49 protein-coding genes, 1 tRNA gene and 2 rRNA genes (1 of these 52 running past the window's edge) are annotated in these 57,554 nt (G+C 70.2%); 23 read left to right on the top strand and 29 right to left on the bottom strand.

Translation table 11 applies throughout. From position 1 onward, the window contains the following. From ACWIHY_RS00260 to miaA, 4 genes are all read right to left on the bottom strand, one after another. Positions 1–1,019: the beginning of a RelA/SpoT family protein gene (locus ACWIHY_RS00260; RefSeq protein ID WP_454373296.1), read on the bottom strand. Its footprint begins 1,102 nt before the window's first position; the window shows 1,019 of its 2,121 coding nt (coding positions 1–1,019); it begins with the start codon at positions 1,017–1,019; its stop codon lies beyond the left edge, outside the window. Positions 1,020–1,205: 186 nt separating this feature from the next. Beyond that, on the bottom strand, positions 1,206–2,093 hold the full coding sequence (dapF, locus tag ACWIHY_RS00255; protein WP_454373295.1) for a diaminopimelate epimerase: 888 nt from the start codon (positions 2,091–2,093) through the stop codon (positions 1,206–1,208). Between the two features lie 34 nt (positions 2,094–2,127). Next, the gene (locus ACWIHY_RS00250; protein WP_454373837.1) at positions 2,128–2,565 is read right to left on the bottom strand and encodes a hypothetical protein; all 438 of its coding nucleotides are present in this window, start codon (positions 2,563–2,565) and stop codon (positions 2,128–2,130) included. 106 nt (positions 2,566–2,671) lie between these two features. Then, positions 2,672–3,610 carry a tRNA (adenosine(37)-N6)-dimethylallyltransferase MiaA gene (miaA, locus tag ACWIHY_RS00245; RefSeq protein ID WP_454373294.1) on the bottom strand — a complete coding sequence of 313 codons (939 nt, stop codon included), beginning with the start codon at positions 3,608–3,610 and terminating at the stop codon, positions 2,672–2,674. Between the two features lie 184 nt (positions 3,611–3,794). On the opposite strand from miaA, the gene ACWIHY_RS00240 reads away from it, so the two are divergent. Further along, positions 3,795–4,040 carry a hypothetical protein gene (locus ACWIHY_RS00240; RefSeq protein WP_454373293.1) on the top strand — a complete coding sequence of 82 codons (246 nt, stop codon included), beginning with the start codon at positions 3,795–3,797 and terminating at the stop codon, positions 4,038–4,040. A 24-nt stretch (positions 4,041–4,064) separates the two neighbouring features. Next, complete coding sequence (locus ACWIHY_RS00235) at positions 4,065–4,337, top strand: antitoxin (RefSeq protein WP_454373292.1); 273 nt, start codon at positions 4,065–4,067, stop codon at positions 4,335–4,337. A 103-nt stretch (positions 4,338–4,440) separates the two neighbouring features. Here the strand turns inward: ACWIHY_RS00235 and ACWIHY_RS00230 are convergent, their stop codons facing one another. Together ACWIHY_RS00230 and miaB are read right to left on the bottom strand one after the other, a co-directional pair. Next, positions 4,441–5,175, bottom strand: coding sequence for a hypothetical protein (locus tag ACWIHY_RS00230; protein ID WP_454373291.1), 735 nt, complete (start codon positions 5,173–5,175; stop codon positions 4,441–4,443). A 32-nt stretch (positions 5,176–5,207) separates the two neighbouring features. After that, entirely contained in the window at positions 5,208–6,692 is a 1,485-nt protein-coding gene (gene miaB / locus ACWIHY_RS00225; RefSeq protein WP_454373290.1) for a tRNA (N6-isopentenyl adenosine(37)-C2)-methylthiotransferase MiaB, read from the bottom strand. A gap of 70 nt (positions 6,693–6,762) precedes the next feature. Here miaB and ACWIHY_RS00220 point away from each other — a divergent pair, with 70 nt between their 5' ends. Next, complete coding sequence (locus ACWIHY_RS00220; protein WP_454373289.1) at positions 6,763–7,758, top strand: TAXI family TRAP transporter solute-binding subunit; 996 nt, start codon at positions 6,763–6,765, stop codon at positions 7,756–7,758. Positions 7,759–7,805: 47 nt separating this feature from the next. On the opposite strand, the gene ACWIHY_RS00215 is transcribed toward ACWIHY_RS00220, so the two are convergent. Together ACWIHY_RS00215 and ACWIHY_RS00210 are read right to left on the bottom strand one after the other, a co-directional pair. After that, on the bottom strand, positions 7,806–9,203 hold the full coding sequence (locus tag ACWIHY_RS00215; RefSeq protein ID WP_454373288.1) for a sensor histidine kinase: 1,398 nt from the start codon (positions 9,201–9,203) through the stop codon (positions 7,806–7,808). 6 nt (positions 9,204–9,209) lie between these two features. Next, positions 9,210–9,917 (bottom strand): response regulator transcription factor, encoded by a 708-nt coding sequence (locus ACWIHY_RS00210; RefSeq protein WP_454373287.1) that lies wholly within the window; start codon positions 9,915–9,917, stop codon positions 9,210–9,212. Between the two features lie 271 nt (positions 9,918–10,188). Here ACWIHY_RS00210 and ACWIHY_RS00205 point away from each other — a divergent pair, with 271 nt between their 5' ends. The 8 genes from ACWIHY_RS00205 (at position 10,189) to ACWIHY_RS00170 (ending at position 16,619) form a co-directional block, all read left to right on the top strand. Beyond that, positions 10,189–10,974 (top strand): amino acid ABC transporter ATP-binding protein, encoded by a 786-nt coding sequence (locus tag ACWIHY_RS00205; RefSeq protein ID WP_285439232.1) that lies wholly within the window; start codon positions 10,189–10,191, stop codon positions 10,972–10,974. 37 nt (positions 10,975–11,011) lie between these two features. After that, positions 11,012–11,926: a glutamate ABC transporter substrate-binding protein gene (locus ACWIHY_RS00200; protein ID WP_454373286.1), complete on the top strand. Its 915-nt coding sequence runs from the start codon at positions 11,012–11,014 to the stop codon at positions 11,924–11,926. A 111-nt stretch (positions 11,927–12,037) separates the two neighbouring features. Continuing rightward, positions 12,038–12,685 (top strand): amino acid ABC transporter permease, encoded by a 648-nt coding sequence (locus ACWIHY_RS00195; protein WP_454373285.1) that lies wholly within the window; start codon positions 12,038–12,040, stop codon positions 12,683–12,685. Next, entirely contained in the window at positions 12,682–13,647 is a 966-nt protein-coding gene (locus ACWIHY_RS00190; RefSeq protein WP_454373284.1) for an amino acid ABC transporter permease, read from the top strand. Before ACWIHY_RS00195 ends, ACWIHY_RS00190 begins: the two co-directional genes overlap by 4 nt. A gap of 143 nt (positions 13,648–13,790) precedes the next feature. After that, complete coding sequence (locus ACWIHY_RS00185) at positions 13,791–15,488, top strand: FAD-dependent monooxygenase (RefSeq protein ID WP_454373283.1); 1,698 nt, start codon at positions 13,791–13,793, stop codon at positions 15,486–15,488. Between the two features lie 11 nt (positions 15,489–15,499). Then, complete coding sequence (locus ACWIHY_RS00180) at positions 15,500–15,607, top strand: putative leader peptide (protein ID WP_369522850.1); 108 nt, start codon at positions 15,500–15,502, stop codon at positions 15,605–15,607. Between the two features lie 80 nt (positions 15,608–15,687). Continuing rightward, a complete protein-coding gene (locus tag ACWIHY_RS00175) occupies positions 15,688–16,233 on the top strand; it encodes a cysteine dioxygenase (RefSeq protein ID WP_454373282.1) in 546 nt (181 codons plus the stop codon). Beyond that, positions 16,230–16,619, top strand: a complete 390-nt coding sequence (locus ACWIHY_RS00170; protein ID WP_454373281.1) for a rhodanese-like domain-containing protein — start codon at positions 16,230–16,232, stop codon at positions 16,617–16,619. The genes ACWIHY_RS00175 and ACWIHY_RS00170 overlap by 4 nt, the downstream gene beginning before the upstream one ends. Positions 16,620–17,466: 847 nt before the next feature. On the opposite strand, the gene recX is transcribed toward ACWIHY_RS00170, so the two are convergent. After that, complete coding sequence (gene recX, locus ACWIHY_RS00165) at positions 17,467–18,036, bottom strand: recombination regulator RecX (protein ID WP_454373280.1); 570 nt, start codon at positions 18,034–18,036, stop codon at positions 17,467–17,469. Between the two features lie 45 nt (positions 18,037–18,081). Next, positions 18,082–19,212, bottom strand: coding sequence for a recombinase RecA (gene recA, locus ACWIHY_RS00160; protein ID WP_454373279.1), 1,131 nt, complete (start codon positions 19,210–19,212; stop codon positions 18,082–18,084). Positions 19,213–19,419: 207 nt separating this feature from the next. On the opposite strand from recA, the gene ACWIHY_RS00155 reads away from it, so the two are divergent. From ACWIHY_RS00155 to ACWIHY_RS00135, 5 genes are all read left to right on the top strand, one after another. Next, positions 19,420–20,583: a sensor histidine kinase gene (locus tag ACWIHY_RS00155; protein ID WP_454373278.1), complete on the top strand. Its 1,164-nt coding sequence runs from the start codon at positions 19,420–19,422 to the stop codon at positions 20,581–20,583. Continuing rightward, on the top strand, positions 20,580–21,245 hold the full coding sequence (locus tag ACWIHY_RS00150; RefSeq protein WP_454373277.1) for a response regulator transcription factor: 666 nt from the start codon (positions 20,580–20,582) through the stop codon (positions 21,243–21,245). Before ACWIHY_RS00155 ends, ACWIHY_RS00150 begins: the two co-directional genes overlap by 4 nt. Before the next feature lie 124 nt (positions 21,246–21,369). Next, the gene (locus ACWIHY_RS00145) at positions 21,370–22,653 is read left to right on the top strand and encodes a cytochrome ubiquinol oxidase subunit I (RefSeq protein WP_454373276.1); all 1,284 of its coding nucleotides are present in this window, start codon (positions 21,370–21,372) and stop codon (positions 22,651–22,653) included. A 27-nt stretch (positions 22,654–22,680) separates the two neighbouring features. Continuing rightward, positions 22,681–23,457, top strand: a complete 777-nt coding sequence (locus tag ACWIHY_RS00140) for a cytochrome d ubiquinol oxidase subunit II (RefSeq protein ID WP_454373275.1) — start codon at positions 22,681–22,683, stop codon at positions 23,455–23,457. A gap of 99 nt (positions 23,458–23,556) precedes the next feature. Beyond that, the gene (locus tag ACWIHY_RS00135) at positions 23,557–25,719 is read left to right on the top strand and encodes an MMPL family transporter (protein WP_454373274.1); all 2,163 of its coding nucleotides are present in this window, start codon (positions 23,557–23,559) and stop codon (positions 25,717–25,719) included. A gap of 19 nt (positions 25,720–25,738) precedes the next feature. On the opposite strand, the gene ACWIHY_RS00130 is transcribed toward ACWIHY_RS00135, so the two are convergent. Both ACWIHY_RS00130 and ACWIHY_RS00125 read right to left on the bottom strand, forming a co-directional pair. Next, positions 25,739–26,905 (bottom strand): AI-2E family transporter, encoded by a 1,167-nt coding sequence (locus ACWIHY_RS00130; RefSeq protein WP_454373836.1) that lies wholly within the window; start codon positions 26,903–26,905, stop codon positions 25,739–25,741. 148 nt (positions 26,906–27,053) lie between these two features. Further along, positions 27,054–27,248 (bottom strand): DUF3046 domain-containing protein, encoded by a 195-nt coding sequence (locus ACWIHY_RS00125; RefSeq protein WP_454373273.1) that lies wholly within the window; start codon positions 27,246–27,248, stop codon positions 27,054–27,056. 79 nt (positions 27,249–27,327) lie between these two features. On the opposite strand from ACWIHY_RS00125, the gene ACWIHY_RS00120 reads away from it, so the two are divergent. After that, a complete protein-coding gene (locus ACWIHY_RS00120) occupies positions 27,328–28,242 on the top strand; it encodes a hypothetical protein (protein ID WP_454373272.1) in 915 nt (304 codons plus the stop codon). Here the strand turns inward: ACWIHY_RS00120 and ACWIHY_RS00115 are convergent. Further along, positions 28,213–28,863 (bottom strand): PucR family transcriptional regulator, encoded by a 651-nt coding sequence (locus ACWIHY_RS00115; protein WP_454373271.1) that lies wholly within the window; start codon positions 28,861–28,863, stop codon positions 28,213–28,215. The two genes, ACWIHY_RS00120 and ACWIHY_RS00115, sit on opposite strands and share 30 nt — an antisense overlap. Positions 28,864–28,902: 39 nt before the next feature. Here ACWIHY_RS00115 and ACWIHY_RS00110 point away from each other — a divergent pair, with 39 nt between their 5' ends. Together ACWIHY_RS00110 and ACWIHY_RS00105 are read left to right on the top strand one after the other, a co-directional pair. Further along, complete coding sequence (locus ACWIHY_RS00110; protein WP_454373270.1) at positions 28,903–29,061, top strand: hypothetical protein; 159 nt, start codon at positions 28,903–28,905, stop codon at positions 29,059–29,061. Further along, entirely contained in the window at positions 29,006–29,410 is a 405-nt protein-coding gene (locus ACWIHY_RS00105) for a hypothetical protein (protein ID WP_454373269.1), read from the top strand. Before ACWIHY_RS00110 ends, ACWIHY_RS00105 begins: the two co-directional genes overlap by 56 nt. An 83-nt stretch (positions 29,411–29,493) precedes the next feature. Here ACWIHY_RS00105 and ACWIHY_RS00100 read toward each other — a convergent pair whose 3' ends face one another. Genes ACWIHY_RS00100 through ACWIHY_RS00090 form a run of 3 tightly spaced genes read right to left on the bottom strand, consistent with a single transcriptional unit; the run spans position 29,494 to position 31,410 of the window. Beyond that, positions 29,494–29,799: an AzlD domain-containing protein gene (locus tag ACWIHY_RS00100; protein WP_454373268.1), complete on the bottom strand. Its 306-nt coding sequence runs from the start codon at positions 29,797–29,799 to the stop codon at positions 29,494–29,496. Beyond that, positions 29,796–30,533, bottom strand: a complete 738-nt coding sequence (locus ACWIHY_RS00095) for an AzlC family ABC transporter permease (RefSeq protein WP_454373267.1) — start codon at positions 30,531–30,533, stop codon at positions 29,796–29,798. The genes ACWIHY_RS00100 and ACWIHY_RS00095 overlap by 4 nt, the downstream gene beginning before the upstream one ends. Positions 30,534–30,543: 10 nt before the next feature. After that, on the bottom strand, positions 30,544–31,410 hold the full coding sequence (locus ACWIHY_RS00090) for an AraC family ligand binding domain-containing protein (RefSeq protein ID WP_454373265.1): 867 nt from the start codon (positions 31,408–31,410) through the stop codon (positions 30,544–30,546). A 91-nt stretch (positions 31,411–31,501) separates the two neighbouring features. Between ACWIHY_RS00090 and ACWIHY_RS00085 the strand changes: the two genes are divergently transcribed. The 3 genes from ACWIHY_RS00085 to ACWIHY_RS00075 all read left to right on the top strand — a co-directional run bounded on the left by ACWIHY_RS00085 (position 31,502) and on the right by ACWIHY_RS00075 (position 38,194). Further along, positions 31,502–36,136 carry an ATP-dependent helicase gene (locus ACWIHY_RS00085; protein ID WP_454373264.1) on the top strand — a complete coding sequence of 1,545 codons (4,635 nt, stop codon included), beginning with the start codon at positions 31,502–31,504 and terminating at the stop codon, positions 36,134–36,136. A gap of 321 nt (positions 36,137–36,457) precedes the next feature. Then, the gene (locus ACWIHY_RS00080; protein WP_454373263.1) at positions 36,458–37,255 is read left to right on the top strand and encodes an Fpg/Nei family DNA glycosylase; all 798 of its coding nucleotides are present in this window, start codon (positions 36,458–36,460) and stop codon (positions 37,253–37,255) included. Between the two features lie 174 nt (positions 37,256–37,429). Next, positions 37,430–38,194: an SDR family NAD(P)-dependent oxidoreductase gene (locus ACWIHY_RS00075; RefSeq protein WP_454373262.1), complete on the top strand. Its 765-nt coding sequence runs from the start codon at positions 37,430–37,432 to the stop codon at positions 38,192–38,194. A 519-nt stretch (positions 38,195–38,713) separates the two neighbouring features. On the opposite strand, the gene ACWIHY_RS00070 is transcribed toward ACWIHY_RS00075, so the two are convergent. The 9 genes from ACWIHY_RS00070 to ACWIHY_RS00030 form a co-directional block, all read right to left on the bottom strand. Beyond that, a complete protein-coding gene (locus tag ACWIHY_RS00070) occupies positions 38,714–39,184 on the bottom strand; it encodes a Dps family protein (RefSeq protein WP_454373261.1) in 471 nt (156 codons plus the stop codon). 194 nt (positions 39,185–39,378) lie between these two features. After that, positions 39,379–39,759, bottom strand: coding sequence for a helix-turn-helix domain-containing protein (locus ACWIHY_RS00065; RefSeq protein WP_028814221.1), 381 nt, complete (start codon positions 39,757–39,759; stop codon positions 39,379–39,381). Between the two features lie 109 nt (positions 39,760–39,868). Beyond that, positions 39,869–40,396, bottom strand: a complete 528-nt coding sequence (locus ACWIHY_RS00060; protein WP_454373835.1) for a CinA family protein — start codon at positions 40,394–40,396, stop codon at positions 39,869–39,871. A gap of 98 nt (positions 40,397–40,494) precedes the next feature. Beyond that, a complete protein-coding gene (gene pgsA, locus ACWIHY_RS00055; protein WP_454373260.1) occupies positions 40,495–41,148 on the bottom strand; it encodes a CDP-diacylglycerol--glycerol-3-phosphate 3-phosphatidyltransferase in 654 nt (217 codons plus the stop codon). Further along, on the bottom strand, positions 41,145–42,638 hold the full coding sequence (gene rimO, locus ACWIHY_RS00050) for a 30S ribosomal protein S12 methylthiotransferase RimO (RefSeq protein ID WP_454373259.1): 1,494 nt from the start codon (positions 42,636–42,638) through the stop codon (positions 41,145–41,147). The genes pgsA and rimO overlap by 4 nt, the downstream gene beginning before the upstream one ends. A gap of 162 nt (positions 42,639–42,800) precedes the next feature. Then, positions 42,801–43,664 (bottom strand): helix-turn-helix domain-containing protein, encoded by an 864-nt coding sequence (locus tag ACWIHY_RS00045; RefSeq protein ID WP_454373258.1) that lies wholly within the window; start codon positions 43,662–43,664, stop codon positions 42,801–42,803. Positions 43,665–43,853: 189 nt separating this feature from the next. After that, a complete protein-coding gene (locus ACWIHY_RS00040) occupies positions 43,854–46,667 on the bottom strand; it encodes a DNA translocase FtsK (protein ID WP_454373257.1) in 2,814 nt (937 codons plus the stop codon). A 139-nt stretch (positions 46,668–46,806) separates the two neighbouring features. Next, complete coding sequence (locus ACWIHY_RS00035) at positions 46,807–47,496, bottom strand: response regulator (RefSeq protein ID WP_454373256.1); 690 nt, start codon at positions 47,494–47,496, stop codon at positions 46,807–46,809. 243 nt (positions 47,497–47,739) lie between these two features. Further along, positions 47,740–53,307 carry a HAMP domain-containing protein gene (locus tag ACWIHY_RS00030; protein ID WP_454373255.1) on the bottom strand — a complete coding sequence of 1,856 codons (5,568 nt, stop codon included), beginning with the start codon at positions 53,305–53,307 and terminating at the stop codon, positions 47,740–47,742. Positions 53,308–53,572: 265 nt separating this feature from the next. Between ACWIHY_RS00030 and ACWIHY_RS00025 the strand changes: the two genes are divergently transcribed. Beyond that, on the top strand, positions 53,573–56,236 hold the full coding sequence (locus tag ACWIHY_RS00025) for a SpoIIE family protein phosphatase (protein WP_454373254.1): 2,664 nt from the start codon (positions 53,573–53,575) through the stop codon (positions 56,234–56,236). 49 nt (positions 56,237–56,285) lie between these two features. On the opposite strand, the gene ACWIHY_RS00020 is transcribed toward ACWIHY_RS00025, so the two are convergent. From ACWIHY_RS00020 to ACWIHY_RS00005, 4 genes are all read right to left on the bottom strand, one after another. Next, positions 56,286–56,358 (bottom strand) — tRNA-Thr (locus ACWIHY_RS00020). Between the two features lie 154 nt (positions 56,359–56,512). Then, positions 56,513–57,178 (bottom strand): DegT/DnrJ/EryC1/StrS family aminotransferase, encoded by a 666-nt coding sequence (locus tag ACWIHY_RS00015; protein WP_454373834.1) that lies wholly within the window; start codon positions 57,176–57,178, stop codon positions 56,513–56,515. Positions 57,179–57,290: 112 nt separating this feature from the next. Continuing rightward, positions 57,291–57,407, bottom strand: a 5S ribosomal RNA gene (gene rrf, locus ACWIHY_RS00010). 74 nt (positions 57,408–57,481) lie between these two features. Beyond that, positions 57,482–57,554, bottom strand: a 23S ribosomal RNA gene (locus ACWIHY_RS00005); the annotation flags it as partial.

The following is a 57,554-nucleotide window of genomic DNA, read 5'->3' as shown; positions in this document are numbered from 1 at the left end:
AGCGACTGGTAGAGGTTGAATTTGGGCGCCGCGATGAAGTCTTTGAACTCCGAGATCACCGGCGTGAAGCAGGTGTGCAGTTCGCCCAGTACGCCGTAGCAGTCGGCGTCCTCCCCGACGAGCACCAGCAGGCGTCCGAAGTCCGTGCCGCGCAGTTCGCCGCGTTTGAGCCTGACCCGGTGCACGGAGACGAAGTGCCGCGGCCTGACCAGGACTTCGGCGGCCAGGCCCGCTTCCCGCAGCACCTTCCTGACGTCCTCCGCGATGGCGTTCAGGGGGTCGCCCGCGCTCGCGTCCGCCGCGATGAGGGCGCGCGTGCGCTCATACTCCTCGGGGTGCAGGATCGCGAAGACCAGGTCCTCCAGCTCGGTCTTGAGGGCCTGTACGCCGAGCCGTTCCGCCAGCGGGATCAGGACGTCGCGGGTGACTTTGGCGATCCGGGCCTGCTTCTCGGGGCGCATCACCGTGAGGGTGCGCATGTTGTGCAGCCGGTCGGCGAGTTTGATCGACATGACCCGGACGTCGTTGCCGGTGGCGACGAGCATCTTGCGGAAGGTCTCGGGTTCGGCAGCGGCGCCGTAGTCGACCTTCTCGAGTTTCGTCACTCCGTCGACGAGGAAACAGACCTCCTCGCCGAACTCCGAGCGCACCTGGTCGAGCGTCACTTCGGTGTCCTCGACGGTGTCGTGCAGGAGCGCCGCGGTCAACGTCGTGGTCTCGGCCCCGAGTTCGGCGAGGATCAGCGTCACGGCCAGCGGGTGCGTGATGTACGGCTCGCCGCTCTTGCGCATCTGTCCCCGGTGCGAGGACTCGGCCAGTACGTACGCCCTGTGCAGGATGGTGAGGTCCGCGTCGGGGTGGTGGGCGCGGTGGGCGTCCGCGACGTGGCCGATCGCGTCGGGCAGCCGGTCGCGCGACGTGGGGCCGAGCAGTGCGACCCGGCCGATCCTGCGGAGATCGAGCCTGGTGCGGCCACGCCTGCGACTGGCGGCACCTGGGTTGGCGGCCTCTGCACTCATGGGGCACCTCCGGCAGCTTCGACCGGCGGTGGACGGGTGGACCCACGTCCCGGCCGGTGCTTGATGCTACCGAGCCCACCACGCCGCGCAGTCCCGCTCTCGCTCAGCGTGAACCGGATCACCCATTCGAGCGAAGCTCCGTACGATGCCCGTTTCCTGCCGGCCGTATCGGCCGTGGGGGTGGAACTACTGGGCCGGACCGATCCAGTCCGCTTCGATGGTGCCCTCGGCGACGATCACGGCGGGCCCGGTCATCTCGACGGCCCCGTCGGGCCGCTCGGTGATCACCAGACGGCCGCCGGGGAGGTCCACGGTGTACGCCACGGGCTCGCCGGTGACGGCGGGATCGGCGCCGTCCCTGCGGGCCGCCGCGACGGCCACGGCGCAGGCGCCCGTGCCGCAGGAGCGGGTCTCGCCCGAGCCGCGCTCGTGCACCCGCATGGCGACGTGGCGCGGGCCTCGGTCGACGACGAACTCGACGTTGACGCCCTGGGGGTACGCGGAGGCGGGGCTGAAGGGCGGGGCGGTGAAGAGATCGCCGGCGTGTTCCAGGTCGTCGACGAATGCGACGGCGTGCGGGTTGCCCATGTTCACATTGCGGGCGGGCCATTCCCGGGCCCCCACGGAGACCGTGACGTCGCCCTCGGGGAGGGCGGCCCGGCCCATGGAGACGGTGATGTCGCCACTGTCGCCACCGGGCTGGGCCTTGGCGATGTGCACCTGCTTGACGCCGCCGCGGGTGGCGACGGCCAGGTCGCCCTCGCCGGCCAGGCCCGCGCGCTGGAGGTAGCGGGCGAAGACACGGACGCCGTTGCCGCACATCTCGGCGATCGAGCCGTCGGCGTTGCGGTAGTCCATGAACCACTCGGCCTCGCCGGCCATCGCACGGGCCTCGGGGTGCTCGGCGGACCGTACGACATGCAGCAGACCGTCGCCTCCGATGCCCGCCCTGCGGTCGCACAGTTTCGCGACGAGGGACGAGGGCAGGTCGACGGTGTTGTCCGGGTCGGGGACGATCACGAAGTCGTTCTCTGTCCCGTGGCCCTTGAGGAAGGCGATCTGCGAGGTGCTCACGGCGTCAATCGTACGGGGCGGGTACGACAGCAGGTCAGCGGAGGCGGGCCACGCGCCAGACGGCCAGCGCGACAAGCCCCGTGCCCAGAGCGACGTACAGCGCGATCAGCCGCCAGTCGGGGCGCTTGCCCGACTCCCTGGACGGCAGGCCCGGCCAGGTGTGTCCCACGCGGCGGGCGGCCATCATGCCCCAGCCGGCGGCGCAGCAGCTGATCAGCAGGCCCAGCATGGCGACGACCGCTCCACCGTCACCGAACTCGAACGCCAGGGGGAAGGCGAACATCAGCGAGCCCATGGCGGCGAGTCCCACGATCGGCGCGAGCTGCCAGATCCGCAGGCGCCGCTGCGGGCGCAGCTCGACCTCGACCTCGGGACCCGTCCCGGTCCCGGGTGTCCCGTCCTGGTCGTCCGGCCCGTCCGGGCTCAAACGGTCCGGTTCGTCCTGTGTGGTGTCACGAGGGCCGGCTTCCATCGCCACGCGCCCTCCCAACTTGGACTCACTGGTCGATCGAAGCTTGATGATGGCACGGGCCCGGGCACCCGAATGACGGGCGGAGCGTCCCGATGCCATCACGTGATCAGGCTGTAACCGCTCGTTCGACCAACGCCAGAGCGAGATGCGCGAGTTCCGCCCGGTCCTCGGCCGCGCCGCTCAGCCAGTGGACCCGCGGATCCCGGCGGAACCACGAGTCCTGGCGGCGCGCGAAGCGCTTGGTGGCGCGAACGGTCTCGGCGCGCGCCTCCTCCTCGGTGCACTCCCCCGCCCGCGCGGCCAGCACCTGCTGATAGCCCAGGGCGCGGGCCGCCGTGCGCCCCTCTCGGAGCCCCCGCGCCTCCAGCGTGCGCACCTCGTCCACGAGGCCCGCGTCCCACATACGGTCGACGCGCAGCGCGATGCGCTCGTCGAGCTCGGGGCGGGCGACGTCGACCCCGATCTGGACGGTGTCGTACACCGAGTCGGGGCCGGGCAGATTGGCGGTGAAAGGCTTGCCGGTGATTTCGATCACTTCGAGCGCGCGGACGATGCGCCGGCCGTTGCTCGGCAGGATCGCGCGCCCCGCGTCGGGGTCGGCGGCGGCGAGCCGAGCGTGCAGCGCCCCGGGGCCCCGGAGCTCCAGTTCCTCCTCCAGGCGGGCCCGTACGGCCGGGTCGGTGCCGGGGAACTCGAGGGCGTCGATGGCGCCCCGTACGTAGAGGCCGGAACCGCCGACGAGGACGGGTGTGCGGCCCTCGGCCAGCAGCCGGTCGATCTCCGCGCGGGCGAGCCGCTGGTACTCGGCGACGCTCGCCGCCTCGGTGACGTCCCAGATGTCCAGGAGGTGGTGCGGGACTCCGCCGCGCTCTTGCGGCGTCAGCTTGGCGGTGCCGATGTCCATCCCCCGGTAGAGCTGCATGGAGTCGGCGTTGACGACTTCCCCGCCGAAATGCTGGGCGAGGGCGACGCCCAGATCGGATTTTCCGGCTGCCGTGGGGCCGACAACGGCGATGACCCGCGGTGCGGGAGCTGCAGTTCTCACTCGCACAGTCTCGCAAACCCCACGGCTCCTCCCCGAACGAGTTACGTGACGGCACGCGGCCGGGTTCGTTGCCTGTTGCGAGGTTCCGACCGCCGGTTTCCGGACCGGTGCCCCCGGGCGACGCACAGAGACGCTCCGCTCGGGCGCGGGATTTCGCCCACACGAGTAAGGTTATGGAGCAGATATGGGCGTTTTTACATGGTTTAGCCGCAAGTCGAAGAGTGTCGCTGAGGCGTCAACCGACGAGGCGCAGGCCGCCACACCGACGGCCGACACTCCGGAGGAAGCCGCGGCGGAAGGGCCGGAAGGCGGGGACGAGAAGGCCTCCGAGGCTTCCGACGCCACCGCGGAGGAGAACGTGGACATCCCCAAGCAGCAGTCCGCGGACGAAGCGGCGGACAATGAGGCTGGAGAGAGCGCCCGCAAGTAGTCCCCCGAAGAGCGAAGGTGATCCATGGGTTTCCTGGATTCGTTGAAGGCCAAGCTTGCTCCCGCGAAGGACAAGGTCTCGCATCTCGCGCAGCAGCACGAGGGCAAGATCGAGCACGGTCTGAGCAAGGCCGCCAAGGCGGTCGACAGCAAGACCAAGGGCAAGTACAGCAGTCAGATCGAGTCGGGTTCGGGCAAGGCGAAGCACGCCCTGGACCGCATCGCGCACAAGGACGACGGGACCGGCGGAACCGGAGGCACCGGCGCCACGCCGCCGCCTCCCCCTCCGCCCGTCTGACGCGTGGTCTTCCGACACGTGGCCCTCTGATCGGCAGCAACGGTGGACGGCCGTGGAGCGCACATCGCTCCACGGCCGTCCCCGTGCGTCGTGGTGCGGTCCCTCAGGACCAGACGGCGACGAAGTACCCGACGCCGTAGGGGGCGTCCTCGTACAGCAGCTGTCCACCGAGACCGGCGCCCTGCGCGGCGCCCGCGAGGACCTGCCAGGGGGCCCGTCCCGCCGCCTTGAGTTCGTACGCAGCCTGCTCGTCCAGCGTCATCAGAGCGGCCGTGTCGGCCGCGCCCAGAGCACGCGCCGCCGCGGCGTCGAAGCCGTCGGCCCGTTCGTCCAGGTAGCCGGGCGCCTTGACCGTCCGGCAGGCACTGCCGTCGCCGAGTACGAGAAGGGCGACCCGCTCCGCCCGCGCGGCGAGTTCGCGGCCCTCCCCGGCGCACAGCGCGCCGGGCAGCCGTTCCCCGACATGGAGCCCTTCCACAGGGGCGTCCGCCCACTGCGTACGGGAGAGCAGCCAGGCACCCACGGCGAGCGGCTGGGGAAGCGCGCGTGCCGCGGCGCTTCCCGGGACGCCCGCCTCCGGCGGAACCGCCGCTCCGAGGAACACGCCGAAATCCACGCCGACGCCCTTGAAGCTGCCCGGGGCCCCCTGGGGGTACGTCCCGGTGCCGTCCTCGCCCGCGGAACCGACCACCACGAGCAGGTCGGGACGCGATGCGGCGAGCACCCCCAGAGCGTCCGCGCACGCGGCCCGTGCGGCGTCGAGTTCCGGTGCGGCACCGGAGGCGACCTCGGGGACCAGGAGCGGCGGACAGGGGCACACGGCGGCGGCGACAAGCATGCCCGGCAGCCTAGTACCCCTGCGGCATGCGCCTACTGGACGGAGCAGCCGCCCATGGCCGCCGGGAGCGGCTCCGGTACGCCGATCTTCGGCAGCCCCAGCAGAACGCCCGCGCCCTGCTTCGGCCCGGCGGTGCGCTTCTCCCAGGCGTCGCCCGAGCGGGTGCGGCGTACCGCCTTGGAGGGGCCCTCGGCCAGCAGGTGGTGCGGCGCGGCGTAGGTGATCTCCACCGTCACCACGTCGCCGGGACGTACGTCCTCGTCCGGTTTCGTGAAGTGGACGAGACGGTTGTCGGGGGCGCGTCCGGAGAGGCGGTGCGTGGCGCCGTCCTTGCGGCCCTCGCCCTCGGCGACCATGACGTCGACGGTCCGGCCGACCTGCTTCTTGTTCTCCTCCCAGGAGATCTCCTCCTGGAGGGCGACCAGACGCATGTAGCGCTCCTGGACGACCTCCTTGGGGATCTGGTTCTCCATGGTGGCGGCCGGCGTACCGGGGCGCTTGGAGTACTGGAAGGTGAAGGCCTGCGCGAAGCGCGCCTCGCGGACCGTGTGCATGGTCTGCTCGAAGTCGTCCTCGGTCTCGCCGGGGAAGCCCACGATGATGTCGGTGGAGATGGCCGCGTGCGGCATCGCCGCACGTACCTTCTCGATGATGCCGAGGAAGCGGTCCTGGCGGTACGAGCGACGCATCGCCTTGAGCACCGTGTCAGAGCCGGACTGGAGCGGCATGTGCAGCTGCGGCATGACGTTCGGCGTCTCGGCCATCGCGGCGATCACGTCGTCCGTGAAGTCGCGCGGGTGCGGCGAGGTGAAGCGCACACGCTCCAGGCCCTCGATCTTCCCGCAGGCGCGCAGCAGCTTGGAGAACGCCTCGCGGTCGCCGATGTCGGAGCCGTACGCGTTGACGTTCTGGCCGAGCAGGGTGATCTCGGAGACTCCCTCGGCCACCAGTGCCTCGATCTCGGCGAGGATGTCGCCGGTCCTGCGGTCCTTCTCCTTGCCGCGCAGCGCAGGGACGATGCAGAAGGTGCAGGTGTTGTTGCACCCGACGGAGATGGACACCCAGGCGGCGTACGCGCTCTCGCGGCGCGTCGGCAGCGTGGAGGGGAACGCCTCCAGCGACTCGGCGATCTCGACCTGCGCCTCTTCCTGGACGCGGGCACGCTCCAGCAGCACGGGCAGCTTGCCGATGTTGTGCGTACCGAAGACCACATCGACCCAGGGGGCCTTCTTGACGATGGTGTCGCGGTCCTTCTGCGCGAGGCAGCCGCCCACGGCGATCTGCATGCCCGGCCGCTTCGTCTTCATCGGGGCGAGCCTGCCGAGATTGCCGTACAGCTTGTTGTCGGCGTTCTCCCGCACCGCGCAGGTGTTGAAAACGACGACATCGGCGTCACCGTCGGCGCCCTCCGGCGCACGCACGTATCCCGCGCCCTCCAGGAGGCCCGAAAGCCGCTCGGAGTCGTGGACGTTCATCTGGCACCCGTAAGTGCGCACCTCGTATGTCTTCTCGCTCATCTCGTACACCAGGGTACGGGGCCGGGCACCCCCTGGTATCCGAGGGGAGTGAACTGGCAGGATCGCGCGCATGCACCATGCCCTCGCCCGCATCAGCCGCCGCCGCGCCCTCCAGGGGTTCGCCGCCGCCCTAGTGGTGTCCGGGCTGCTGCTGTGGTGGCTCCTGCCGATCGGGGAGCAGGCTCCGAGCGGGAAGATCACGTTCAGTACGGGAGTGAAGACCGGGGTCTACCAGCGCTACGGCGAGCTCCTCGACAAGGAGGTCGCCCGCGATCTCCCGGACGTCGGCATGGACCTTCGCTCGAGTGAGGGCTCGCGCCAGAACCTCGCGCGGCTGGTGAACGGCGATGCCGATTTCACCATCGCCACCGCGGACGCCGTCGCGCAGTACCAGCGGGACGGCCTGCCGGGGGCGTACCGGCTGCGCGGGTGCGCGCGACTGTACGACGACTACGTGCAGCTCGTCGTTCCGGAGCGTTCCAAGGTGCGGTCCGCGGCCGGTCTCCGGAACAAGCGGGTCGCCGTGGGACAGGACGGCTCGGGAGTACGCCTGGTCTCGAACCGGCTGCTCGAGGCAGCGGGGCTCGATCCCGACCGGGACATCACTCCCGTGTCCATCGGCATCGACACCATGCCCCAGCGTCTGGAGAAGGGCACGATCGACGCCTTCTTCTGGTCCGGCGGCCTGCCGACCACCGCGGTCAGGGATCTGTCCAAGCGCTTCGACATACGGCTCGTGCCCCTGGGCGATCTCGTCGACGAGCTGCACACGGAGGCCGGCCCGGCCCGCCACTACCGGTCCGCCGTGATGCCCGACGACGCGTATCCGGACATCCGGCCGAAGGCCGCCGTGCCGACGGTGGCGGTCGCCAATCTGCTGGTGACCACTGACGCCGCGGACGCGCGGCTGACCGAGGGGCTCACCCGTACGGTCATAGGGAGCCGGGACCGCATCGGCACGAAGGTGCACGCGGCCCAGCTGGTGGACCTGCGGACCGCCATCTACACGGATCCGCTGGAGCTGCACGAAGGTGCTCAGCGCTACTACCAGTCGGTCAAGCCGTAGCTGCTGACATGCCGTAGCTGTCATGCCGCAGCGGTATGCCGCAGCGGTCACGCCCTGGGCGCTGCGCGCGGGACCTTCACCGTCACACGCAGCCCATGGGGCTCGTTGCGGGCGTACGAGAGGGTGCCGCCGCCGGCGAGCAGCAGGGCCCGGGAAATGGACAGGCCGAGGCCCGAGCCCGTGACGTTCTGGTGGCGGTTGCTGCGCCAGAAGCGGTCGCCGATACGGTCCAGTTCGTCGTCGGTCAGGCCGGGGCCGCCGTCGGCGACCGAGACCGTGCAGGCGTCACCGTTCGACGCGACCGTCACCTCGACGTCCTCGCCGCCCGGTGTGAACTTCAGGGCGTTGTCGATCACCGCGTCGAGGGCGCTGGAGAGCGCCACGGGGTCACCCCAGGCGGCGACTGCCTCCGGGCCCTCCCGGGTGAGGTGGACCCCCTTGTCGTCCGCCAGGGGGCGCCAGGCGGCGACCCGCTCGGTGACCAGCTCGCCGATGTCGATGAGCTGGAGGTGCGCGGAGGCCTGCTCGGCCAGCGCCAGACCCAGGAGGCTGTCCAAGACCTGCGCGAGGCGCTTGCCCTCCGTCCGGACCGAGGCGATCTCCTCGTTGCCCTCGGGCAGCTCGAGGGAGAGGAGCTCGATCCGCAGGAGCAGGGCGGACAACGGGTTGCGCAGCTGGTGGGAGGCGTCGGCGACGAAGGCGCGCTGCTGCTCCAGCACTTCCTCGACGTTGTCGGCCATCTCGTTGAACGAACGGGCGAGCCGCCTGAGTTCGGGCGGGCCGCCGGCCGCCGCGACCCGTGAGTTCATCAGCCCCGTCGCGATGTCGTGAGTGGCCGCGTCCAGGACGCGTACGGGCCTGAGCACCCACCCGGTCAGCCGGAACGCGGCGCCCACCGCGACCAGCATCGCCGCGAACTCGCCCGCCGCGATCAGCAGCCAGCCCTGAAGGATCCGTGAACGCATCTGCCCGGTCGGCGAGTCGGTGACCACGACCGCGACCACGTCGCCGTCCCGCACCACCGGTGAGGCGACGACGAGCCGTCCCTCCTGCCAGGGCCATACCTGAGCGGGATCGTGGCTGCGGCGCTTGCGGAGCGCTTCCTCGAAGGCCTCCAGCCCCTCACCGCTCGCGGGAACGGCCCAGTTCTCGGGGGCGCTCGCCATGGCGAACTTGTCGTGGTAGAACACGCCCGCATTGATCCCGTACACGTCGCTGTAGCTGGCGAGTTCGATCTCCAGGGTCCTGCGGCGCTCGTCCTGGCCGCTCTCCCACCGTTCGGTGACGAACTGCGCGAGCGCGGCGAAGCGCGCCGTGTCGTCGATCCGGTCGACGACCACCCGCTGCTGCTCGGCGGCGGCGACACTCACCGCGAGGGGGAAGCCCAGCGCGAGCAGGATGCCCGCGAGCAGGACGATGAGCAGGGGGAGGAGGCGGGTACGCACGTGGGGTTACGGGCCCTGTACCGACGCGGCCGGTGCGACGAGCCGGTAGCCGACGCCGCGCACGGTCTCGATGAGCGCAGGCATCCGCAGTTTGGAGCGCAGGGAGGCCACATGCACCTCCAGGGTGCGGCCGGTTCCCTCCCAGCTCGTACGCCATACCTCGCTGATGATCTGTTCCCGGCGGAACACCACACCGGGGCGCTGCGCGAGGAGGGCGAGCAGGTCGAACTCCTTGCGGGTGAGCTGTACTTCGCTGCCGCCGACGCTGACGCGGCGCGTGGGCAGCTCGATGCGTACGCCGCCGAGCCGCAGCGCCGTGTCGTCGCCGGGCGCCGGCGCCTCACCGGTGCCTTTGCGCCGGCTGACCGCGTGGATACGGGCGAGCAGTTCGCCGGTGTCGTACGGCTTGACGACATAGTCGTCGGCGCCGAGGTTGAGGCCGTGGATGCGCGAACGCACGTCGGCCCGCGCGGTCACCATGATCACCGGCGTGTTGCCGCGCTTACGGATCTTGCCGCACACCTCGTAGCCGTCCTGGTCGGGCAGCCCGAGGTCGAGCAGTACGACGCCGAAGGGTTCCTTCTCGGCGGGCAGGAGCGCCTGGATCGCCTCCTCGCCACTGCGGGCGTGGACGACCTGGAAGCCGTGGCGGACGAGGATCGCGGAGAGCGCAGCCGCGACGTGGTCGTCGTCCTCGACGAGCAGCAGCCTCATGGCACCCTCCCCCACCGGTGAAATGTTCGTGAACAGGTCCGGCGCAATACGCCTCATGGCATAAACGCCGATGCGTCACGTTCCAGTCAAGGGCCTTCCCGTTACGGGCATGTTCCGTTATGGAGCCGGTATCCCCCGCCGGAGTCCCGTTCACACGGAGTGTCCGGTTGAAGCCGGATCGTTATGCTCAATTTCCGCTCAGATGTGATGACGCTGGTCGTAACGCCTGACTAGGGTCCTCCCCAACCGAGGAGGACGGAGCAAGAAGCCGATGAGCGGAGTTTCAGTGACCAAGGCCGCCGATGACGCTGCCCCCGCAGCCGACGACCTGGTCGTGCTGAGCAACGTCAACAAGCACTTCGGCGCGCTGCATGTGCTCCAGGACATCGATCTGACCATCGCCCGTGGCGAGGTCGTGGTCGTCATCGGACCCTCGGGGTCCGGAAAGTCCACGCTGTGCCGCACCATCAACCGCCTGGAGACGATCGACTCCGGTGCGATAGCCATCGACGGCAAGCCGCTGCCCCAGGAGGGCAAGGAGCTCGCACGGCTGCGTGCCGACGTCGGCATGGTTTTCCAGTCGTTCAACCTCTTCGCGCACAAGACGGTGCTGGAGAACGTCACGCTGGGCCAGATCAAGGTCCGCAAGGCGGACAAGGCCGCGGCCGAGAAGAAGGCGCGGGAGCTGCTGGACCGGGTGGGCGTCGGCTCGCAGGCGGACAAGTACCCGGCACAGCTCTCCGGTGGCCAGCAGCAGCGTGTCGCGATCGCACGGGCGTTGGCGATGGACCCCAAGGTCATGCTCTTCGACGAGCCCACTTCGGCGCTCGACCCCGAGATGATCAACGAGGTGCTGGAGGCCATGCAGCAGCTGGCGCGCGACGGCATGACGATGGTGGTCGTCACCCACGAGATGGGTTTCGCGCGCTCGGCAGCCAACCGCGTCGTCTTCATGGCGGACGGCAAGATCGTCGAAGAGGCCACGCCCGACCAGTTCTTCAGCAACCCGCGCAGCGACCGGGCCAAGGACTTCCTGTCGAAGATCCTTCACCACTGACGACCAACGACGACCTACGACATAAGGGATGTTCACGATGAAGCTCCGCAAGACGGCCGCCGTTGCCATTGCAGTGCTCGCCCTGACCGCGACCGCCTGTGGCGGCGAGTCCGGCACCGCGGGTGACAAGCCGAAGGACCCGACCGGTGGCAAGGAAGCCCCCAAGCTTCCGACGTACACGGTCGCCAAGGACGTCAAGATCGACTCGCCGGCCCTGAAGAAGGCCCAGAAGGCCGGCAAGATCACCTTCGGCGCCAAGAACGACCAGCCGTACCTCGGCTTCGAGGACACCGACGGCAAGCGTTCCGGTTTCGACATCGAGATCGCCAAGATGGTCGCCGCCGACCTCGGCTTCTCGGCCGATCAGATCAACTTCAAGACGGTCGACTCCGGTGTCCGCGAGACGACCATCTCGAAGGGTGACATCGACCTCTACGTCGGTACGTACACGATCAACGACGAGCGCAAGAAGCAGGTCGGCTTCGCCGGTCCGTACTTCATGGCCGGCGCCGACCTCCTGGTCCGCAAGGACGAGAAGGCGATCACCGGATCGGACGCCCTCAAGGGCAAGAAGGTCTGCTCGATCGTCGGCTCCACGCCGCTCCAGGAGATCAAGAAGCCGAAGTACGGCGCCAAGACCGTCGAGCTCTCGAAGTACTCCGAGTGCGTGCAGCAGCTCATCAACAACGAGGTCGACGCCGTCACCACCGACGACGCGATCCTCAAGGGCTACGCCGCACAGCGTCCGACGAAGCTCAAGGTGATCGGCCAGCCGTTCACCAAGGAGCCGTACGGCATCGGCATGAGCAAGGACGACAAGGCGCTGCGCGACGCTGTCAGCGACGCCCTCGAGGCGCACATCAAGAACGGCGACTACAAGAAGGCGTACGACGCGACGCTCGGCCTGTCCGGCTCCGAGTTCACCGAGCCGCCGGCGCTCGAGCGCTACTGACAACCGCCGTCTGTCTTCGGTGGTGACTTTCCGGGCCCCGTACGCGCTTGAGGGGAGCGTACGGGGCGCGGTGTCCCCTGCCCGTCCGCTGCCGCCCACGAGGACTTCCCCGTGAATGTATTGCTCGACCACTTGCCGGAGTTCCGTGACGGTTTCATAGGAACCGTGCTGCTGACCGCCGCCAGTGCGCTGCTCGCGATGGTGCTGGGCGTCGTGATGGCCGGTTTCCGTGTATCACCCGTACCGCCCCTGCGGTTCTTCGGCACCGCCTGGGTCACGCTCTTCCGCAACACTCCGCTGACGCTGCTGTTCCTCGTCGTCTGGTTCGTGGTGCCCGCCGTATTCGGCACCGGCATGAACCCGTGGGTCAAGGCCCTGCTGGCGCTCGGCTTCTACACCTCCGCGTTCGTCTGCGAGGCGGTCAGGTCCGGCGTCAGTACGGTGCCGCTCGGCCAGGCCGAGGCCGCCCGTTCGCTGGGCATGACGTTCTTCCAGACGCTGCGCATGATCGTCCTTCCGCAGGCCACGCGCACCGTGGTCCCGCCACTGAGCAGCATCTTCATCGCGCTCACCAAGAACTCGGCGATCGCGGGAGCGTTCAGCGTCACTGAGCTCTTCGGTGTGCAGAAGCTGCTGAGCGACAAGGGCTTCGCCATCGCCCCGATCTTCCTCTGGGTGGCACTCGCCTACCTGGTCATCACCTTCACCATCAGCGGTCTCTTCCGGCTGCTCGAGCGGCGCCTGGAGGTCGCACGATGAGTTCGAGCGTCCTGTACGACGCCCCGGGTCCCAGCGCCCGGGTACGCAACCGCATCTACAGCGTGGTCGGTTCCCTGCTCGTCCTCGGGCTGATCGCATTCTCGGTCTACCGGCTCGCGGACCGCGGGTACTTCGCGCCCGAGATGTGGAACATCTTCAACAATGCCGGGGTCCGGGCGAGCATCCGCGACGGCATCCTGTCCACCCTCCAGGTCTTCGTCGTGGCAGCCGTGCTGTCGCTGCTCCTCGGTGTGGTGCTGGCGGTGGGACGACTCTCCGACCACCGCGCTGTGAGCGCGGTGGCGACCGGCTTCATCGAGCTGTTCCGGGCCGTACCTCTGCTGATCACGATCTACGCCATGTGGGTCCTGTTCCTCACGTACAAGGACAACCTCGGTTTCATCGGCGAGAGTTCGGCGTACTGGGCCCTGGTCATCGGACTGACCGTCTACAACGCGTGCGTCCAGGCGGAGGTGCTCAGGGCGGGCGTCAACGCCGTGCCCAAGGGGCAGGTGGAAGCGGCGTACGCGCTGGGTCTGCGCAAGTCGCAGGTCATGACGATGCTGCTGCTCCCGCAGGCTGTCCGGTCCATGCTGCCGACGATCATCAGCCAGCTGGTCGTGACCCTCAAGGACACCTCGCTCGGCTACATCATCACGTACGCGGAGCTTCTGTACGCGGCCCGAATGATGGCCAACAACATCATCGTCAATGACGACAATCCTTACGTCCCCGTAGTCATCGTGGTGGGCGCCATCTACGTCGCGATGTGTCTGGCGCTCTCGTCGCTCGCCACCTGGATCGAGAAGCGCGGCCGCCGGGCGAAGACCGGCATCACTCCGGCCGCGGCCGGCGAGCCGCTGGATGCGCCCGGAGTACTGGAGACCGCCGCCGGACCGGTCGGACCGCATGCGGAAGGCGGGGCCACAGGTACCGACGGGCCTGCCGACAAGAAGAACTGACGAAATGTGAGGCAGCGGCCACCGCGCCGCTGCCTCTGTCACTTGACGCAAGCACCCGCAGTGGGTTGCATACGTTCTGTGATCGTGCACCGGGTTCCACCTGCCACTTCCCGCATGTCCGTACGGACTGGAGGGGACGCGCCGTGGACCCGGTGATCGTCGTTGGGGCGGGTCCTGTCGGGCTCGCCCTCTCGCTGGCTCTCGCGGGCCACGGTGTGCCCTCCGTGCTGCTCGACGAGGGGGACGGCAAGGACGAGCCCCGTACGGCCCGTACGGCCCTTCTGCGGGCCGACACCGCCGAGCTGGCCGAGCGGCTCGGCTGCACGACCGTCTGTGACGAGGGAACGCGCTGGACCGGATGGCGGTCGATGCGGCGCAATCAGGATGTGAGGAAGGTCCTCTTCGGCGACGACGGCGGCCTTCCCTCTCCCGTGCATCTGCCGCAGCACGAACTGACGCGCGGACTGCGGGACGCCGTCACCGCGCACGACCTCGTGCAGACCGTGCCGCACGGGCGTCTCGACACCATCGAGCAGGACGACAACGGGGTCACCGCGCACACCCGTGAGCCCGGGGCCACCTGGTGGCGCGGCAGCTTCCTGGTCGGCTGCGACGGGGCGAGGTCGACGGTGCGCAAGCTCCTCGACGTCCGCTTCCCGGGACGTACGGCGATCGAGAGGCACGCGGTCGCCGCGCTGCGTACGGAGCTGCCGTGGGACGGCGAAGCGTTGCTGCACCGCATGCCGCCGTGGCGTTCGGGCGGGCAGGAAGTGACTGCCCGTCCGCTGCGGGACGGGGTGTGGCGGCTCGACTGGCTGCTGCCGCCGCGCGGCGACCTCGTCACGCCCGAGGCACTGGTGGAGCGCGTGCGGGACACGCTGGCGGGATGGTGCGGTGTGACACCGCCGTACGAGCTGATCGACACGGGCGTGTACACGCTGCATCACCGGCTGGCACGCAAGTGGCGGGTGGGGCGTGCGTTCCTCGCCGGTGACGCCGCACATCTGCTCGGGGCGCTGGGTACCCAGGGGCTCGACGAGGGGCTGCGGGACGTCGACAACCTGGCCTGGAAGCTGGCGCAGGCGTGGCACCTGGGCGCTTCGCAGACGCTGCTCGACAGTTACCAGGCCGAGCGGCGTACGGCCGTCGCCGCGCGCCTGCGCGCCGCCGACCAGGCGCTGCCGATACTGCGGGGCAGCGGACTGCGGACGTACCTTCCCGGCACCGCGCGCGGACACGACACTCTGCTGACCGACGGGCACCTCGGGCGCGGGGCGCTGGGGGCGCCTCCCGAGTACACGCGCTCTCCTCTCGCGCCCCCGCACGCCGACGCGCAGACGCTGGTCGGTACGCCCCTGGGCGGGCCGGTTGCGGACGTACGCGTGACGGCGCCCGACGGCGCGACGGTACGGCTGCGGGACCGGCTGGGGCGGGGCCGGCAGCTCGTGCTGCTGGTCGCGCCGGGTACGGGCGTGTGGGACCGGCGGCACTGGATGACCGCGGGGGTGATGCCGCGGCTCGCGGCGGCGGTGACGGCACTGCCGGTACGGGCCGAGCTGCTGGTGACGGAGGGCTACCCGGGGGCGTCGGCGCACACCGTGCTGCTGGTGCGGCCCGACGGGCACCTGGTCGCGGCGTTCCACGGGGTGCGCCCCGCCGAGCTGTACGCGGCGGCGGACGCGGCACGAGGGGGCGCGCCGGTGTCGGCGCAGGCGGGTCCCGGTCCGCAGCGTTCCGGAGAAGGAGAGATTCCCGCGAAGGCCGCGCCCTCCGACGGGGCCGCCGAGGCGGACCGGACGGATGAGCCCGACCTGACCGACCGGACAGCGGACATCAATTGACCGTCGCGGGCGTGCGTGGTGTACTCCGGAGCGTGACCGACACCGACGTGCGCCTGTGGCGGAGGGTCCATATGGACCTCGTCCGCTATGCGGGCTGCGTGTGTCGCCCGTCCTGCTGATTCGCCCTTCTTTCTCACGCGCCGTGCCGTGCTGTGATTCCGGCCGCGCGTTCTCGCGAACTTCCTCAGGACGGTCCTCTGTGTCTGTTTCCGTACGTTCCTCAGGTGCGCCCGAAAGCGTTCCCCGGAACGCCGCGCCCTCTTCCTCGGAACTGCTCGAATTCGTACGCCGTACCGCCGCCGACGCTTCCCTGGTGGCTTCCCTTCCGCTCGATCCCGATGGCCGTACCTGGGTACGGCTCGACGGGCCGGGCGGAAGCGAGGCCTGGCTGATCGGCTGGCCGCCCGGTACCGGCACCGGCTGGCACGATCACGGCGGCTCGCACGGTGCCTTCGCCGCAGCGGCGGGCACCCTGCGGGAGGAGTCGCTCGCGGCGCGCATCCCCACGGAGGGATGGAAAACCCTTGAACTGGCCGACGGGGTCGACCGGGAGCGGGAGCTGACGGCCGGCCGGGGACGGGCCTTCGGCGCGCACCATGTGCACCAGGTGCTGAACGAGTCGGCGAACGAACACGCCGTCTCGGTGCACGCCTACTACCCGCCGCTGCCGATGATGCGGCGCTACAGCCGCACGGGTGCGGTGCTGCGTCTGGAGCATGTCGAGCGTCCTGAGGAGTGGCAGTGAGCGGCGAACGTACCGGCATCGACGAACTACTGGAGCGGGTGCGCGAAGGGCTCGACCGGATCGGGCCGCAGGAGGCGTACGACGCCGCCGCGGCCGGTGCGCTGCTGGTGGACATCCGGTACGCCGCGCTGCGCGAGCGGGACGGGCTGATCCCGGGGGCGCTCGTCGTGGAACGCAACGAGCTGGAGTGGCGGCTCGATCCGCAGGGCAGCCACCGGGCTCCGGAGGCCACCGGTCATGATCTGCGCGTCGTGGTGATCTGCAACGAGGGGTACGCGTCGAGTCTCGCGGCCGCCTCACTGCGGCAGTTGGGGCTGCACCGGGCGACGGATCTCGACGGCGGGTTCCAGGCATGGCGAGCGGCGGGGCTGCCGGTGACTCCGTAAGCGCGTGCGGTAAGGGGCGCTCTCCCCGGGAGAGCGCCCCTTACCTGGCCGCCGCTGCCTACCGCACCGCGAGCGGCTGCACGGCGGGGGGCGGCGCTGCCCATCATGCCGACACTGAATGCGGTCAGGACAGCGAGCGCGATGCCGGTTGCGAGAACGGCGGCGATCAACAGGACCGCGAGTGCCTCGATGCGCAGCATGCGCAGGACCTGCCGTCGGGTGGCGCCGGCCAGCCTGAGCATGGCGAGGTAGTTGACCTCGGCGTTGCCGCGCCGCTGCTCCTGCTGGAGCCTGTCGGCGCTCGCGGGGTCCAGGACAGCGACACCGGGGAACTTGCCCACGGCCGTGCTGAGTTCTTCCCGTGTCGCCCCCCGGCCGGTGGTCCTGTCGGTGGCGACGAGTACGGCGGCCGCGAGGGGGCTGTCGATGTGCGGGGCGACCAGGCCGTGGGGCAGGGGCAGGTCGCCGAATCCGAGACCGCGGGCGTACACCGCGGCGACGGTGAGGGTGGCGGGGGTGCCGTCGCCGAGGGTGAGATTCAGTGTGCTGCCGGGCTTCAGGCCGAGTTGACCGGTGAGGTGCTGGAGGATCTGCTGGCGGCGCGGCTGCGCCAACGCCTTGAGGGCGGCGAGGTCAGCGATCTCGGCACCGCCGGATTCTGTGCCATGCCCACACACTCTCCCGTGCACAAGTTGCTGTGCACCGTCGCGGACCTGCGTCTTCGACCGGGGGTACCCCTACCCCGGACCGCCGAACGGGCGGCCGGGGGCGCTTGGCTGGGGCCGACGCCCACCACCACGACGCCCCGCGTCGATCGCGGCGACGCCCCCGTGCTGATCCGCATCGACTAGAGCGGGTCGTAGTCCGGGCCGTCCGTGTCCTCGCCGCTCTCGCCCTCTTCTTCCAGGGCACGTCTGACCACCCGCAGGGCCATGCCCTCGGGGTAGCCCTTGCGGGCCAGCATGCCGGCGAGGCGGCGCAGCCGGCGGTCGCGCTCCAGGCCACGGGTGGAGCGGAGCTTGCGGTCCACGAGCTCCCGGGCTCTCTCTTCCTCCTGGTCGGAGTCGAGCTGCCCCATCGCGTCGTCGATCAGGGTGGGGGCGACGCCCTTGTTCCGCAGCTCCCGCGCGAGCGCCCGCCGGGCGAGACCCCGGCCGTGGTGGCGGGACTCCACCCAGGCGTCCGCGAAGGCGGCGTCGTTGATGAGCCCGACCTCCTCGAAGCGGGACAGCACCTCGTCCGACACGTCGTCCGGGATGCCCCGCTTCTGGAGGGCGTCCGCGAGCTGTTTACGGGTCCGGGCGGTTCCGGTGAGCAGGCGCAGACAGATCGCCCGCGCCCGCTCACCCGGCTCCTGAGGCGGCAGCCCCTTCCCGGCCCTCGCCGGGGCGGGGCTGCCGCTGTCCTCGGCATCCATGCCTTCGCTTTCGTTTCCCGGCCAGTCCGTCCTCCGGGTCACGGTCTAGCTCTTGGCTGCCGCGGGCTTGGCCGCCTTGGCCTTGGTCGCCGGAGCCGGTACCGACTTCGCGTCGCCTGCCGCGGCCGGGGCGCTGACCGCAGCGTCCGCGCCGGGCTCGGCACCCGGGGCCACCGGCTTGACGCCGACGCCCAGCTTCTCCTTGATCTTCTTCTCGATCTCGTCGGCGAGATCGGGGTTGTCCTTCAGGAAGTTACGGGCGTTCTCCTTGCCCTGGCCGAGCTGGTCGCCCTCGTACGTGTACCAGGCACCCGCCTTGCGGACGAAGCCGTGCTCCACGCCCATGTCGATCAGACCGCCCTCGCGGCTGATGCCCTGCCCGTAGAGGATGTCGAATTCGGCCTGCTTGAACGGCGGCGCGACCTTGTTCTTGACGACCTTGACGCGGGTGCGGTTGCCGACCGCGTCCGTGCCGTCCTTGAGAGTCTCGATGCGCCGGATGTCGAGCCGCACCGAGGCGTAGAACTTCAGCGCCCGGCCACCGGTCGTGGTCTCCGGCGAGCCGAACATCACACCGATCTTCTCGCGGAGCTGGTTGATGAAGATCGCCGTGGTGCCGGACTGGTGCAGCGCACCAGTGATCTTGCGCAGCGCCTGGCTCATCAGCCGGGCCTGGAGGCCGACGTGCGAGTCGCCCATCTCGCCCTCGATCTCGGCCCGCGGCACGAGGGCCGCGACGGAGTCGATGACGATGAGGTCGATGGCGCCCGAGCGGACCAGCATGTCCACGATCTCGAGTGCCTGCTCACCGGTGTCCGGCTGGGAGAGGATCAGGTTGTCCGTGTCGACGCCGAGCGCCTTGGCGTACTCGGGGTCGAGCGCGTGCTCCGCGTCCACGAAGGCGACGGTGCCGCCGGCCTTCTGCGCGTTGGCCACGGCGTGCAGCGTCAGCGTCGTCTTACCGGAGGATTCCGGTCCGTACACCTCCACCACGCGGCCGCGCGGCAGTCCGCCGACGCCGAGGGCGATGTCCAGGGCGGTCGACCCGGTGGAGATGACCTCGATGGGGTCGTTCGGCCGGTCGCCGAGGCGCATGACCGCGCCCTTGCCGAATTGCCGTTCAATCTGCGCGAGCGCGGCGTCGAGCGCCTTCTCGCGGTCGGTGCCTGCTGCCATGGGTTCCACCCGATTTGCTTGAGTCGATCGCTTCACGTCAAAGACGCTATCTCCTGCCACTGACAACGCGCCCCGGCGTCGTCCTGACCTGTGGATAACCCTTGCAGCTTTCACGGCCAGAACCCCATCAGAATGGATGTTCGATTTTGCTGTCAAGCGCACCACGCCCACCGCCCCGGCCCTCCCGCCCCGCCTATCCTTCGGGTCATGGCCCTCCCCCAGCGCACCGTGCCCGTCGCCGTCGCGGTCTGCGTCGCCCTGGTCACAGTCGTCGGCACCCTCGTGCGCGACCGGGACTCGTTCGACTCTCCGGGCCGGCTGCTGCTCGGTTGGGCGCTGATCGCCGTCGGCTGCTCGGCCCTGCTGTGGCGTCGCCGGTGGCCGGTGCCTGTCGCGGTGGCCACTCTGCTGTGCTGCGCGGCGTACTTCCCGCTGAGCGCCGTCGACCTGCCGATCCTGCTCCTGGCCTTCGCGTACGCGCTCTACACCGTCGCCGCCCAGGGGCACCTCGCCGCGGCCATCGCTCTCGCCGTCGTCACGATGCTGTCCACCGTGTACGTCGAGCAGGTGGTGACCAGGGGCGAGCGGCACGTCGACGACCCCGCGATCTTCCTGATGGCCGGCTGGTTCGTCGGCGTGATCGCGGTCGGCCAGGCGAACCGTACGCACCGTGCCTACCTCCGCGAGGTCGAGCAGCGGGTCCGCGCCGCCGAGCGCGAGAAGGACGTACGGGCGCGGCAGTCGGCGACCGAGGAGCGGCTTCGCATCGCGCGTGAGCTGCACGACGTACTCGGGCACAACATCTCGCTGATCAACGTTCAGGCGGGCGCCGCCCTGCACCGCCATTCCAAGCGGCCGCGCGGCCCCGAGGAGCTGGTGCCCGCGCTGGAGGCGATCAGGGACAGCAGCAAGGACGCGCTGCGCGAACTGCGCGCCACTCTCGGCGTGCTGCGCCAGGTCGACGACGGGGAGGGTGCGCCGGTCGCGCCGGTCGCCGGGATCGAGCAGATCGGGGAACTGGCCGCCCGCGCGCGGGCGGCGGGGCTCGATGTCCGTACGACCGTGGAGGACGCGGCACAAGGGCTGCCGCCGCAGGTCTCGCTGGCCGCCTACCGCATCGTCCAGGAGTCCCTGACGAACGTCGCCCGTCATGCCCGGGCGCACACGGCTGTCGTCACCGTGCGGCGCGACGGCGACAATGTCGTGGTGCGTATCGAGGACGACGGACAGGGCGCGGCGCCCGGCGCGGAGGGCAGCGGAATCAACGGAATGACGGAACGGGCGCGGGCACTGGGCGGCGAACTGACCGCCCTGGACACCGGCAGCGGCTTCCTCGTAGAGGCCCGTATCCCCGTCGGGGGCAGCGAGTGATCCGCGTCGTGCTGGCCGACGACCAGACGCTCGTGCGGGCCGGATTCCGGTCGATCCTCGACGACGAGGACGACATCGAGGTCGTCGGTGAGGCGGCCAACGGTCATCAGGCATTGGCGCTCGCCCGCGAACTGCGTCCCGACGTCGTGCTGATGGACATCCGGATGCCCGAACTCGACGGCCTGGAGGCGACCCGCCGGATCGTCTCGGATCCCTTCTTCGAGGGCGTACGCGTCGTCATCCTCACCACCTTCGATGTCGACGACTACGTCTATGGGGCGCTGCGCGCGGGCGCGTCGGGCTTCCTCGTGAAGGACACCGAACCGATGGAACTGCTGCACGGTGTACGGGTCGTGGCGCGCGGCGACGCGCTCATCGCTCCCGCGGTCACCCGTCGCCTGATCGCCGAGTTCGCGGGGCGCGCCAGGCAGCCGGATCCGAGCCCGCGCCTGAACGCCCTCACCGAGCGCGAGCGGGAGGTGATGGGCCTGGTCGGCGCAGGCCTGTCCAACGACGAGATCGCCCAGCGCCTGGTGCTCAGCCCGGCCACCGCGAAGACGCATGTAAGCCGGATCATGACCAAGTTGAGCGTGCGTGACCGGGCGCAGCTGGTGATCCTCGCCTACGAGAGCGGCATGATCACTCCTGGCTGGATGAGCTGACGCGCGCTGCCTCTGACGCTACTCCTGGGGTACGCCGTCGGCCGGGCCCGCAACTTCTGGGGTACGCACGCTGTCCTCCCCGGGCTGATGCCCCGGCCCTGACCGTGCCCGCACAGTCTCAGGCGTGGATTCAGAAACGCTCGATCTCGCGCGGTTGCAGTTCGCCCTCACCGCCGGCGGACACTTCCTCTTCGTCGCCCTGACCCTGGGGCTCGTGACGGTGGTCGCCGTCATCCAGACGCGCGCGGTTTTCTCCGGCGATCCCGTGCACGCCCGTATGGTGCGCTTCTGGGGTCAGCTGTACGTCATCAATTACGCCGTCGGCATCGTCACGGGCATCGTGATGGAGTTCCAGTTCGGCATGGCGTGGAGCGGTCTCGGGCACTACGCGGGGAACGTGTTCGGCGCTTCCCTGGCGATGGAGACGATCGTCGCGTTCTTCGTCGAGTCGACGTTCCTCGGTCTGTGGATCTTCGGCTGGAACCGATTCGGCAGGGCCGTCCATCTCGCGCTGCTGTGGGTGGTGACGCTGACGGCGTATCTCTCGGCGTACTGGATCCTCGTCACGAACGGCTTCCTCAATCATCCGGTGGGGTACCGGGAGACCTCGCAAGGGCTGGTGATCAACGACACCTGGGCGCTGCTAACCAACCCGTCCACCCTCTTCGCCTTCTTCCACATAGCGGGCGGCGCCCTCGTCACCGCGGCGTTCTTCATGGCGGGTGTGAGTGCCTTCCATCTGTTCCGGCGTACGTCGGAGCACGAACTGTTCCGCCGCTCGCTGCGGATCGGTGTCTTCACCGCTCTGCCCGCCGTGTTCTTCACCGCGGCGGTCGGCGGTGCACAGTTCCCGGTGCTGCGGGAGTACCAGCCCGCGAAGATGGCGGTGTTCCAGAGCGATCCGGCCGGGATGGCGCGGTTGCAGGCCGACATGGTGGCGGAGTTCGGGCCCGGTGACTATCTGCCGTCCGAGGCGTGGACCAGGGCGGGCGCCATCGTGATGCTGTCCGTCTTCGGCCTGATGTTCTTCCTGGCCGTCCTGGGCGTTGTCCTCGGCTCCCTGAAGTGGGCCGTCCATCACCTCCGTGTCTGGCACGTGCTGCTGATGGCCGTGGTGCCCCTTCCGTTCGTCACCATGACCGCGGGATGGGTCTTCAGGGAGGCCGGCCGCCAACCGTGGGTGATTTACGGGCTGCTGAGAACACAGGACGCGGGCTCCTCCCTTTCCGCCGGGCAGATGCGGCTGTCGCTCGCCGTTTTCGGTGCCCTCTTCGCGCTGCTGGTCTCCGTCAACTGGTGGCTGCTGCTGCGCGCCGCACGACGCGGTCCTTCCGGGGTGTCTCTCGGTACGGACGACCGTTCCGAGGACGGCTCGTTCGACCGCCCTCTCCCCGTCCACTCGTACTGACGACAGAAGAAGTCCGGAGAAGACGTCATGGACCTCGTTGCCATCGCCCTACTGGGGTTCTTCGCCACCGGCTACTTCGTGCTGGCGGGCGCGGATCTCGGGGTGGGCATGCTGCTGCCGTACCTGGGACGCGACAGCGGTGAGCGGCGTCTCGTACTCGGCTCGATCGGGCCGTTCCTCCTCGGCAACGAGGTGTGGCTGATCGCCACCGCCGGAGTGCTGATCGGCTGCTTCCCGACCCTCGAGGGGGAGCTGTTCCAGGGACAGTTCCTGGTGCTCCTTCCGCTTGTCGCGGGCTGGGTCGTGCGCGACGCGGGACTGTGGTGGCGGGGGCGCGGCGCCACGCGCGCGTGGCGCACCGTTATGGACGCGCTGGTGGTGTGCGGCAGCTGGACCGTGGCGCTGTCCTGGGGGGCGCTGTACGCCGGTCTGCTGACCGGGGACCCGGTCCGGCCGGCGTCGGCTGGCCTGACAGTGTCCACGGCACTCGCCGTGGCGCTGCTGTTCGCGGCGCACGGGCTCGGCTTCGCCGCGCTGCGGCTGACCGGCAGGCCGTACGAGCGGGCAAGGCAGCTGGTCGGCCGTACACCCCGCCTTCATTCGTTCGCGCTGACCGCTCTCGTGATGGCCGCCCTGCCGCTCCTCGGCGGCTCGCGCCTGCCGCTCGAGGAGGCGGCGGCGGACAGCGCCACTCTCTCGCTCCTGGTTCCTGCCCTGCTCGTCGTGACACCCGGGCTGGTGGCCGCGCAGGTGTGGCTGTGGCGGACGTTCCGCGACCGCGTCACCGGGCCTTCGTACCTCTGAGGTCTCCGCATCCCCTGTCCCGCCCAGCTGTCCCCACCCACGTGTCCTCACCACCTGTTCTCACTTCCCGTCCTCACCGATCCCACAAGGAGTTGTGTCATGACGACCGGCACCGAACCGACAGCCGACCACGCACAGCGGCCGGCCGCACGCCGGGCGAGCGTCTTCGAGCGCCTGGCTGCCTTCTCTCACCGGTACCGCTGGCGGGCCCTGGGCCTGTGGGTGGCCGTACTGATCGCCGTCACGACCGCCTCTGTGGCCGTCGGCAGCGATTACCACAACGATTTCTCGCTCCCGGGTACGGATTCGCAGGCCGCCAGGACCACACTCCAGGAGCACGGTTCCGCGCAGGCGGGCGACACGGTGCAGATCGTTCTCAAGGACAGTGCGGGTCTGCGCGGCGCTGGCGCCGAGGAACGCGTCGTTTCCATGCTCGAGAACGTCGCGAAGCTTCCCGGTGTCGCCGATGTCCGCAGTCCGTACGAGGACAGGGCGGCGCTCTCCGAGGACGGCACTGTCGCGTACGCGACCGTCACGCTCGAAGGCAAGGCGGAGGAGGTCCCCAAGGAGCACGTCGTCAAGCTCATCGACACCGCCAGGTCGGTCGCGGGTGACGGTCTTCAGGCCGAGGTCGGGGGTGACGCCGCGCGGGGCGCCGAGGAAGGCGGGGGTGGCGCGGCGGAAGGAGCGGGCATGCTCGGTGCGCTCGTGATCCTGGTGTTCCTTTTCGGTTCCCTGGTCGCAGCGAGCCTGCCTGTCGTCGCCGCGCTGTTCGCGGTGGGTACGTCGGTGGGACTGATCGCGATGGCCTCGCATCTCGCGAACGTCGCCGATTTCACCCCACCGGTCATGATGCTGGTCGGTCTGGGCGTCGGCATCGACTACGCGCTGCTGATCTTCTCCCGCTACCGGGGAGAGCTGCTGAAAGGGGTGCCGACGGAACAGGCCACCCGTACGGCGCTGGACGCGGCCGGGCGTACCGTCTTCTTCGCCGGCTGCACGGTGATCATCGCGCTGATGGGCCTGGTGGCTCTCGGCCTCGGCTCACTGCAGGGCGTGGCGCTCGCGGTGGCGCTGACCGTCCTGGTCACCATGGCCGCGTCGCTGACGCTGCTGCCCGCCCTGCTGGGCGTCCTGGGCAGGCGCATCGAGCGTGGCGTGGCCAGGCGCGCCGCGAAGTCGAAGCGCGTGGAGGGCGCCGCCTGGCGGCGCTGGGCGACCGGTGTGCAGCGGCGGCCGTGGGCGGCGCTGATCGTGGCGCTGGTCGCGCTGGGAGCGCTGGCCGCCCCGGCGCTCGACATGCGCCTCGGGTTCGCCGACGCGGGCAACGACGCGCGGACGAAGACCAGCCGCAAGGCGTACGACTTGCTGGCGGAGGGCTTCGGTCCCGGCTTCAACGGTCCGCTCGTCGTCGTCGCGGACGGGGGTGGCAGGGACGCGGCGCAGCGGGTCCGCAGCGCTCTGGGGAAGACCGACGGTGTCGTGGCGGTGACTCCGCCGGCCTCGACCGAGGACGGCGCGGTGGCGACCGTCATCGCGTTCCCGGCCTCGGCCCCGCAGGACGAGGCGACGTCGGTGCTGGTCGACCGGCTGCGTTCCGACGTGCTGCCGCCGTTGGAGCGGGACACGGGCGCCGATCTGCTGGTCGGCGGGGCCACGGCAGCGACCGAGGACTTTGCGACGACGGTCTCGGACCGGATGCCGCTGTTCGTCGCGATCGTCGTGGGGCTTTCCGCACTGTTGCTGCTCGCCGTGTTCCGGTCGGTCCTGATCCCCGTCAAGGCCGCGCTGCTCAATCTGATCAGCATCGGGGCCGCTCTGGGAGTGATCACGCTGGTCTTCCAGCACGGCTGGTTCGGTGTCGAGCCCGGCCCCATCGAGGCATTCATTCCGGTCATGATCTTCGCGATCGTCTTCGGGCTCTCCATGGACTACGAGGTGTTCCTGCTGTCCCGCATCCATGAGGAGTGGGAGCGCACCGAGGACGCTCAGGGTGCCGTACGCGAGGGGCTGGCCGCGACGGGCAAGGTGATCACGGCGGCCGCGGCCATCATGATCGTGGTGTTCTCGGCGTTCATGCTGAGCCCCGACCGGATGCTTCAACAGTTCGGTCTCGGCCTGGCGGTCGCGATTCTGCTGGACGCGGTCGTGATCCGCTGCCTGATCGTGCCGGCGGTGATGCAGCTTCTGGGGCGGCGTGCGTGGTGGCTGCCGGAGTGGCTGCGCAGGGCGCTGCCGAGGGTGGAGCTGGAGCGCCACTGACGGGCCGTACGTGAACGGGTCAGGCGTCGTCGTCCGAGGACGGCGGCGTCCGGTCGGTGCGGGACACCGACCGGGGCTCGTGGCGGAGTGTGCGGCGCAGGCGTGCGAGGGCCGAGATGCCCCGGCGCCGCGGGCGCCTGCCGTGCACGCGCGGGTCGTCCGTCACGGCGTACCGCTTCACGTAGGCGCCGAGGAATGCCTGCAGTGTGGCGATCGCGGGGATCGCGATCAGCGCGCCGACGGCTCCCATCAGCGCCGTGCCGGCGACGACCGATCCGAAGGCGACCGCGGGGTGGATGTCGACGGTCTTCGAGGTCAGCTTGGGCTGCAGTACGTAGTTCTCGAACTGCTGGTAGACGACGACGAATCCGAGCACCCACAGCGCGTACCAGGGGTTGACGGTGAAGGCGATCAGCATCGGCAGTGCGCCCGCCAGGTACGTACCGATCGTTGGAATGAACTGCGAGATGAGCCCCACCCACACCGCGAGGGCGGGAGCGTACGGCACGTCGAGGATGAGCAGCAGGATGTAGTGCGCGGCGCCGGAGATGAGCGCCATCAGGCCGCGGGAGTAGATGTACCCGCCGGTCTTGTCGACCGCGATCTCCCAGGCGCGCAGCACCTCGGCCTGGCGCGCGGGCGGCAGTACGGAGCACAGGGCGCGGCGCAGCCGGGGGCCGTCGGCGGCGAAGTAGAAGGAGAACAGGAAGATCGTCAGGAGCTTGAACAGCCCGCCGAGCAGGGTTGCCGAAACGGCCAGCACTCCGGTCGCGCTGTTCTGTACGTACCTCCGCAGCCAGTCGGAGTTGAGGACGCTGTCCTGGACCTCGACCCGGGAGAGCTCCGTGTGGAAGGTCTGGTTGATCCAGTTGATCACTTGGTCGAGGTACTTGGGGAAGTCCTCGACCATTTCGACGATCTGCCCGGCCAGCATCGAGCCGAGCAGCACGACGAACCCGACACCCGCGACCAGCACGCCGATGAAGACCAGGAAGGTGGCGAGGCCGCGGCGCATGCCGTGGGCCGCCATCCGGCCGACGGCGGGTTCGATCGCGAGGGCCACGAAGAAGGCGATGAGGATGTTGAGCAGCAGGCCGATGAGCTGGTGGAACGCCCAGTTGCCGAGCTGGAAGCAGGCATAGAGCGCGAGGGCGAGCACCATGGCGCGCGGCAGCCACCTGGGCATGCGGGCCGGACCGCTGTCCGTCCCCGGGGGCGGGGGCGGTGGTGCGGTCGGCGGGTGGTCTTGCCCGGCGGGCTCGTCGGTGGATGCCACGGGGCCAGTCTGGCTCATGCCTGTGACATCGCGCCCCTCGCGCCCCCCTCCCCGCACGTCAGCGCTTGTCCGCGGGAACGTCCATCGCGACGCAGACGGCGCGCCATACGCTCTTCGCGTCCCAGCCGGCCGCCAGGGCCTGGTGCACTGTTCGGCCGCCGAGTTCGGCCATCACATGGTCGCGGGCGAAGGAATCGGCGTACGGCTCGCCGAAGTGCTCCGCCATCCGCTCCCAGAAAATCGTCAACCGCATGACCCCAGTATCGCGCCCCTGAGAGTGCAGCCCGGTCCGGGGAGCTTGCCGAGAGCGCTTTCCGTCCTACGGTCGTTCCATGGCTGGATCCGGAGCATCCCCCCTTGCACGCGCCGAGCACTTCGTGTGGCTGACCGCTCGCGTTCTCGAACAGCGGCGCTTCGCCTACCACTTCCTGGAGGGCGGCGCCGACGCCGTCGAAGCGGCACTCGCCCCGTACCAGGGTTCGGACGGCGGCTACGGCTACGCGCTGGAACCCGATCTGCGCGGTCCCGTGAGCCAGCCGCTGCACGTCGCCCACGCGTTGCGTGTCCTTGATTCCATCGGCAGCTGCGAGGGCGGGCGGGTGGAGCGGATGTGCCGCTATCTGTCCGAGGTGTCGACGAAGGAGGGGGCGCTGCCCGCGGTGCACCCTTCGCTGCGCGGCTATCCTGCCGCGCCGTTCGTCCCGGTCGTGGACGACCCTCCGAGTGATCTCCTGGCGACGGGTCCGGTGGTGGGGCTGCTGCACCGCAACGAGGTGTGGCACGCGTGGCTCTTCAGAGCCACCGATTTCTGCTGGGCCGCGGTCGAGGCGCTGGAGAAGTCCCATCCGTACGAGGTCCAGGCGGCACTCGCGTTCCTGGACGGCGTCCCCGACCGGAGACGGGCCCGGGCCGCCGCGGATCGCCTCGGCCGGCTGGTGCGCGAGCAGGGGCTCGTGGTGCTGGATCCGGCGCGGGCCGGGGAGCAGCCAGTCTCCGCGGGGTACGCGCCGGGTGAGTACCACTTCGCGTACGACTACGCCCGTACGCGAGGATCGCTTGCCTGCGGCTGGTTCACCGATGAGGAGATGAGCCGTTCCCTGGACTTCCTCGCGGCCGGGCAGCGGGAGGACGGGGGCTGGCCGATCCGCTGGCGGGAGTGGGCGCCGGGGACGGCACTGGAGGCGCGTCCGGTGGTGACGATCGACGCCCTGCTGACGCTACGGGCGTACGGACGCGTCATCGGCTGACTGCGGCGAGGCGGCGTCCCGCAGCAGCAGGGCGGCGATGGCGAGGGCAGTGCCGCGCGGGGAGGACAGGTCGATGCCGGTCCGCTCGGCGGTCTTCGCGAGCCGGTTGTCGACGGTGTTCGGGTGCAGGCCGAGCAGGGTGGCGGTGGCACGGCGGTCCTGCTGCTGTGCGAGGAACGTGCGGAGGGTGCCGATGAGTTCCGGACGGTCCGCGACCGGGTCGAGCAGGGCGGCGATCTGGTGGCTGCTCTCGCTGGGGCGCGAGAGATGGAATTCGAGGAGTACGTCGTCGAGCCTGTGCAGCCCGGGCGGAATGCCGCACGCGCGCGTGACGCGCAGAATCTCGGTGGCGGTACGGGCCGCTTCCGGCACGCCCTCTGGTCCCGCGGCCGTGACGGCGGCGATCCGTGCACCGGTGCCGTACGCCTTGCCGACGAGCTGCGCGAGGTTCTCCGGCGGCTCGCGGTCGGCAGGGACGACGGCGCGTCCGGAATCGGCGTCGAGGAGGGCCAGAACGTCCGTTCCGAAGGCGTGGTCCAGGGCGGTCTGTACGCGGCGCCTGCGCCGGCGCGCCGCCACGGCGTTCCCGGGAACGGCCGGGGCGAATCCGAAGGCGAGCACGAGTGCGGGCCCTTCGAGCCGGAGCTCGTCGAGCAGGACGTGGCCGGGCGGCAGTACGCCGTCGAGGAGCCCGCGTACCAGGGAGCGGCGCTGTTCGCGCTGTTCCGCTTCGAGGGCGGAGCGTTCGTCGAGGTAGGTCTCGGTGACGGCCCCGACGACGCCGTGGTGCGACTGGAGCAGCAGGTCGACGAGCGATGAGGGCGGCTTCGTCGCCGGGCCCGGCCGCCTCGCGCATGGCCTGCCACAGGACGTACATCCCGAGGGCGTGCGTGCGCAGCAGGAGGTGCAGGGGCATGCCTTCCTCGGCGCGCTGTGCGGCGCGCTCGCGGAACAGGCGGTGGCCCGTGGGGCCGGAGTGCGGTTGCGTGACGCGTCTCAGGAACAGCCGTACGCCGTGGCGTGCGGTCGCGGCGATCTCCAGGTCCTTTACGTCGCCCGGCAGCTCGGCGTACCCGGGAAGCTCCTCGAAGGAGTCCCGGGCCATGCGCCGCGCGAGTTCGTTGACCCGGGGCTCGCAGCGCAGCGCGAGTGCCCTGGCGGCGGGTGACAGCGTCATGGTCTCTCCCTGGGCGCTGCGGAACTGGAGAATCCGGCCGGTGTGACGCGTCACATTACCGAGGGCTCTGTACGTCAGCCGATCACCCGTAGACCCGCGGTGACGACCACAGCGGCCCCGACCACGACGAGGAACGGGGCGCGCAGGACGATCGCGAGCGCCGCCGCCGCGAGTCCCGCGCCCCTGGCGTCGAGTGTCAGGTGCTGACCGGTGCTGAAGGTCTGCTGGGCAGTGAGAGCGGCCAGCAGGGCCACGGGCAGCAGGGCGGCCAGGCGCTTCACGAGCGGGCGCTCCAGCGCCCCTGCGGGCACCAGCAGGCCGAGCAGTTTGACGAGGTAGCAGCCGACGGCGGTGGCGCCGATCGCGATCCAGACGCTCATCGTCCCTCCTCCTTGGTGTCGCGTGCCCTGCGGCCCTGTACGAAGAGCACGGCGGGGGCGGCGAGCGCGGCGACGAGCACCGGCATGCCCGCCGGCAGCACCGGCAGGAGGCCGAGGACCAGGAGCACCGCGAGACCCGCGACAGCGCGTTCCATGCCGGTACGGAGCATGGGCGCCAGGAGTGCGAGGAAGACGGCGGGGCTCGCGGCGTCCAGGCCCCAGGCGTCGGTGTCGCCGATGGCTTCCGCGCCCAGAGCGCCGACCAGAGTGGTGAGGTTCCACAGCACGTACAGGGACAGTCCGGTGACGGTGAAGCCGAGCCGGGCGCTGCGGCGCGAGGGCTGCGCGAGCGTCACGGCCGTGGTCTCGTCGATCACCCAGTGGGCGGCGAAGGGGCGTACGAAACGGGGCAGGGCGAGCAGCTGGGACAGCCGCAGTCCGTAGAACGCGTTGCGTACACCGAGGAAGAAGGCGCCCGCGGCAGCGGTGAACGGGTTGCCGCCCGCCGCGAGCGCGCCGACGAGCGCGAACTGAGAGGCCCCCGTGAACACGAGGAGGCTGAGCGCGCAGGTCTGGAGCAGGCTCAGGCCCGAGCCCGCCGAGGTCACACCGAAGGCGAAGCCGGAGAGCCCGACGGCGACGCCCACGCCGAGCGCGTCGCGGACGACGGCACTGTCCGGTTTGGCCGCGGGTGGTTCTGTGCGTATTGCTGGGGGTGCTGTCTGTTCTGCCACGTCCGGGACACTACGTCGGGCGGCCGCGGCCGGTCTTGTACGTTCTTGCGCGCTCCCGCTGGTAGGCGCCGGGCGGCACCCCGACGATCCGGGTGAAGTGGCGGTTCAGATGCGGCTGGTCGCTGAACCCGACCGCGGCGGCGGCCTCGACGGGGGCGGTGCCGGCCTCCAGGAGCCGCCGGGCGCTGCGCACGCGCGCGTTGGTGAGCCAGGTGTGCGGCGGCATGCCGTACGCCGCCTTGAACGCGCGCAGGAGCGCGAACGGGCCGGTCCCGAGTTCGTTCGCGAGCTGCTCCAGGGAAGGGGGATCGGCCATGCGCTCCTCGAGGAGGCTCTTCGCGAGCGCCGCCGTGCGCGCCCCCGCCGCGGCCGGCGCGCGGGCGGGCAACGTCTGGCCGTGCCGGCGCAGCAGCCGCGCCACGGCGATGCGGAGCAGGCTGTCGGCGGCGAGGGCGTTGCCCTCCTCGGCTGCCTTGTGCACCGCGCGGACGAGCCGCGCGGTGTCGGCGTCCTCAACCATGGTCTCGGCGAAACCGGCCGTCCCCCGGAGGCTCGTCGTCTCGTCGGCGATGCCGGCGACGACCTGCGCCGAGGGGTAGAGGGTGGCGTACGACCATCCTTCGGGCACACCGGCGTGGGCGGCGTGCGGCACCTCGGGGTTGATCATGACGACGGTGCCCGGGCGGGCCCTGATCGTGCCCTGCGGCATGACCACGTCCTCGATTCCGCGGAAGACGGCACCGAAGACGAATCCCTCGTGGCTGTGGCGCGAGAAGGAATGGCGCACGTAGCGGGCTCGCAACAGGTCGAGACCGGGCACTCCCGGATACTGCCAGTGCCGCGCCCACTCGTCCGCGTGCCGCGCCTCCGTCGCCATAAAGCCATTCTGCGCCCGTCCCGCGCGCCGCTGACCTGCGCGTCCATGTCCTGGACACCCGTTGTCAGTGGTCGGGTGCACGATGGGGGGCATGTCCAGGACTGCGCTCGACTCCTTCTCCCCCGCGACCCGCGGCTGGTTCACGGGGGCCTTCAGCGCGCCCACCGCGGCGCAGGAAGGTGCCTGGCAGGCCATCTCCGAGGGTTCCGACGTCCTGGTCGTGGCCCCGACCGGCTCCGGAAAGACCCTGGCCGCGTTTCTCGCCGCCCTCGACGACCTGGCGTCCGAGCCCCCGCCCGCGGACCCCAAGAAGCGCTGCCGGGTGCTGTACGTATCGCCGCTCAAGGCCCTCGCGGTCGACGTCGAGCGCAACCTGCGCAGCCCGCTCACCGGCATCCGCCAGGAGGCCGTCCGGCTGGGGATGACCGAACCCGACGTGCGCGTCGGCATCCGCTCCGGCGACACCCCGGCCGCCGAGCGGCGGTCGCTGGCGACGAAGCCGCCGGACATCCTCATCACCACACCCGAATCGCTGTTCCTGATGCTCACTTCCGCCGCCCGCGACGCCCTGGCCGGCATCGAGACGGTGATCCTGGACGAGGTGCACGCCGTCGCGGGGACCAAGCGCGGCGCGCATCTCGCCGTATCCCTGGAGCGGCTGGACGAGCTGTTGCCGCGCCCCGCCCGGAGGATCGGGCTGTCGGCGACGGTCCGACCGGTGGACGAGGTCGCCCGCTTCCTCTCCCCCCAGCGGCAGGCCGCCATCGTCCAGCCCCCTTCGGGCAAGGAGTTCGACCTGTCCGTGGTCGTCCCGGTGGAGGACCTCGGTGAGCTGGGCGGCGCCCCCGCCAAGGGGGACGACGCGGGCGACAAGCCGTCGATCTGGCCGCACGTGGAGGAGCGCATCGCCGACCTCGTCCAGGCCCACCGCTCGACGATCGTCTTCGTGAACTCCCGCCGCCTCGCCGAGCGCCTGTGCAACCGGCTCAACGAGATCGCATACGAACGGGCTACCGGCGAACCGCTTCCCGGCGACCACTCCCCCGCCGAAGTCATGGCACAGGCGGGCGCCGCCAAGGGCGCTCCGCCCGTGCTGGCCCGCGCCCACCACGGTTCCGTCTCCAAGGAGCAGCGCGCCCAGGTCGAGGAGGACCTGAAGGCCGGCCGGCTGCCCGCCGTGGTCGCGACCTCCAGCCTGGAGCTGGGCATCGACATGGGCGCGGTGGATCTCGTCGTCCAGGTCGAGTCACCGCCGTCCGTCGCCTCCGGCCTCCAGCGCGTCGGCCGCGCGGGTCACCAGGTCGGCGCGGTCTCGACCGGTGTCGTCTTCCCCAAGTACCGCGGCGACCTGGTCCAGTCGGCCGTCGTCACCGAGCGCATGCGCAGCGGCTCCATCGAGGCCCTGCGCGTCCCCGCGAACCCGCTCGACGTCCTGGCGCAGCAGCTCGTCGCCATGGTCGCGCTCGACGCCTGGCAGGCCGACGACCTGCTCACCGTCGTCCGCCGCGCGGCCCCGTTCGCCTCGCTTCCCGAGTCCGCGTTCACGGCGGTCCTCGACATGCTCGCGGGCCGCTACCCGTCCGACGCCTTCGCCGAACTGCGCCCCCGGGTCGTGTGGGACCGCATCGCCGGTACGGTCACGGGCCGCCCCGGGGCTCAGCGCCTCGCCGTCACCTCCGGCGGCACCATCCCCGACCGCGGGCTCTTCGGCGTCTTCCTGGCCGGATCCGACCCCAAGAAGGGCGGCGGCCGGGTCGGCGAACTCGACGAGGAGATGGTCTACGAATCCCGGGTGGGGGACGTCTTCACGCTCGGCACCACCTCGTGGCGCATCGAGGACATCACGCGCGACCGGGTGCTCGTCTCGCCTGCCCCCGGCGTGCCGGGCCGGCTCCCCTTCTGGAAGGGCGACCAGCTGGGCCGCCCCCTAGAACTGGGCCGCGCGCTGGGCGCGTTCGTCCGCGAGGTCGGATCCCTCGCCCCGGAGGACGCCCGGCTGCGCCTGACCGCCGCCGGACTCGACGCCTGGGCCGCCGACAACGTCCTGTCGTACCTCGACGAGCAGCGCCGCGCCGCAGGTCACGTCCCGGACGACCGCACCATCGTCGTGGAGCGGTTCCGCGACGAGCTGGGCGACTGGCGGGTCGTCATCCACTCCCCCTTCGGAGCCCAGGTGCACGCCCCCTGGGCGCTGGCCCTCGGCACCCGCCTGACCGAGCGGTACGGCATGGACGCCCAGGTCATGCACGCCGACGACGGCATCGTGCTGCGCCTGCCCGACGCCGACCTGATGGGCTTCGACCTCCTCGACGACGAACCGTCCCGCCCAGGCACGGAGTTCGACAGCGACCAGGCCCCCCTCGGGGCCGCCGACGTCGCGTTCGACAAAGGCGAGGTCAACCAGCTCGTCACCGATCAGGTCGGCGGCTCGGCGCTGTTCGCCGCCCGCTTCCGTGAATGCGCCGCCCGCGCGCTTCTGCTGCCACGCCGCAGCCCCGGCAAACGCACCCCGCTGTGGCAGCAGCGCCAGCGCGCCTCCCAGCTGCTCCAGGTCGCCTCGGAGTTCGGCTCGTTCCCGATCGTCCTCGAAGCCGTACGGGAGTGCCTCCAGGACGTCTTCGACGTACCGGGCCTCACCGAGCTCATGGGCGACATCGAATCGCGCCGCGTCCGGCTCGTCGAGGTCACCACCCCCGAGCCCTCCCCGTTCGCCCGCTCCCTCCTCTTCGGTTACGTCGCCCAGTTCCTGTACGAGGGCGACTCGCCCCTCGCCGAGCGGCGCGCCGCCGCCCTGTCCCTGGACTCCCGGCTCCTGGCCGAGCTGCTCGGCCAGGCGGAGCTGCGCGAGCTGCTCGACGCGGATGTCCTGACCGAGCTGGAGCAGGAGCTGCAGTGGCTCACCGAGGACCGCCGTATCAAGGACACGGAGGGCGTCGCCGACCTCCTGCGGGTCCTGGGCCCCCTCACCGACGCCGAGCTCGGGGCGCGCGGCGCCGAACCCGGCTGGGCGCAGGAGTTGTCGACCTCCCGCCGGGCGATCCGCGTGCGGATCGCGGGGGCGGACCACTGGGCGGCCGTCGAGGACGCGGGCAGGCTCCGCGACGCACTGGGCACGGCGCTCCCCGTCGGCGTACCCGAAGCCTTCACGGAGCCCGTCAAGGACCCGCTCGGCGATCTTCTGGCCCGTTTCGCCCGTACGCACGGCCCCTTCACGTCCGCCACGGCTGCCGCCCGGTTCGGCCTGGGCGCGGCAGTGACGGACGGCGCCCTGCAACGCCTCACTGCCGGCGGCCGCGTCGTACAGGGCGAGTTCCACCCCGCCGGGATCGGCCAGGAATGGTGCGACGCAACGGTGCTGCGTCGCCTGCGGCGCCGGTCCCTCGCCGCCCTGCGCCACGAGCTGGAGCCGGTTCCGCCCGCCTCGCTCGCCACGTTCCTGCCGCAGTGGCAGCACTTCGGCAGCAGCAGCCTGCGCGGCATCGACGGACTGGTGCGCGCCGTCGAGCAGTTGCAGGGCGCGTCCGTCCCCGCTTCCGCGCTCGAGAAGCTGGTCCTCCCGTCCCGCGTCGCGGGTTACTCCCCCGCCATGCTCGACGAACTCACCACCACAGGCGAGGTCCTGTGGGCCGGGTCGGGCGCCCTGCCGGGCAAGGACGGCTGGGTGTCCCTCTACCTCGCCGACGCGGCGCCCCTGCTCCTCCCCCAGCCGCACCCCCTCGAACTCACCGCCCTGCACGAATCGGTCCTGACCACCCTCTCCGGGGGTTACGGGCTCTTCTTCCGCCAGATCGCCGATCAGGTCCGCGCCACCACCCACCCCGACTGCACCGATCCCGAGCTGGCCGATGTGCTGTGGGACCTGGCCTGGTCGGGCCGCCTCACCAACGACACGCTCGCACCGCTGCGCTCTCTGCTGGGCTCGGGCCGTACGGCCGGCTCCACCGCCCACCGCGCCAAACGCACCGTCCCACGCGGGCGTTACGGCACCCTCAGCGCGGCCGCCCGCCCCGTCTCCCGCACCGGCCCGCCCACCGTCTCCGGCCGCTGGTCCCTGCTCCCCGCCCACGAACCAGATCCGACCCACCGCGCCCACGCGCTCGCCCGCACACTGCTCGACCGGCACGGCGTGGTCACGCGCGGCGCGGTCGCCGCCGAGGGGGTCGAGGGCGGCTTCTCGGCGACGTACCGCATCCTCGCCGCGTTCGAGGACAGCGGGCAGGCCCGCCGTGGTTACGTCGTGGAGAGCCTCGGCGCCGCCCAGTTCGCGATGGACGGCGCGGTCGACCGCCTGCGCGCGGCGGCCACCGCGCGCGAGCGCGCGGCGGCCGATTCCCCGAACCGCGCGGTGGTGCTGGCCGCCGCCGACCCCGCCAACGCGTACGGGGCAGCCCTGCCCTGGCCCGAACCGCCTTCCGACGCGGGCCACAAACCGGGCCGCAAAGCGGGAGCACTGGTCGTCCTCGTCGATGGCGAGCTGACGCTCTACATGGAGCGCGGCGGCAAGACCCTGCTGGCCTGGCCCACCAACCCGAACGACCCGTCGGCCTCCGACCCCCGCCTCACCGCGGCGGCCGAAGCCCTGGCGACGGCAGCCGGACAGGGCTCGCTGGGCACGGTCACAGTGGAACGCACCAACGGCACCCCCGCCCTGACCTCCCCCCTGGGCAAGATCCTGGAAGCAGCAGGCTTCCACCCCACCCCCCGGGGTCTGCGCCTGCGCCCCTGAGCCGAAGCCGCCCCGACCTCACATGCGCGGCCGACGGCACGCACGACCCCACCCGGGAATCGCCGCCCGGGCGGGATCCACCTGCCCGGACCGCGGAAGCAAACCCGTCGACTCCCCCGGCCCCGAGGCCCGGCCATCAGCTCTCAGGCGCCCGCAGACAGCGATCTTCGAGCCGTCGTCGGCGATCGAGGCGGCAAGAGGACCACCACGCGCCCCCACCCACCCCAGAACACCCCACCACTGCACCAACATCCCGCAGGCAACACGGGAAGGACAGGGGAAGAAACCGCACCCCGCCCCGCTCCACCGCATCATGGACCCATGCCCGAAGGAGACACCGTCTGGCAGGCCGCCCAGCGCCTGCACACCGCCCTCGCCGGTCACCTGCTCGCCCGCGCCGACCTCCGCGTCCCGCGATTCGCCACCGCCGACCTGACCGGCCGCACGGTCCTGGACGTCACCCCTCGCGGCAAGCACCTCCTCGCCCGCATCGAGGGCGGCCTCACCCTCCACTCCCACCTCGGGATGGACGGCTCCTGGAGGATCTACGCCGCCACCGAACGATGGCGGGGCGGCCCCGCCCACCAGATCCGCGCCATCCTCGGCACCGCCGAGCACACCGCCGTGGGCTACCGCCTCCCCGTACTCGAACTCATCCGCACCCAGGACGAAGCGCAGGCCGTCGGACACCTCGGCCCCGATCTCCTCGGCCCGGACTGGGATGCCGACGAAGCGCTGCGCCGCCTCCTGGCAGAACCCGGCCGCGCCCTCGGCGAAGCGCTCCTCGACCAGCGCAATCTCGCCGGCATCGGCAACGTCTACAAGTCCGAGCTGTGCTTCTTCGCCCGCGTCACCCCCTGGCTGCCCATCGGCGAACTCCCCGCCCCCGAGCGCCTGGTCGCCGCCGCCAATCGCCTCCTGGAGGCCAACCGCGACCGCCCCGGCCGCCGCACCACCCTCCGCGAGCGCGCCCCCACCTCGCTGCTGTACGTGTACGGCCGCGCCGGTCGACCCTGTCTGCGCTGCGGCGCCACGATCCGCCACGCCGACCAGGGCGACGGCAGCCGCCTGCGCCCCACCTACTGGTGCCCCCGCTGCCAGTCGGGCCCGACCCCCTGACCGACGGCAAACACCACTCGGCACCCGACACCTCACCCACCACCACACACGCACCCACGCACCGTAGGCTCCCCCACGCCCCCCACACACACCTCACACCCACGTCCAGCACACCCCGGCACTGCCCCGCACCCCCAATTGACGACTCGTCAGATCCAGTCGTACCTTCCCCCCATGCCCCTCAAGGCGTACGACCTCACCGGCCGCACCGCACTCGTCACCGGCGCCGCGAGCGGCATCGGGCGGGCGAGCGCACTCCTCCTCGCCGAAGCAGGCGCCACCGTCCACTGCGCGGACCGCGACGAGAACGGCCTCCAAGAGACCGCCACTCTCATCGACAAGGCAGGCGGCACCGCCCACCCGCACCTCCTCGACGTCACCGACCGCGCCCGCCTCGCGCAGGCGGTAGCAGCGGTCGGCCGCCTCGACATCCTCGCGGCCATCGCCGGAATCATGCACAGCAGCACCGTCCTGGATACCCGCGACGAGGACCTCGACCGCGTCCTGGCGGTCAATTTCAAAGGTGTTCTGTACGCCTGCCAGGAGTCGGCCCGCGCGATGATCGCCACCAAGACCCCCGGCAGCATCATCACCATGGCGTCAGGCGCGGTCGACGCGGCGAACGCCGGCCTGCTCTGCTACAGCGCCGCCAAGGCCGCCGTCGTACAGCTCACCAGGACGCTCGCGACCGAGCTCGGCCCCCACTCCATCCGCGTGAACGCCGTAGCTCCCGGCTGGATCCGCACCCCCATGACCGACCGCCACGACGCGACCCTCCAGCACCGGGTGGAGGAGGCCATGGTCCGCGCGTCCCCACTGGCCCGCGTCGGCGAGCCCGAGGACATCGCACACGCCGTCCTCCACCTGGCATCCGACGCCTCCGCCTTCACGACGGGCCAGATCCTCCGCCCGAACGGCGGCGTCGTAATGCCCTGGTAGCGCCGTGAAAGCCGATGGCACCGCGCCTGCATCCGATGACAGCCCCGCGCCACAGCGGTATGGCCCCCCGCCATACCGCTGTGGCACCCCGCCGCGCCCCCACGGCCCCCCGCCGCAGCACCCGCGACGCGCCCCGACGCTCCGGCGCGAGCCGGGAGACGGTCCCACCCTCCGCCCCCGGCGCACACCGGGCCCCGCGCCGACGCCTCGCATCCGCCCCGGCCGCAGCCGCCGACACGACATGGACCGGCAGCAGGCTGAGCCCCCAGCCGCCCGCCGCCACCGCGCCCTCCACGACCCCCGTCCGCTCGGGCAGCAGCACAAGCCGCAGCACGGCGCACCACCACACCGCGCCGAGCACCAGCACCGCCCCGCGTCCCCAGAAGTCACGCCATGTCATGGCTGCCTCCTCCGGCCGACGCTAGACGGCTCTCCGCACACACCGGGAGGGCGCACCGGAAGCACACCCCGGCGCACCCACCCGCACCTGACACCGCACGCGCCCGCGCTCTACGCCCCCTACACGCTCTCCGCCTGGAACATCCATGCGTGCTTCTCGAGGTCCGCCGTCAGCCCGATGATGATGTCCTGGCTCACCGGATCCGGCTCAGCGGTCGCCGCGATCCGTTCCCGCATGCGCCCCGACACGACACCGAGCGCGTCCACCAGGATCCGTACGGCGTCCTCATCCTTGATCCACCCCGACGGAACCTCCCGGATCGCCGTCGCCCGTGCCACGCTCGCCGACCGCCCGTCCGGACTGACACCCAGCGCCGAGGCCCGCTCCGCCACCGAGTCGGAGTGCAGCCGCGCCGTGCCGACGACCTCGTCGAGCTGCAGGTGTACGGACCGGAATCGCGGACCCACCACGTTCCAGTGGACCTGCTTGGCCACCAGCGAGAGATCCACCAGGTCCACGAGCGCGCCCTGCAGGGCCTCGCCCACCACCTTGAGATCCGCCTCGGGCAGAGTGCTCTTCACGACAGACATCCGTTTTCCCTCCTCAGAGAACAAGAGCCAACCGGCAGAAAACAGAACGGACCGACCAGCCCTTCACAGCCGTCACAGCCTTCACCATGGCACAAACGCCGTAAAACGGTCATGCGAGCGCATAAAAGAGCCCCGGAGGTCCCTCAGGACCCACCGGGGCTCTTTTACAAGCCTTCAGACCGCAGTCGCCGCAGTCAGGCGGCGACCACGTCCACCGCTTCCGCGGGTGCCTTGATCGTCACCCGCTCCGGTGGCACACCTGCCACCGACGTCACCGAAACGGAATTGAGCATCGGGCGTACCGGTGGACGCACCGGCTCGCTCGCAGCCGACTCCGCCAGCTCAGCCAGCGACAACTCATCACTCACTTCGCGCATGAGCTCGGACATCCGTACGTCAAGCGCGTCGCAGATAGCGGAGAGCAGCTCGGAGGATGCCTCCTTCTGCCCCCGCTCCACCTCGGATAGATAGCCGAGTGAAACTCGGGCGGACGAGGAGACTTCGCGCAGAGTACGGCCCTGGCGCTGGCGCTGCCGACGCAGCACGTCACCAAGCAGGCGACGGAGCAGAATCATCGGTGGCTCCCTCCTCGGACCGCGTAGCCGCATCCTTCACGCCCCACCGTACCGCCTCGCGCTGCGGCCGTGCGGGGAGCGATGTCGTGTTCACTCAGGGCTGCAAACATCAATTCCCCCCGTTCTGTTCCGTATCCTGTGCCCGCGCATTTTCGTGCAGTTCGCCGGAGAGCAGGGTCAGTGCCCTCCGTACACTCTCCATACGGATTACCGCCCGGTCTCCGTTCAACCTCAGCCGGGCCACTTTCCCGACCCCGGCCGGCCCCGCGACCGCGACGAACACGGTCCCGACGGGCTGCCCGTCCTGGGCATCGGGACCGGCGACGCCCGTGGTCGCTATGCCCCAGCCGGCTCCGAGTACGCGCCGTACCCCTGCCGCCATCTGGCGCGCGACCTCGGGATCCACGGCCCCACGCTGCTCCAGCAGTGCCGCGTCGACGCCGAGAATGTCCCGTTTCAGCTCCGTGGCGTACGCCGTGACGGCCCCGCGGAACACTCGGGAAGCACCAGGCACGGCGGTCAGCTCCGCAGCCACCAGACCGCCGGTGAGCGATTCGGCAACAGCGAGCGTCTCGCCCCGCCCTGCCAGCAGCTCCAGCACCTCGGCGGCACCACTCGCACCAGTGCCACCGGCCACGGTGACCACTCCACCACCACCCGGCACACCGGCCACGCCACCGGCCACGGCGACCACTCCGCCATCGCCCGTCACCGCGGCCACTCCACTGTCGCCCGTCACCGCGACGACTCCGCCGCGATCCCGGCCCGCCGCAGCACCACGGCCTGCCGCACATAGTCCAGACCGGTCACCACGGTCAGCACGACCGCCGCCGCCATCACCCAGAACCGCAGCGTCGCGAGCGGCCCCGTCAGCGCCAGCACGTACATCCCGACGGCCACGCCCTGCAAGAGCGTCTTCATCTTGCCGCCGCGGCTGGCCGGAATGACTCCGTGCCTGATCACCCAGAAGCGCAGCACCGTGATGCCCAGTTCCCGGAAGAGGATGACGCCCGTCACCCACCACGGCAGGTCCCCGAGCGCCGACAGACAGATCAGCGCGGCCCCCATGATCGCCTTGTCGGCGATCGGGTCGGCGATCTTCCCGAAGTCGGTGACCAGGTTGTACGTCCTGGCCAGGTGCCCGTCGAAGATGTCCGTGATCATCGCGACGGCGAAGGCCGCCCACGCCCAGGCGCGCCAGGCCGGGTCGTACCCGCCGTCCTGGAGCATCAGCATGACGAAGCCGGGCACCAGCACGAGCCGCATCATGGTCAGGATGTTGGCGATGTTCCACAGGCTGGCCTGATTGACGGCCGCAGCGCCCAGCTTGCCGCCGGGCGCCGGCTTCGCGCCGGTTCCACCGGCAGCGGATGCCGGGACTCCGGTCATCTGCCTGCCTCCTCGTCGGGGGTCTGGGCGTCGCCTCCCAGAACATCGCAGTACTCCGCCACCAGGTCCACGCCCTCGGTGGCGACCACCTTCGCGACGACCATACGGCCGACAGCCAGACCCTGGTCCGACGTGAACAGCACCTGGCCGTCCGTCTCGGGAGCCTGGTGCGCCGCGCGGCCGACCGCGCCGTCCTCGCCGTCCACCGACTCCACGAGCACCTCGACCGTCTCACCGAGCCGCTCCTCGGCCCGCTGGGCGGTCAGCTCGTCCGAGAGCCGCGAGATGTGCTCGAGCCGCTCGGCGATGACCTCGGCGTCCAGCTTGTTGTCGTACGTGACGGCCTCGGTGCCCTCCTCGTCGGAGTAGCCGAAGACGCCGATCGCATCCAGTCTCGCACCCGTGAGGAAACGCTCGAGCTCACCGAGGTCCGCCTCGCTCTCGCCGGGGAACCCGACGATGAAGTTGGACCGCACACCGGCCTGCGGCGCCTTGTTGCGGATCGTCTCCAGCAGCTCCAGGAAGCGGTCGGTGTCACCGAAGCGCCGCATGGAGCGCAGCACGCCGGCCGCCGAGTGCTGGAACGAGAGGTCGAAGTAGGGGGCGATCTTCGGCGTGGACGTCAGTACGTCGATCAGCCCCGGCCGCATCTCCGCGGGCTGCAGGTAGCTGACCCGTACCCGCTCGATCCCGTCGACCTCCGCCAGCTCCGGCAGCAGCGTCTCCAGCAGCCGGATGTCGCCGAGGTCCTTGCCGTACGACGTGTTGTTCTCGGAGACCAGCATGATCTCCTTCACGCCCTGCTCGGCCAGCCAGCGCGTCTCCCCCAGCACATCGGAGGGGCGCCGCGAAATGAACGAGCCGCGGAACGACGGAATGGCGCAGAAGGAGCACCGGCGGTCGCACCCGGAAGCAAGCTTCACGGAGGCGACGGGGCTCGTCCCGAGCCGCTGCCGCAGCGGCGCGCGGGGCCCGGAGGCAGGCGCGACGCCGTCGGGCAGGTCCTCGGGAGGCGTGTCCTGAGCGTGCCCGGGCAGCGCCACGTCCGGGGCGTCCTGGCGCTCCGCCGGGCTGATGGGCAGCAGCTTGCGCCGGTCGCGCGGGGTGTGGGAGGCGTGGATGCCGCCGTTGAGGATGGTCTGGAGGCGGTCGGAGATGTCGGCGTAGTCGTCGAATCCGAGTACGCCGTCGGCCTCGGGCAGCGCTTCCTGGAGTTCCTTGCCGTACCGCTCGGCCATGCAGCCCACGGCGACGACGGCCTGCGTCTTGCCGTGATCCTTCAGATCATTGGCTTCCAGCAGGGCGTCGACAGAGTCCTTCTTGGCGGCTTCGACGAATCCGCAGGTGTTGACGACGGCGACGTCCGCGTCCGAGGCGTCCTCGACGAGCTGCCAGCCGTCCGCTGCCAAGCGGCCTGCCAGCTCCTCCGAGTCCACCTCATTACGGGCGCAGCCAAGAGTGACAAGGGCGACGGTGCGGCGTTCGGGCATGGACTCAAGACTACTTTGTCCCGGCGCGCGCCCCCGCCGCGAGGGTTCCACGGGGGCCTGAGCCCCCGAATCCGGGCCCCCCGGGCCCCCGCCGGGCTTGCCCACGGCCCCTTCCGGGCCCTGCCTCGGCCCGGAAGGTTCCCAGATCAGCCGACGTCCAGGTCAGCCGACCTCCGGGTCGCCCTTCGTGTACGTCAGCCGCTGGACCTGTCCCGCCTGGAACTCGTCGCCGACCTCCTTGCCGTTCACGAAGAGCTGCATCGCCCCGGCGTCGCCCAGCACGAGGTCGATCTTCTCCTTGTCCGTGAAGGTCTTCGACTCGCCCTTCAGCAGCAGTCCGTCGAAGAGCAGCCTGCCGTTGTGATCCTTCGCCGAGATCCAGCTCTTGCGGTCCTTGGCGGTGAGGGCGACCGTCACCTGGTCCTGCGGGACCGCCGCGATGGCACTGTCCGACGGGTCGGGCTTGGGGTCGGCGGGCTTGGTCGGCGTGGGCTTCGCCGACTTCGTGGTGTCGGGTGTGGAGCCCGCGACCTCACTGGCGCCGCCGCTGCCGTCGTTGCCGTTGAAGAGCGTGAAGCCGACGAAGCCGACGACAGCGACGATCGCGGCGACCATGGCAGCGGTCCAGTTGGGGCGACGGGCCTCGGGACGGATCCGTTCCGCCTCGAAGAGCGGCGCCGCGGGCGTGGGTGCGGGGCGTCCGCCGTGCTCGTCGTCGTACTGCGCGACCAGGGAGTCGGGGTCGAGGCCCACGGCGCGCGCGAGCGTACGGATATGTCCGCGCGCGTACACATCGCCGCCGCAGCGGCTGAAGTCGTCCTGCTCGATCGCGTGCACGATGGGGATGCGCACCCGGGTCGAACCGCTGACCTCGTCGACCGTCAGACCCGCGTCCGCACGGGCCTGCTGGAGAGCGCGTCCGATCGAGGGCCGGTCGTCTTCGATCGAGGGCCGGTTGTCTTCGATCGAGGACCGGTCGTCTTCGATTGAAGGCCGGTCGTCTTCGGGAGAGTTGCCGATGGACACGGGGGCGCCTTTCGAGCGTGAGCCACCTGCTGGGTGTTCAGTCTAGGGGGGGTACGAAAGCGTGAGGCAACTGGGAGGGCGGACTTTGTACGCCATCAGAACCGTCTGACAGCCCGATGGTGACACCATCTGTCTCCCCCTTCCCTCAACTGGACGTACGAACCAGGGAAACGGTTGCTCACCGTTCTCTTACGGGTGAGAATCTCCCCGGATCATAGCGAGCATTTCATCCAATTCATCCGGTTTCACGAGTACATCGCGCGCCTTCGATCCCTCACTCGGCCCCACGATGTTCCGAGATTCCATCAGATCCATGAGCCTGCCCGCCTTTGCGAAGCCGACACGCAGTTTTCGCTGGAGCATCGAGGTCGAACCGAACTGCGTAGACACGACGAGCTCGGCGGCCTGGCACAGCAGATCCAGGTCGTCACCGATATCCTCGTCGATTTCCTTCTTCTTCGCCGTCCCGACCACGACGTCTTCCCGGAAGACCGGCGCCATCTGGTCCTTGCAGTGCTGGACGATCGCCTCGACCTCGTCCTCCGTGACGAAGGCGCCCTGCATACGGGTCGGCTTGTTCGCGCCCATCGGCAGGAAGAGGCCGTCGCCCTTGCCGATGAGCTTCTCGGCGCCCGGCTGGTCGAGGATGACCCGGCTGTCCGCGAGCGAGGAGGTCGCGAAGGCGAGCCGCGAGGGCACGTTCGCCTTGATGAGACCGGTGACGACGTCCACGGATGGCCGCTGGGTGGCGAGCACCAGATGAATGCCGGCGGCGCGGGCCAATTGGGTGATGCGGACGATGGAGTCCTCCACATCGCGCGGCGCGACCATCATGAGGTCCGCGAGCTCGTCGACGATGACCAGCAGGTACGGGTAAGGCGACAGCTCCCGCTCGCTGCCCTCCGGCGGCTTCACCTTGCCGGTCCGTACCGCCTGGTTGAAGTCGTCGATGTGCCGGTAGCCGTACGCCGCCAGGTCGTCGTAGCGCAGGTCCATTTCCCGCACGACCCACTGGAGGGCCTCGGCGGCCCGCTTCGGGTTGGTGATGATCGGCGTGATCAGGTGCGGGATGCCCTCGTACGCCGTGAGCTCGACCCGCTTCGGGTCGACCAGCACCATCCGTACGTCCTCGGGGGTCGCCCGCACCATGACCGAGGTGATCAGGCAGTTGATGCAGGACGACTTTCCCGAGCCGGTGGCGCCCGCGACCAGCACGTGCGGCATGTTCGCGAGGTTGGCCATCACATAGCCGCCCTCGACGTCCTTGCCGAGTGCGACGAGCATCGGATGGTCGTCCTCGGCCGCGTCCGCCAGGCGCAGTACGTCGCCGAGCTTGACCATCTCGCGGTCGGTGTTGGGAATCTCGATGCCGACCGCCGACTTGCCGGGGATCGGGCTGATGATGCGGACGTCGGGACTGGCGACGGCGTACGCGATGTTCTTGGCGAGCGCGGTGATCCGCTCGACCTTGACGGCCGGGCCCAGCTGCACCTCGTAGCGCGTGACCGTCGGCCCCCGGGTGAAGCCGGTGACGGCCGCGTCGACCTTGAACTCGGTGAAGACGGTCGTCAGTGAGGCGACGACGGCGTCATTGGCGGCGCTGCGCGTCTTGCCGGGACCGCCTCGCTCCAGCAGGTCCAGCGAGGGCAGGGCGTAGGTGATGTCACCGGCGAGCTGGAGCTGCTCGGCGCGGGGCGGCAGCGGCTGGGACACCTCGGGCTGCGCCTTGGTCAGATCCGCCACCTTCGACCCGGTCCCGGCAGGGGAGCCGGACCCAGCGCCCGGAGCCGATGACGGCTCGGGCACAGGCGTACGTTCCGGCTTCCCCGCGCCCTCGCGCGCCGGCGGCACCGCGGCCGGGCGCTCGGTGGAGACTCCCTGCGTCAGGTCCGCCACGAGCGCCGAGGGCGGCAGCCCGTTCAGTACGGCGCCGTCCAGCGCGGCAGCGGCGGCAGCGGCCACATCCACGGCGTCCATGGCCCGCGGCGCGGGCGACGCGGCCTGCGCGGCGGCCCTGCGGGGCCGGCGGCGACGGGTGAGCGCCTCCTCCTCCGCGGGCTCCGGGTCGTACTCCGCGGGAGTCGGGCCCCGGCGCGCGGGCGGGCGGCGCGCGCCGGGGGGAAGCGCCTCGCGCCACTGCTCCTCGTACCGCTCGTCGTCCTCGAACTCGTACTCCTCGGGCGGCGCCGCCAGGATCCCCAGCATGACGCCGAGCTGCCGCAGCCGCTCCGGGACGGCGCTGACCGGTGTGGCGGTGACGACCAGCAGCCCGAAGACGGTGAGCAGCAGCAGAAGCGGTACGGCGAGGACACTGCCCATGGTGAAGATCAGCGGTGTGGAGGCGGCCCAGCCGATCAGGCCGCCGGCGTCCTGCAGCCCCTCGATGCCGTCGCCGCGTTCGGGCGATCCACAGGCGATGTGGACCTGTCCGAGGACGCCGACGACGAGGGCGGAGAGCCCGATGACGATCCGGCCGTTGGCCTCGGGCCTCTCGGGATGCAGGATCAGCCGTACGGCGATGACGCCCAGCAGTATCGGCACCAGCAGATCGAGCCGCCCGAAGGCGCCGGTCACCAGCATCTCGACGAGGTCGCCGACCGGTCCGCGCAGCTGCGCCCACGTACCGGCGGCGACGATCAGAGCGAGGCCGAGCAGGAGCAGCGCTACGCCGTCCTTGCGGTGCGCCGGGTCAAGCCCCTTCGCGCCACGCCCTATTCCGCGGAACAGCGCGCCCACGCCATGCGCGAGGCCCAGCCAGAGGGCGCACACAAGCCGGTACACGCCCCCCGTGGGCGACGGCGCCGCCTTGGGGGCGGACCTGGCCGCGGCCTTCTTCGCGGGCGCCTTCTTCACCGGCACCTTCTTCGCGGGCACGGTCTTCTTCGCTGCGACGGACTTCTTGGCGGGCGCTGCTTTCTTCGTGGCGCCGGTGGTACGGCCGGCGCGCGGCTTCGCGGTGCCCGCCGCACCCTGGGAACCCTTGCCGGACGTACGTGAGGCCATGGTGGTGAGGTTACCGGTGCGGGGCGCGACGGACACGTGTGCCCACTGCTTCACCCGATCGTGTCGCGCTCCGGGCGGCAGAAAACTGACGCGTCCTCACGCGGCCCGTCGTGCCCACTCCGTACGGCGGGCCGCCCGCTCAGTGCTGCGAAGGGAACGGGGGCGCGGCGCCGTTGGTCCCCGGTTCGAGCGCGTCGAGTGCGCGGCGCAGACCCGTCAGCTTTCGCTCCAGGTGAGCCGCCGTGGCGACGGCCGCCGCGTCGGCGGACTCGTCGTCGAGCTGCTTGGAGAGCGCCTCGGCCTGCTCCTCAACGGCGGCGAGCCGCGCGGAGAGTTCGGCGAGGAGCCCGGCAGGCTCCTTCGTGTCGCCCACACCGCCGGCCTGACCGCCGCCGCCCTCCAGCTGGAGACGCAGCAGCGCGGCCTGCTCGCGCAGTTGGCAGTTCTTCATGTACAGCTCGACGAAGACCGAGACCTTCGCGCGCAGCACCCACGGGTCGAACGGCTTGGAGATGTAGTCCACCGCGCCCGCCGCGTAACCCCGGAAGGTGTGGTGCGGACCGTGGTTGATGGCTGTGAGGAAGATGATCGGGATGTCACGGGTCCGCTCACGCCGCTTGATGTGCGCGGCGGTTTCGAAACCGTCCATTCCTGGCATCTGAACATCCAGCAGAATGACCGCGAAGTCGTCCGTCAGCAGCGCTTTGAGCGCTTCCTCCCCTGACGATGCCCGTACCAGTGTCTGATCGAGCGCAGAGAGGATGGCCTCCAGCGCCAACAGATTCTCCGGCCGGTCATCGACCAGGAGGATCTTGGCCTTCTGCACCATGGCCCGCCCTCCTCGCCCCGGCAGTGCGCCGGGCGCCGCCCCGGGGGACGACTCTCTTGCGCCGCCCGTCCTTGTGCCGGTCATGGTAGCCGCACCCCGCCTGTCGCCACACCCTGTCACCGCGATGTCACTGTGCACGTAGCAGAAACGCGGTGGGAGACCAGAAGGTTCCCCGAATCCCGCCGACTCACACGCCACCGGCCACAGTCAGTCAGCAACCTGCCGAATTCGCACAGCTTACGGTCACTCTCCACGCATCCACTGATCCATCACAGAGAGCAGATGATCGGGATCGACCGGCTTCGTAACGTAGTCGGAAGCCCCGGACTCGATGGCCTTCTCCCGGTCGCCCTTCATCGCCTTCGCCGTCAGCGCGATGATCGGCAGCCCGGCGAACTGCGGCATCCTGCGGATCGCCGTCGTCGTCGCATAGCCGTCCATCTCCGGCATCATGATGTCCATCAAGACGACCGTCACATCGTCGTGCTGCTCCAGGACTTCGATGCCCTCCCGGCCGTTCTCCGCGTACAGCACGGAGAGCCCGTGCTGCTCCAGCACGCTGGTGAGCGCGAAGACGTTGCGGATGTCGTCGTCGACGATCAGCACCTTCTCGTTGGAGAACATGATCCCGCGACGCGACTCCGGCGCGGCCCCCTCCTGACCGCTCGAGGTCCACGCATCCTCGGGAGCCGCCTGCGCCTGTGGCACGTCCGAGGCCTGGCCGGACTGGCCACCCTGACCGGACGGACCGGACGGACCCGGCTGACCGGCCGCCTGCCCCGGCAGCGCGGTCCGCTGCTCGCCACCGCCCACCGCCCTGCGCCGGCGCCGGAACAGCCCGGCGGGGCCGGTCTGCGGGTCCGAGGGCAGCCTGGCCGGCCCGGTGTCGGCCGACGATCCCATGTCCGTCGCCCGGTCGCCGTCCGGGGCGCTCCCGCGCAGCGGCTCCATGCCACCGGGCGTGAGCTGCGGGTAGCCCTGCGGCGGCAGTTCGCTCGGGTGCAGCGGCAGGTAGAGCGTGAACGTCGAACCGCGGCCCGGCTCGCTCGCCGCGTGGATCTCGCCGCCCAGCAGCCTGGCGATCTCCCGGCTGATGGACAGACCGAGGCCCGTACCGCCGTACTTCCTGCTCGTCGTCCCGTCGGCCTGCTTGAACGCCTCGAAGATCACCCGCATCTTGCTGGCCGCGATCCCGATACCGGTGTCGGTCACCGAGAAGGCGATCAGATCGGCGTCCATGTCACGCAGCGAGCCGGCCTCCAGCAGCTGCTCGCGGATGGCGTTCGGTACGTCGGTCTTGGCCGGCCGGATCACCAGCTCGACGGCCCCGCTGTCGGTGAACTTCACGGCGTTGGACAAGAGGTTGCGCAAGACCTGCAGCAGCCGCTGCTCGTCCGTGTGCAGCGTCGCGGGCAGCTCCGGGGACACCCGTACCGAGAAGTCGAGTCCCTTCTCCGCCGTGAGGGGCCTGAAGGTCGCCTCGACGTAGTCGACGAGCTGGACGAGCGCGATCCGGGTCGGGCTGACGTCCATCTTGCCCGCCTCGACCTTCGACAGGTCGAGGATGTCGTTGATCAGCTGGAGCAGGTCGGAACCCGCCCCGTGGATCGTTTCCGCGAACTCCACCTGCTTCGGGGAGAGATTGCCCTCCGCGTTGTCGGCGAGCAGCTTCGCGAGGATGAGGAGCGAGTTCAGCGGTGTACGCAGCTCGTGCGACATGTTCGCCAGGAACTCGGACTTGTAGCGCATCGAGACCGCGAGCTGCTCGGCGCGCTCCTCCAGGACCTGCCTGGCCTCCTCGATCTCGGTGTTCTTGACCTCGATGTCGCGGTTCTGCTGCGCCAGCAGCTCGGCCTTCTCCTCCAGCTCGGCGTTGGACTCCTGAAGGGCCTTCTGCCGGTTCTCCAGCTCCGCCGAGCGCTCCCGCAGCTGTTCGGTCAGCTCCTGCGACTGCTCCAGCAGCACCTCGGTCTTGGTATTGACGCTGATGGTGTTGACGCTCGTCGCGATCATCTCGGCGATCTGGTTGAGGAAGTCCTTCTGGATCTGGGTGAAGGGCTGGAACGACGCAAGCTCGATCACGCCGAGGACCTTCCCCTCGAAGAGCACCGGCAGCACGATCACATGCGCGGGCGGCGCCTCGCCGAGACCGGAGGAGATCTTGAGATAGCCCGGCGGCACGTTGTCCACCAGGATCGTGCGCTTCTCCTCCGCCGCCGTGCCGATGAGCGTCTCACCGGGCTTGAAGGACGTCGGCATCGAGCCGGCCGAGTAGCCGTAGCTCCCGCGCATGCGCAGTTCGTACGGGCTGTCCTCGTCCGCGCCGACCTCGGTGCTGCCGCGCGTCGTCAGGGCCAGGAAGAAGGCGCCGTGCTGCGCCGAGACCACCGGGGTGAGCTCGCTCATGATCAGCGAGGCCACGTCGTCGAGATCGCGGCGCCCCTGCATCAGGCCGGAGATGCGGGCCAGATTGCCCTTGAGCCAGTCCTGTTCCTTGTTGGCGAGGGTGGTGTCGCGCAGGTTCGCGATCATCGTGTTGATGTTGTCCTGGAGATCCTGGATCTCGCCCGACGCATCGACGTCGATCTTGAGATTGAGATCGCCGCGGGTGACCGCCGTGGCCACGGCCGCGATGGCGCGCACCTGCCGGGTCAGGTTCCCGGCCATCTCGTTCACGGACTCCGTGAGGTCGCGCCAGGTGCCGTCCACGTCGCGTACGCGCGCCTGGCCGCCCAGGATGCCCTCCGTACCCACCTCGCGGGCGACCCGGGTCACCTGGTCGGCGAACGACGACAGCTGGTCGACCATCGTGTTGATGGTCGTCTTCAGCTCCAGGATCTCGCCCCGGGCGTCGATGTCGATCTTCTTGGTCATGTCGCCCTTGGCGATGGCCGTGGTGACCATCGCGATCTGGCGGACCTGGCCGGTCAGGTTGGACGCCATCGAGTTCACCGACTCGGTGAGGTCCTTCCACGTACCTGAGACACCGGGGACGCGCGCCTGGCCGCCCAGTTCGCCTTCCGTGCCCACCTCACGGGCCACGCGCGTGACCTCGTCCGCGAACGACGACAGCGTCGTCACCATGGTGTTGACGGTGTCGGCGAGCTGCGCGACCTCGCCGCGCGCCTCGACCGTCACCTTCTTCGTCAGGTCACCGTTGGCGACCGCCGCCGAGACCTGCGAGATGTTCCGTACCTGCGACGTCAGGTTGTTGGCCATCAGGTTGACGTTGTCGCTGAGGTCCTTCCAGATGCCGGTGACACCGCGTACGCGCGCCTGGCCGCCCAGAATTCCCTCGGTGCCCACCTCGCGGGCGACCCTCGTCACCTCGTCGGCGAACGACGACAGCTGGTCGACCATCGTGTTGACGGTCGTCACCAGCTCCAGGATCTCGCCCTTGGCATCGACGGTGATCTTCTTCGACAGGTCGCCCTTGGCGACCGCCGTGGTGACTTCGGCGATGTTGCGCACCTGTGAAGTCAGGTTGTTGGCCATGGAGTTGACGGACTGGGTGAGGTCCTTCCACGTACCGCTGACGCCCTGCACCTCGGCCTGGCCGCCCAGCATGCCCTCGGTACCCACCTCGCGGGCCACCCGGGTCACCTGCTCGGCGAAGTTCGACAGCTGGTCCACCATCGTGTTGAGGGTGTTCTTCAGCTCCAGGATCTCGCCGCGCGCGTCCACGTCGATCTTCTGCGACAGGTCACCGCGCGCGACCGCCGTCGCGACCTGCGCGATATTGCGCACCTGCGCGGTGAGGTTGCCGGCCATGCCGTTCACCGAGTCGGTGAGGTCGCGCCATACGCCGGCCACACCCGGCACCTGCGCCTGACCGCCCAGCCGTCCGTCCGTACCCACCTCGCGGGCGACGCGGGTCACCTGGTCGGCGAACGACGACAGCTGGTCGACCATCGTGTTGATGGTGTTCTTCAGCTCCAGGATCTCGCCGCGCGCGTCCACGTCGATCTTCTGCGACAGGTCACCGCGCGCCACGGCCGTCGTCACCTGCGCGATCTGCCGTACCTGCGAAGTCAGGTTCCCCGCCATGAAGTTGACGGAGTCGGTGAGTTCCTTCCAGGTGCCGCTGACGCCGTCCACCCGCGCCTGACCGCCGAGGCGGCCCTCCGTACCCACGTCACGCGCCATCCGCGTCACCTGGTCGGCGAACGACGACAGCTGGTCGACCATCGTGTTCACGGTGTTCTTCAGCTCCAGCATCTCGCCGGAGACGTCCACCGTGACCTTCTGCGACAGATCGCCGTTGGCGACCGCCGTGGTCACCTGCGCGATGTTGCGCACCTGCCCGGTCAGGTTCCGGAAGGCCGTATTGACGGAGTCCGTCAGGTCCTTCCACGTCCCCGCCGCGCCCGGCACCTGCGCCTGCCCGCCCAGCAGACCCTCGACGCCGACTTCGCGCGCCACTCGCGTCACTTCGGAACCGAAGGACTGAAGCTGGTCCACCATCGTGTTGACGGTGTTCTTCAGCTCCAGCATCTCGCCCGCGACATCGACGGTGACCTTCTGCGTCATGTCGCCGTTCGCCACCGCGGTCGTCACCTGCGCGATGTCCCGCACCTGCGTAGTGAGATTCCGGAAGACCGTGTTGACGGAGTCGGTCAGGTCCTTCCACGTCCCCGCCGCGCCCGGCACCTGCGCCTGCCCGCCCAGCAGACCCTCGCCGCCGACCTCGCTCGCCACGCGCGTGACCTCGTCCGCGAACGTACGCAGCGTCTCGGTCATCTGATTGATCGTCTCGGCGAGCTGGGCGACCTCGCCCCGCGCGCTCACGGTGACCTTGCGCGACAGATCACCGTTGGCGACCGCCGTGGTCACCTCCGCGATCCCGCGCACCTGGGCGGTCAGGTTCCCCGCCATCAGGTTGACCGAGTCCGTCAGGTCCTTCCATACGCCGGCCACCCCGGGCACCTGCGCCTGTCCGCCCAGTTCACCCTCGGTACCGACCTCGCGCGCGACGCGGGTCACCTCGGAGGAGAAGGAGGACAGCTGGTCGACCATCGTGTTGACGGTGTTCTTCAGCTGCAGCATCTCGCCGGCCACATGCACAGTGACCTTGCGTGACAGATCGCCCTTGGCGACCGCGGTCGTGACGAGAGCAATGTCACGGACCTGAGCCGTGAGCCGGTACGCCATGGTGTTGACGGAATCCGTCAGATCTTTCCATGAACCGGACATACCGCGCACCTGAGCCTGACCACCCAGTTTGCCCTCGGTACCCACTTCGAGGGCGACTCGCGTCACCTCGTCCGTGAACGCCGACAACTGGTCGACCAGGTTGTTGACCGTACGCCCGACCTTCAGGAACTCCCCGCGCAGCGGGTGCCCCGCACCCTCCGCGCCCTCGGCGCTCAGCGACCGCAGCTCCATCCGCTGGTCCAGGTCACCGTCCGCCACCGCGGACAGCACCCGCCCGACCTCGGAAACCGGCCGCGCCAGATCGTCGACCAGCGCGTTCGAAGCGTCGATCGCGGTGGCCCAGGAGCCCTCGCAGGCGCCCGTCTCCAGCCTCTCGGCGAGCTTGCCCTCGCGTCCGACCATGCGCCGCACCCGGGCGATCTCACCGGTCAGATGCAGATTCCGGTCGGCCACCTCGTTGAAGACAGCGGCGATCTCGGCCATCACGCCGTCGCCCGACACCGTCAGGCGTTTACGGAAATTACCGTCCCGCATCGTCACAAGGGCCTGCAGCAGCCTGTTCAGGGCAGCTGTATCCACTTCGGTTGTCCCATTGTTCCGGGACCGTCCGCCTTTTGCGCGCGTGCTGGTGCTCCGCGCGGCTGCGCCAGACTCCACCGTGTCCCTCCCGCAGGGGTCGACCGTACTCATCGGGCTTCGCCCGAAGCCTTCCCAGTGTTTCACCATGGCCGAACCAGGCCATAACAGTTCGGCAGCTTCGCACACCCCTCCCCGGACTCCGGGGGCGGAAACACTGGTGACCGGCATCCGCTCGGACATGGAAGGTAAGTAACCTGGCTTCCGGCTGTCCAGCCGCCCCGGTCCGCCCGGCGGGGGCGGTTACGCGAGATCCACAACCGGGCACCGGAGGGGCGGGCCGATCATGGCAGAGCCGGGCGTCGAAACGCGTACGAGGAGTTCTGTGATCACCGCGCGGGCGGCTGCCAGCTTCGACCCCGTGGGACGGTCCGTCGCGACCGCCCGCGCCTTTGTCAGGGACACACTCCAGGGCTGGGGCTATTCCGACATCGTGGACGACGCCGTCGTCCTCACCAGCGAGCTCGTCACGAACGCGGTGGTACACGCCGGCACCACCGCCGACGTCCTCTGTCTCCGTACGGAGGAAGGCGTCCGCGTCGAGGTCGGCGACCGCTATCCCGAGCGCGAGGTCCCGCTCCAGGGCACGGCCCAGTCCTTCGGCAGCCCCGACCGCGAAGGCGGCCGCGGACTGCTGCTGTGCGCCGCTCTCGCCTCCCGCTGGGGCGTCGAGTACGCCCCCACCAACAAACACGTCTGGTTCCAGCTCGACCTCCCCGAGCGCCCGGTCGGCATCCGCTCCGCCGGCCCGGTCCTCCCCGTCGAGCTCCTCCCGGTCGCCGACGGCCGGATCCGCGTCGCCGTGGTCCAGATCGACCGCTCCGGCGCCATCAACGCCTGGAACGAGGACGCGGAAGAACTCTTCGGATACGCCGCCGACCAGGTCACCGGCAAGCAGCTCACCGACTTCGCCGCCTGGCCGCACACCCCCGGAATCGCCACCGGCATCGCCGACGCCCTCCAGCTCTCCCGCTGGGAAGGCAGCTACGGCGTCCGCGCCGCCGACGGCCGCACCGTCGCCGTCTACGCCTCCCACCTGCGCGTACGGGACACCGCCGGCGAGCCCTCCACCGTCTGCCTCCTCGTACGCGACTTCGAGCGCGCCGTGCTCCAGACCCCCCAGCGCACCCCCAGCGACACCGCCAAGGGCTCGCTCTCCGAGGGCCGCACCATGGACCCTTTCGAGGTCTTCATCGGCTCCCCCGCCCCCGACGACCTCGACGGCCTCCTTCAGCGCACCGTCGAGCGCTCCCGCGACATGCTGGACGCCGACTCCGCGTTCCTGCTCCTCGCCACCGACGACGAGACCGAGCTGGAGGTACGGGCCACCACCGGCCTCCCCTCCGCCCGCCAGCGATTCGCCCGCGTCCCCGTGGAGGCCGGCACGGGCCGCTACGGCTCCGCCCGCATGCCCGCCGTCCACGACGACCTGGCGGCCGTCCCGGGCGCCGTACCGCTCCTCGACGGCACCGGCATGCGCTCCGTCGTCACCGTCCCCCTCAAGGTCGAGGGCCGCCTCACCGGCTCACTCGGTGTGGCCGCCGAAGCCCCGGGCCGGTACTCGAACGAAGAGGCGCTGCGCCTGCAGTTCGCCGCCGACCGCATCGCACTCGCCGTCGAGTCCGCCCGCCTCGGCGAGCTGGAGCGCCTGCGCCGCGGCTCGCTCTCCTTCCTGGTCGAGGCGTCCGACCTCCTCGCCGGTACGCTCGACCGCGACCAGACCCTCGCGCTGATGGCACAGATGACGGTCCCCACCCTCGCCACCTGGTGCGCCGTCTACACCATCGCCGACCAGTCCTCCGAGCCGTACCTCTCGTTCGTGCTCCACGAGGACGAGGAGCGCATCGACGGCCTCAAGGCCCTCCTCTCCAAGATCGACCCGCCGGAGCCCGTCCCGACCCCAGGCGCCCGCGTCTGGGCCGCCCCCGGCGAAGCCGCTCACCAGGCAGCCCTCCGTACGTCGATGCGCAGCCTGAACCTGGGCTCCACCCCGCACCTCGGATCGGGCATCGGCACCACGCTCGCCACGGCCGCCGCGGTCGGCGGCGAGACCGTCGTCCTTCCGCTGGTCGCCCGCAACCGCGTCATCGGCATGCTGACCCTCGGCAAGCCCACCGACGACCACTTCCGCCAGGAGATCCTCGAACTCGCCGAGGACCTCTCCCGCCGCGCCGCGCTGGCCCTGGACAACTCGCGCCTGTACTCCGAGCGCATGGCCATCAGCCAGTCCCTCCAGCGCAGCCTGCTCCCCCCGGAGCTCCCGAACGTCCCGAACGTCGAGGTGGAAGTCATCTACCGGGCCGCCGGCGAGGGCAACGAGGTCGGCGGCGACTTCTACGACCTCTTCCCGATCCGCGACGGCGCGTACGGCTTCGCCATCGGCGACGTCTGCGGAACGGGCCCAGAAGCGGCCGCCGTCACCGGTCTCGCCCGCCACGCCCTGCGCCTCCTCGCCCGCGAGGGCTTCGGCGGCCCCGCCGTCCTGGAACGCCTCAACGCGGCGATCCTCGACGAGGGCGCCCGCAGCCGCTTCCTGACGCTCCTGTACGGCGAGTTGTGGCCCCAGGAGGACGGCAGCGCCATCCTCAAGGTCGTCTGCGCCGGCCACCCCCTCCCGCTGCGCCTGCGCCCGGACGGCTCGGTCGAACCGGCCGCCGAACCCCAGCCGCTGCTCGGCGTCATGGAGGACCTGGAGCTGTACGAGCAGACCGTCACCCTCGACCCCGGCGACGTACTCCTGTGCGTCACCGACGGCGTCACAGAGCGCCGCGAAGGCACCCGCATGCTCGGCGACGACGGCCTGGCCGACGTCCTGGCTACCTGTACGGGCCTGACGGCCGGCGCCGTCGCCGCCCGCATCCTGCGCGCCGTGGAACGCTTCGCCGCCGAACCGGCCTCCGACGACATGGCCATCCTCGCCATGCGCGTCCCGATGCCGCACAACCCGTAGGAAGTACGCGAAAGGCCCCCGCCAACCGGCGGGGGCCTTTCGTGTGTTGAGCCCCAATACGGAATCGAACCGTAGACCTTCTCCTTACCATGGAGACGCTCTACCGACTGAGCTATTGGGGCCTCTGCTGCGCTGCGGCAACGGAACAGATCATACCTGAATCCCAGGAGTGTTCCGAACCCGCCGTTCCTCTGGAGCGTCCGCGCCCCGCCGCCACCATGCCCCAATGCGGCCACCCGGATGGTGGAGCTTCGTGTCCCACCCCAAACAAAGTTCCTAGAAGGCAGGTTGCAGGAGCCCACCCAGCGCGTTGCACGCTGCCACAACACGCTGGAGGTCACGGCGCGACAGCGGATCGCCGATGGGCAACGCGAGCGTCTCGTCGGCAGCATGCTCGGTCTGGGGCAGACTGATCTCCCGCCGGAAGGCCGGCAGACGGTGTACGGGCGTTTTCACAGGCACCTGAACATCCACACCCCTTCGCCGCACAGCGCGCGCGAACGCGTCACGATCCGGCCTCCCATTGCCGGGCACCCTGACGACGTACTGCTGGTACTTATGCCCCACGCACGCCTCCGGGGTCCGCACTCCGGTGAGCCGTCGGCCCAAATAAGCCGCGTGCACCTGCCGTTGAGCGAGCGCACTCGGATCGGGGGTCTCCCCCTCGCGGTGCTCCACCACCAGGAGCCCCCGCCGCCGCCCGAGCTCCTGCACCGGCCGCACGCCGGCCAGGTACCCGAATCGGGGTACGGCGACGATGGCTGCCGTACGCGACGTGACGGCAGCCTCGGCAGCCACCGCGTCGAGACAGTACGTGGCCCCGTCGATGTCGGCGAAGACGGGCATGGCGCCAACGGCCAGCACGGCCTCTGCCACTTCGGCGTTCCCGTAGGCCGGCACGATGACCTCGTCACCCGCACCGACACCCGCGGACTTCAGCATTCCGATCGTCCCCATGTCTGGGATGCTGGTCGTACAACGTGAACACCAAGTAACAGGGCATAAAAAAACGCTGGTCCCCGAACCGAAGTTCAGGGACCAGCGTTGAATGATTGTTCGGCGGCGTCCTACTCTCCCACAGGGTCCCCCCTGCAGTACCATCGGCGCTGAAAGGCTTAGCTTCCGGGTTCGGAATGTAACCGGGCGTTTCCCTAACGCTATGACCACCGAAACACTATGAAGATATCGAACCGGAAATCGGCACAGTTCGTTACTTCAGAACTAACACAGTGGACGCGAGCAACTGAGGACAAGCCCTCGGCCTATTAGTACCAGTCAGCTCCACCCGTTACCGGGCTTCCACATCTGGCCTATCAAC

The sequence above is a fragment of the Streptomyces sp. NPDC055287 genome (assembly GCF_053646035.1).
The sequence above is the reverse complement of the archived record's forward strand: the minus strand, read 5'-3'. Positions and strand labels throughout refer to the sequence as shown.

Coding starts and splice junctions, on each gene's coding strand:
- ACWIHY_RS00250 (WP_454373837.1), bottom strand. CDS start 2,565: ATGGAAGCCGGCCCTCGTGACACCACACAGGACGAACCGGACCGTTTG.
- ACWIHY_RS00240 (WP_454373293.1), top strand. CDS start 3,795: ATGGGCGTTTTTACATGGTTTAGCCGCAAGTCGAAGAGTGTCGCTGAG.
- ACWIHY_RS00235 (WP_454373292.1), top strand. CDS start 4,065: ATGGGTTTCCTGGATTCGTTGAAGGCCAAGCTTGCTCCCGCGAAGGAC.
- ACWIHY_RS00230 (WP_454373291.1), bottom strand. CDS start 5,175: ATGCTTGTCGCCGCCGCCGTGTGCCCCTGTCCGCCGCTCCTGGTCCCC.
- miaB (WP_454373290.1), bottom strand. CDS start 6,692: ATGAGCGAGAAGACATACGAGGTGCGCACTTACGGGTGCCAGATGAAC.
- ACWIHY_RS00220 (WP_454373289.1), top strand. CDS start 6,763: ATGCACCATGCCCTCGCCCGCATCAGCCGCCGCCGCGCCCTCCAGGGG.
- ACWIHY_RS00210 (WP_454373287.1), bottom strand. CDS start 9,917: ATGAGGCTGCTGCTCGTCGAGGACGACGACCACGTCGCGGCTGCGCTC.
- ACWIHY_RS00205 (WP_285439232.1), top strand. CDS start 10,189: ATGAGCGGAGTTTCAGTGACCAAGGCCGCCGATGACGCTGCCCCCGCA.
- ACWIHY_RS00200 (WP_454373286.1), top strand. CDS start 11,012: ATGAAGCTCCGCAAGACGGCCGCCGTTGCCATTGCAGTGCTCGCCCTG.
- ACWIHY_RS00190 (WP_454373284.1), top strand. CDS start 12,682: ATGAGTTCGAGCGTCCTGTACGACGCCCCGGGTCCCAGCGCCCGGGTA.
- recX (WP_454373280.1), bottom strand. CDS start 18,036: ATGGATGCCGAGGACAGCGGCAGCCCCGCCCCGGCGAGGGCCGGGAAG.
- recA (WP_454373279.1), bottom strand. CDS start 19,212: ATGGCAGCAGGCACCGACCGCGAGAAGGCGCTCGACGCCGCGCTCGCG.
- ACWIHY_RS00155 (WP_454373278.1), top strand. CDS start 19,420: ATGGCCCTCCCCCAGCGCACCGTGCCCGTCGCCGTCGCGGTCTGCGTC.
- ACWIHY_RS00140 (WP_454373275.1), top strand. CDS start 22,681: ATGGACCTCGTTGCCATCGCCCTACTGGGGTTCTTCGCCACCGGCTAC.
- ACWIHY_RS00135 (WP_454373274.1), top strand. CDS start 23,557: ATGACGACCGGCACCGAACCGACAGCCGACCACGCACAGCGGCCGGCC.
- ACWIHY_RS00130 (WP_454373836.1), bottom strand. CDS start 26,905: ATGCCCAGGTGGCTGCCGCGCGCCATGGTGCTCGCCCTCGCGCTCTAT.
- ACWIHY_RS00125 (WP_454373273.1), bottom strand. CDS start 27,248: ATGCGGTTGACGATTTTCTGGGAGCGGATGGCGGAGCACTTCGGCGAG.
- ACWIHY_RS00120 (WP_454373272.1), top strand. CDS start 27,328: ATGGCTGGATCCGGAGCATCCCCCCTTGCACGCGCCGAGCACTTCGTG.
- ACWIHY_RS00100 (WP_454373268.1), bottom strand. CDS start 29,799: ATGAGCGTCTGGATCGCGATCGGCGCCACCGCCGTCGGCTGCTACCTC.
- ACWIHY_RS00090 (WP_454373265.1), bottom strand. CDS start 31,410: ATGGCGACGGAGGCGCGGCACGCGGACGAGTGGGCGCGGCACTGGCAG.
- ACWIHY_RS00085 (WP_454373264.1), top strand. CDS start 31,502: ATGTCCAGGACTGCGCTCGACTCCTTCTCCCCCGCGACCCGCGGCTGG.
- ACWIHY_RS00080 (WP_454373263.1), top strand. CDS start 36,458: ATGCCCGAAGGAGACACCGTCTGGCAGGCCGCCCAGCGCCTGCACACC.
- ACWIHY_RS00075 (WP_454373262.1), top strand. CDS start 37,430: ATGCCCCTCAAGGCGTACGACCTCACCGGCCGCACCGCACTCGTCACC.
- ACWIHY_RS00070 (WP_454373261.1), bottom strand. CDS start 39,184: ATGTCTGTCGTGAAGAGCACTCTGCCCGAGGCGGATCTCAAGGTGGTG.
- ACWIHY_RS00065 (WP_028814221.1), bottom strand. CDS start 39,759: ATGATTCTGCTCCGTCGCCTGCTTGGTGACGTGCTGCGTCGGCAGCGC.
- pgsA (WP_454373260.1), bottom strand. CDS start 41,148: ATGACCGGAGTCCCGGCATCCGCTGCCGGTGGAACCGGCGCGAAGCCG.
- rimO (WP_454373259.1), bottom strand. CDS start 42,638: ATGCCCGAACGCCGCACCGTCGCCCTTGTCACTCTTGGCTGCGCCCGT.
- ACWIHY_RS00040 (WP_454373257.1), bottom strand. CDS start 46,667: ATGGCCTCACGTACGTCCGGCAAGGGTTCCCAGGGTGCGGCGGGCACC.
- ACWIHY_RS00035 (WP_454373256.1), bottom strand. CDS start 47,496: ATGGTGCAGAAGGCCAAGATCCTCCTGGTCGATGACCGGCCGGAGAAT.
- ACWIHY_RS00025 (WP_454373254.1), top strand. CDS start 53,573: ATGGCAGAGCCGGGCGTCGAAACGCGTACGAGGAGTTCTGTGATCACC.
- ACWIHY_RS00015 (WP_454373834.1), bottom strand. CDS start 57,178: ATGCTGAAGTCCGCGGGTGTCGGTGCGGGTGACGAGGTCATCGTGCCG.